Here is a 57671-nt window from a genome sequence, read left to right on the forward strand (position 1 = left end):
TGCGTCTGCCCGCAGGGCACCGAGGTGCGCAACGGCGCCTGCCGTCCGGTGCGGCCGAAGCCCGAGCAGTGCGCTATCCGTGGTCAGGTCCACGATGCCAATGGCGATTGCGTCTGCCCGCGTGGTACCGAGGTGATCGACGGCGCGTGCCGGCGCAAGCAGCCGCAACTGGAGCAATGCGACATACGCGGCCAGGTCCACAACAAGCGCGGCGAGTGTGTCTGTCCGCGTGGGACCGAGGTGATCGATGGCGCATGCCGCAGGCCCAGCCAGGAGACGGAATGCGCGCCCGGCACGCAGATGATCAATGGCCAGTGCCAGCCGATCTTCAGGCGGCGCTGCCCGGAAGGCACGATCGGAAGGTATCCAAACTGCCGGCCGATCCGCGGGCAGCCGTCGCTGGAGATCAACCCGGGCCTGCTGCTGCAGCAAGTGCTGCCACGGCGTCAGCCGCAGGTTGAGCAGCAGGATCCGGTTCCAAACAGGATCCTGAAGCTCCAGCAGCAGTAACCATCTGCCCGACGCCAGACCAAAAACCCGCCGGAGCGATCCGGCGGGTTTTTCTTCATGGCTCCGGGCAATCGGGGATCGCAGACGCGGCAAAGCAATCCAAGCCTGTGGAGCCGCCACGCCTGCACCCTCGACAAGTCACCCGCCGGGCATTAGGCAGTCGATTCGGAGCGACCAGATGAAAGGCCGCCCGGAAAGGCCGCACGATGAGCAAAAAGACCCTGATCGCACCGTCGGTGCTGGCTTCGGATTTTTCGAAGCTCGGTGACGAGGTCGAAGCCGTCGCGGCGGCAGGAGCCGACTGGATCCACCTCGATGTCATGGATGGTCATTTCGTCCCCAACATCACCTTCGGCCCGCCCGTCATCAAGGCGATCCGCAACCGCACCAAGGCCTTCTTCGACTGCCATCTGATGATTGCGCCGGCCGATCCCTATCTCGCCGCCTTCGCCGAAGCCGGCTGTGACGGCATGACGGTGCATGCCGAGGCCGGGCCGCATCTCGACCGCTCGCTGCAGACCATCCGGAATCTCGGCAAGAAGGCCGGTGTGTCGCTCAATCCGGCGACGCCGGAAACGATGATCGAATATGTTCTTGATCGGCTGGACCTGATCCTGATCATGACCGTCAATCCGGGCTTCGGCGGCCAGGCCTTCATCCCGGGGATCGTCGACAAGGTGAGAAGGGTTAAGGCGCTGATCGGCGACCGCCCGATCCGCATCGAGATCGACGGCGGCGTTTCGCCCGAAACGGCGCCCCTGGTCACGGCAGCCGGCGCCGATGTGCTGGTGGCGGGTGCGGCCATCTTCAAGGGCGGCAGCGTCGAAGCCTACCGCGCCAACATCGAGGCGATCAGGACAGCGGCCGACAAGGCAGCCGGCTAGACGTCGCGATCCTTCCCGTTTTGGTTCAGTAGGCCGGCCAGAGCAATTCGAGGAAAAGTGTGAGCGGTTTTCCCTAGGGGATTGCGTCAAAACAATGAGTTACAGCGGCTCGCCGTTTCCATGAATCGGTGAACCGCTCTAAGAGCCGATGTATGGACACGGCTCCTGCAGGGCGCTCACGCCCGAATCAGATTCGCCGAGAAGGCCTGATTCGGAGCGAACCGTCCGCTGCCTTTGCGCGCGACAGAAAAGATGCTCGCACAAGCACACACCAAACAGATAATCCTGCGTGCATACAAAACATGTTAAGTTTCTGCTGGTTGCAGAGATGCTCGAATTTCCACGATCGGATGCAGATCGGGGTATATTCCTTTGTGCTTAAGTACAATAGCGCTATCTTCTGCTTGAGCCCCTTGACGCAACCACTGTAAGATACGCGTACGGAAGGATTTATCGGACTCGAATTGCCCAGCGAAAAAATGGGGACAAGGAGTCGATTTTGACATACGGAGCTGCCAATCTGAACGACGACGGCAGAGAATCCAAGAGCACACTTGCCAGTACGGTCTATCACCAATTGCGGGATGATCTTCTCGGTGGCGCTCTTGAAACCGAAAGCAAACTGCGGGTCGAGTGGGTTGTTTCCAAATATGGCGCCGGCGCTTCCCCGGTTCGTGAAGCCCTAAATCGCCTTGCTTCCGAAGGACTTCTTGGTCGCCACGACCAGCGTGGCTTTTTCATCATGCCGGTCAGTGCGACGGAGCTCGAGGAGCTGACGCGCACCCGTTGCTGGCTCGAGGAGCGGGCGCTTCGCGAATCCATTGCCCACCGCACCGCCGAATGGGAAGAACAGCTGGTGCTGGCGCTGCATCGCCTGGGCCGCGCCTCACGTCTTTCGCCGCAGAATGCCACGTCGCTCGATCCGGACTGGGAGAAATTGCACCGCACCTTCCACCGGGTGCTGATCTCGGCTTGCCGGTCGCACTGGCTGGTGGGTTTCTGCGATCAGCTTTCCGACCACGCCTACCGCTACCGGCAAATGGCCCATGACGGCGAAAGCATCCAGCGCGACGATTTCGCCGAACACCGGCTGATCGCCGAATGCGCGCTCGATGGCAATGCCGACGGCGCCGTCCAGGCTTTGATCGATCACTACCAGCTGACCGCTTCCATATGCATGGAACGTTTCAAGCAAGGCGAAGTCGCAAAGGTCGCCGCCGCGGCCGAACGCGCCCGGCGGTAACGATCTCCTTTGGCGCCTTGTCGCGACCGTTCGGCGGACGTGAGGTGCCGGATCGCCGTTTGCGGTCTTGACGGCATGGCCGCGAAACGCGAACTCTTCGCCGCCGACTCATGTTGCCCCAAAGGCATTGCCGGCGTCGCCATTGCCGTCACTGCGGGAAGACTTCATGAGCAATCATCTGTTCGATGCGTTCCGGTCCCGGATGCCGGCGCCCGGGCATCTGTTGATGAAAACCGATGACGGGCGTTCGCTGAGCTATGGCGACATGCTGGCGCGGTCGGCACAGTTCGCTCATGCGCTGCTGCAGTTGGATGTCGAGCCCGGCGACCGGGTCGCCGTGCAGGTCGAAAAGAGCCCGGAGGCGCTGCTGCTCTATCTCGCCTGTGTGCGCGCCGGCGCCGTCTTCCTGCCGCTCAACACCGCCTACACGCTGACCGAACTCGGCTATTTCTTCGAGGATGCGGCGCCGCGCGTCATCGTCTGCGATCCGGCAAGGGCGGCCGATATCGGGCGCATGGTCGAGCCATCCGGCGCCGCCGTCGTCACGCTCGACCGCAATGGCCGAGGATCGCTGGCGGACCAGGCTTCGCGTCTGCCTTCAGATTTTCATGACGTGGCGCGCGGACCGGATGATCTCGCGGCAATCCTCTACACGTCGGGAACGACAGGCCGCTCGAAAGGCGCCATGCTCAGCCACGAGAACCTGGCCTCGAATGCGCGGGTGCTGGTCGAGCAATGGCGCTTCACATCAGACGACGTGCTGATCCACGCCTTGCCGATCTTCCACACCCATGGCCTGTTCGTCGCCACCAATGTCGTCCTGATGGCGGGCGCCTCGATGCTGTTCGAGCAGAAGTTCGACCCGGCCCGCATCGTCGCGCTGCTGCCGCGCGCCACCGCGCTGATGGGCGTGCCGACCTTTTATGTGCGCCTGCTGCAGCAGGATGGACTGGACCGACAAACGACGAAGACCATCCGCCTGTTCGTGTCCGGCTCGGCGCCGCTACTGGCCGACACCCACAAGGCCTGGCGCGAGCGCACCGGCCACGCCATCCTCGAACGCTACGGTATGACCGAGACCAACATGAACACCTCGAACCCCTATGAGGGCGAACGGCGCGCCGGCACGGTCGGCTTCCCCTTGCCTGGCGTGGCGCTGCGCATCGTCGACCCCGACAGCGGCAAGCCGCTGGCCCAAGGCGAGGTCGGCATGATCGAGGTCAGGGGTCCCAACGTTTTTGGCGGCTACTGGCGCATGCCGGAAAAGACCAGGGCGGAATTCCGCGCCGACGGTTTCTTCATCACCGGCGATCTCGGCATGGTCGACACCGATGGCTATGTCCATATTGTCGGCCGCGGCAAGGACCTGATCATTTCGGGCGGCTACAACATCTATCCGAAGGAGCTCGAAAGCGAGATCGACGCACTTGATGGAGTGAGCGAAAGCGCCGTCATCGGCGTCGCCCATCCGGATTTCGGCGAAGGCGTCACCGCGGTCGTCGTGCGGGCGCCGGGGGCAGCGATCACCGGAGCCGAAATCCTCGGCGCCATCACCGGACGCCTGGCCAGGTACAAGCACCCGAAGCAGGTGATCTTCGTCGACGAATTGCCGCGCAACACGATGGGCAAGGTCCAGAAGAATCTGCTGCGCGACGCCTACAAGGATCTTTACGCGTCCTAGCTGCCGTTCGGCGTCTTGCGCGGCTTGTTGATCCTCGTGCCGGAGCCCCACAATGCGCGCTGAAATAGCCCGCGTTTGCGGTTGCGCGGCACGAGATCGATATCCCCGACCAGTTTCGCGCCGCCCTTGCGCCGCTCCAGCGTGATCTTGCGGGTATGGAAGGCTTCCAATTCGGCGCGATGCGCCACGCTGACGATGGTAACCTCGGGCAGTTCGCGGATCACCGTTTGCATCATCTGGTCCTGGCTCTTCTCGTCCAGCGCCGAGGTCGCCTCGTCCAGTACGACGATGTCGGGGCGATGCAGCAAAAGGCGCGCGAAGGCGACACGCTGCTTTTCGCCGCCCGACAGCGTCTGGTCCCAGGGCGCTTCCTCCTTGATCCGGCCGGCGAGGTAACCGAGGCCGACCTTGTCTAGCGCGGCCTTGATCTGGTCGAGCTTCCACTTGTTGGCGGCCGCGGGGTAGGCGACCACCCGGCGCAGCGTGCCGGACGGGATATAAGGCCGCTGCGGCAGCATGAACAACCGCTTGTGGGGATGGAAATTGACGCTGCCGCTTCCCCATGGCCACAGGCCGGCGAGCGCCCGCACCAGCGTCGACTTACCCGAACCGGATTCGCCCGACACCAGCACCCGTTCGCCCGGTTCGACCGCCACCTCCGTTTCCTTCACCACGGACGTGCCGTCGTCGAGCGTCACGCAGAGATCATCGAGGGAGAGCATCGTTTCGCCCTTGGTCTCGCCGTGCTGGATGCGCCCGAGCTCATCGCTCTGCTCGGCGCGCTCCAGCCCGTCGAGCGACATCATCAGCGAGGCGATGCGGCGCGCGGAGGCGTTCCAGTCGGCGAGGCGCGGATAATTGTCGACCAGCCAGCCGAAAGCGCCCTGCACGATGGCGAAGGCGGAGGCCGCCTGCATGACCTGGCCGAGCGACATCGAGCCTTCAAGGAACTTTGGAGCACAGAGCAACACCGGCACGACGGGTGCGAAAAGGCTCGAGCCCTGCGAGACCAGGGCCGTGCGCATATGCTGGCCGGTCAGTTGCGCCCATCGCTTCAGCACGCCGCCAAAGGTCCTGTCGATGCCGCTGCGTTCCTCCTCCTCGCCGCCGAGCAATGCGATGCTCTCGCCGTTTTCGCGCACGCGCGTCAGCACGTAGCGGAATTCGGCTTCCGTCTGGTTCTTCTCTTCGGACAGCCGAACGAAATCGCGGCCGATGACGAACATCGAGGTGGAGGTGATCGCGGCATAGATCACCGCGGTGACGACGAGGAAGCCCGGCACGGTGAAGGTCGAGCCTCCCAGATTGAAGCTCAAGGCCCCGCCGATGGTCCACAGCACCACGATGAAGGTCGACGCAGACAGGGTGGCGACAATCACGCCGGCGACGAAGTCGACGGGCGCCTCGGTGGCGACCCGCAGATCTTCCGAGAGGCGGGCCTCGGGGTTTTGGTGGTCGCCCTGCACGAGGTTCAGCTGGTAGTAGCGGCCGTTGGCGAGCCAGCGCGCTATCACCGAGGTGGTCAGCCAGGAGCGCCAGCGGCGCTGCATGGTCATGCGCAGATAGACCTGCGTGACGACAAGGCTGATGCTGCCAGCCACGAGCGGCACGAACACCGCGCTCAGGAAATAGACGGTGTGAGCGTCGCGCTTCTCGATGGCATCGAAAATGGCACGGTTCCAGACATTGATCCCGTACTGGAAGCCGACATTGACGACGATCAGGATCAGCAGTCCGATCGTCAGCGGCCAGCCGAGCTTGTCGCCCTGCCGCCCCCAATAACCGCGTCCGCTGATCCAGAATCGCTTGAGCAGGTACTTCTTGCGCGCCTGTTCTGCTTCCTCAGGCGTCAGCTCCGGGTCGGGTTCGACGGCTTCCGGCGGCGGAGCCTCGGCGGCGATGTCGGACGCGGCCGCTTCGACGATAGGTGCCTTCTTGCCGCCTGGTTTCTTTTCGCTCGCCTCCTCCTCGCGCGGGCTCTCGTCACGCGGCTTTTGCCGTCGCGGCTTGGGGGCGCCGCGCGGTTTGATGCCGTCGGCCGGTCTGGATCTGGGTTTCGCCTCGGACATACGCCCCGACAACGAGCTCGAAATCAAAAGGTTTCATGCCACCCGCTCGAGACGGCAAATTCCCGGCTGCGACCGTTATCGCGGGTACAGCAATTCGACGACATGGTCGGCGATGGCCAGGCTTGCCGTCAGGCCCGGGCTCTCGATGCCGAACAGGTTGACGATCCGCCCCGCGCGATGATCGGCCGGACCCTGGATGATGAAGTCGGCCGCCGGCTGGCCGGGACCCGACAGTTTCGGCCTGACGCCGGCATAGGCGGGCTGCAGGGCGCCGTCGGCAAGACCGGGCCAATAGCACCGGATCGCTTCGTAGAAGACGGCGCTCCGGCCGGGGTCGACCATGTAATCCACATGGTCGATCCATTCGACATCGGGCCCGAAGCGCGCACGGCCGCCAAGGTCGAGTGTGAGATGGACGCCGAGGCCGCCTTCGACCGGAACCGGATAGATCAGCCGCGAAAAAGGCGACCGGCCGGGAAGGGAGAAGTAGTTTCCGCGCGCCAGCCATTGCCGGGGAATGAGATCCCCTGGGAAACCGTCGATCCGGCCGGCCAGAGCCTGTGCCTCGAGGCCCGCGGCATTGATGAAGGCGCCAGCCTCCAGGGCGAAGGTCTCGCCATTGGCATCGCGCGTTTCGATCCGGATCTCGCCGGCCTCGACAGTCGCGCCGGCAACGGTTGTCAGGAAAGCAAAGGACGCACCCGCGGCTTCGGCCTCGCCGCGCAGCGACAGCATCAGCGCATGGCTGTCGACAATGCCCGTGGATGGCGACAGCAGCGCGCCGGCGCATGTCAGCGCCGGCTCCAGGCTCTTGGCTTCGTCACGCGTCAGGAATTGGAGATCATCGACCCCGCAACGTCGCCCATTGGCCTCGATGTTCCGCAACCCCTCCGTCTGGCCGGGCTCGCTGGCAACGATCAGCTTGCCGGTACGCTTATGGGCGATGTCGTGCTCGGCGCAATAGGCGTAGAGACGCTGGCGTCCTTCGACGCAGAGCCGGGCTTTCAGGCTTCCCGGCGCATAATAAAGCCCGGCATGGATGACTTCGGAATTGCGCGAACTGGTGACGGTGCCGATCGCATCCGCCTGCTCGACCACCACCACTTCGCGCCCCGACACGGCAAGCGTCCAGGCGATGGCAAGCCCGACGACGCCCGCTCCGGCGACGACGCAATCGATTGTCTGCATGGGCTCGCCTTCAGCGTGAAGCGCCGGCCTCGAACACCTTGTCGCCGCCGATCCAGACGCTTCCTATGCCAAGATCGTCCGACAGCGCAACGATGTCGGCCGCCGTGCCGTTGGCCAGGCGGCCAAGCCGGTGCGACTGGCCGATCGCCTGCGCCGGATAGAGCGAGGCCATGCGCAAGGCCTCGGACAGATCGACACCGACGACATCGTGCATGAACCGGACAGCCGAGATCATGTCGAGATCGGCGCCGGCCAGCGTGCCGTCGGCAAGCCGCAGACTCCCGTCCTTGCGGTAGATGGTGCGGCCGTTGAGCGTGAACGACGTCATGTTGGTGCCGATCGTCGCCATCGCGTCGGTGACCAGCACGATCTTGCCCGGCCTCTGCTTGGCGTCGAGCGCGATCCTGATGGTTGCCGGGTGGACATGGATGCCGTCGGCGATCAGCCCGGCGGACAATGTGCCGATGTCCATGGCCGCGCCGACGAGGCCCGGCTCGCGGTTGCCGATCTGGCTCATGGCGTTGAACAGATGCGTGACCACGCCGGCGCCGGCCTCGGCGAAGGCCTTTGCTGTGGCGTAGCCCGTGTCGGAATGGCCGAGGCTGACGATGATGCCGGCCTTGGCCAAGGCCGCGACGCGGCCCGGATCGACGGATTCCGGCGCGATCGTGGTGAGCAGCACCGGCAGCTTGCGCCGCGCCGCGATCAGCATTGCCTGGTCGGCATCCGTCATCGGCCGGATCAGTGCCGGATCATGCGCGCCCTTGCGCGCGATCGACAGATGCGGGCCTTCGAGATGCAGGCCGAGGAAGCCCGGCACCTTCTGCAGCGCGGCCGCCTCGCCGGCAGCGATGGCGGCGGCGGTGATTTCGGGCGTGTCGGTGATCAGCGTCGGCAGCAGCGCCGTCGTGCCGAAGGGCGCATGCGCCCGGCATATGGTTTCGATCGAGGCGACATCGGGGTGGTCGTTGAGCATGACGCCGCCGCCGCCATTGACCTGGATGTCGAGGAAGCCCGGCGCCAGAATACCACCACCGGTTCCCACGATCCGAATATCCGAGGGGATCGCGCCAGAGGGTAAGATAGCCTCGACCAGACCATCGCGCACGACAAGGGCATGGCTTTCATGCCAGTCGGCACCGTCGAAAATGCGGGCGCCAGTCAGGGCAAAACGGTCGCTCATACGGTCTCCGTCACCTTGCGAAGATTGCGCGGCGTGTCCGGGTCGAGGCCGCGGTGGCGGGCGAAGGCCTCGACGAACACGTAGAACGAAACGATCAGCGTCAGCGGGTCGGTCAGCGGGTGACCGGTGGCGACATGCGGCAGGCGCGTGGCGCGGTCGGAAAGCGCCGAGGTGACGAACACCGGTGCTCCCTTGGCCGCCAGCCCGTCAGCCGCCTCAGTGATGGACGGTTCGGACGCATCGCGCGCGGCCAATGCCAGCACCGGAAAGTCAGGGCCGATCAACGCCAGAGGACCGTGCATGACTTCGGCCGCGCTATAGGCCTCGGCATGCATGCCGCAGGTTTCCTTGAACTTCAGCGCCGCCTCGTTGGCCATCGCCGCCGACGGGCCGCGGCCAAGGATGAACAGCGATTTCTGCTTCTCGATGGTTTCGGAGAGCACGCTCATCCAGTCGCAGGCGATCGCCTTGCCGAAATGCTCGGGCAAGCGGGCGAGCGCCGCCAGAAGCGCGTCGTCGCCGGTGGAATGCGCCATCAGCGCAAGGCCGGCGACGGCGGAATTGACGAAGGTCTTGGTCGCCGCGACGCTGCGCTCGGGTCCGGCAAGGATGTCGATCGCATAGTCCGAGGCGCGCGCCAGCGGCGAGTCGGCGGTGTTGGTGACGGCGATGGTCAGCGCGCCGCCGGCGCGTGCGGTTTCGGCCATGGCGACGATGTCGGGGCTTTTGCCCGACTGCGAGATCGCCAGACACGCCGAGCCTTCGAGCCTCAGCTTGCGGCCATAGATCGAAGCGATGGACGGGCCGACCGAGGCGACGGCAAGGCCCGCGGTCAGCTCGACGGCATATTTCATGAAGGTCGCCGCATGGTCGGACGAGCCGCGCGCCACGGTGACAACGAAATGCGGGTCACGCTCCTTGATTCCGCGCCCGGCTTCGGCGAGCACGGCGCCGGAACCGTCGAGCAGGCGGGCGACGGCCTCAGGGATCTCCTCGATCTCGCGTTGCATATGGGTGGTGTTGGAGATCATGGTCGGCCCTCTTCGCTCGGCCCTGTCAGCCGCAGTTCGGCGACGAAATCATAGGCGTCGCCCCGGTAGATGGAGCGGGTGAATTCGATCACCTTGCCGCTCGCCAGATAGGAGATGCGTTCGATATGCAGGCCAGCGATACCCGGCGGCACTTCGAGCAGGCGCGCGTCGCCGTCGCCGAGATTGGCGGCCGAAATACGTTGCACGGCCCGCACCGGCCGGTTGCCAGTCAATTCCAGCGCGGCATAGAGCGATGAGCCTATCCCCGCCGGATCGGGCAGCACGCTGGCCGACAGCGAGGCGCGTTCGATCGCCAGCGGCGTGTCGTTGGCGATGCGCAGGCGCGCCACGCGCGCCACCAGCTCGCTCGACGACAGGCCAAGCACCATCATCTCGTCGGGCGAGGGCGCGTAGAGGCCGCGGTCCAGCCATGCCGAACGCACCGCCATGCCGCGCCGCGCCATGTCTTCGGTAAACGACGTCAGCCGGGACAGCGATTGCTCGACGCGCTCCATCCGTGGCGCCACGAAAGTGCCGGAGCCGTGGCGCTGCACCAGGATGCCGCCCTTGACCAGGTCCTGCACCGCCTTGCGCACGGTGACGCGCGAAATGTCGGCCTTGGTGGCGATGTCGCGCTCGGAAGGCAGCGCATCACCCGGGCCGATCAGGCCGCGATTGACGGCGTCCTCGATGCTTTTGCGCAGCTGCAGATAGAGCGGCGCGCCGCTTTGCGCGGATTGCTTCAGCGTGGCGAATATCTGGTCGGCGGCGTCGTTCATCGCGCCGCCTCCACTGGCTTAGCGAAAAGCCGGGCCGCCATCTGCACCGCGCCGCCCAGCGCGTCGTCGAGCGGCTGCTTGAGCAAAGCCCGGTAACGCGCCGACAGGCGCGGCGCATAAAGCGGCGCCAGCCCGCCAAGCAGGCAAAGCGGCGCGTCGTCCGAAAGGCCGAGCGCACCGAGCGAGGCCTCGACATCGCCGACCGCCTTGTCGACGATCCAGTTGGCGACGGCATCACCCTTTTGCGCATGCTCGAAGACTTTGGGCGCGAAGCCGCCGAAATCGCCGGGCTTGGCATTGGTGGTGAATTCGACCACGTCCTCCGGATTGTTGCGGAAGATGGCCATCATGGCGTCGGTCAGCGGCGAAGCCGCGCGGACGCCGTCATAAGCAAGCAGGGTTTGTTCGAGCAGATCGCGGCCGATGCGGGCGCCGCTGCCCTGGTCGCCGACCTGGAAACCCCAGCCGCCGATGGCGCGCGACGTGCCATCCTTGCGCGCCATATAGGCAGTGCCGGTGCCGAGGATGGCCATGGCGCCGTCGCCGGATCCGACGGCCCCTTCGAGCGCGATCTCGGCGTCGGTCTCGACGCGGCTTGTGCTGAACGGCAGGATGGCCTCGAGCTGCTGCCGGTAGGTGCCGACATTGGCGCCGGCGAGGCCCAGAATGGCCGGCGTTTGCGGGATCAACTCGGGATCCTGCCCGGCGGCGATGAAAGCCTGCCGCGCGGCGTCGACAATGTTCGAGCGCGCGCCCGTGAGGTCGGTGCGGATGTTGGCGGCGCCGCTTTTGGCACGGCCAATGACCGCACCTTCAACTGTTGCCAGGGCGGCCCTGCAGCTGGTGCCGCCGCCATCGATGCCGAGCACGAATTTCACGCGATTTCTCCTCCGGGCGGATAATACCAATAAAATACCAATAGCCAAGAGTTAATTTCCGTTTCAAAAAGATTAAGCCGTATTTTATTGAAAATCCTCGACATTTCGCCGGCTCAGCGAATTCCTGTCCGCGTTTTCGTTAATGCATGTGGACAAGTGGTATTTTTTTGGTATTGTTCTGGCATTGGAGGAACGCGGATGGCCGAAACGCGCACCGAAGCGCTTCACAGGAATGCCGAGGGGCTGGATATCCAGGCTCCGGAAGCCATCCTCGTTTCGCTGGCCGATGCGCAGATCGAAGCCGCCAAGGCCGTCCGCAACGCCATCCCCGCCATCGCTCGGGCAGCCGAGATTATCGCCAGCCGGTTGAGCGGCGGCGGCAAGCTTGCCTACGCCGCGGCCGGCAGTTCCGGCCTGATGGCGCTGGCCGACGCCCTGGAACTTCCCGGCACTTTCGGCATCCGGCGCGATCGCATCGCCATCCTGATCGCCGGCGGCGACGAAGCCTTCAGGACCCTGGCCGGCGGCCCGGAGGATGATACGGAGGAAGCCTCGGCGGCGGTCGCCAAGGCCGGCATCGGCGCCGGCGATTGCCTGATCGCCCTTTCCGCCAGCGGCACCACGCCCTATGCGGTGCGCGCCATCGAGGACGCCCGGCGTCGTGGCGCCGCGACGATCGGCATTGCCAACAACAAGGACTCGGCCCTGCTTCGCCAGGCCGAAACCGCCATCCTGCTCGAGACGCCGCCGGAAGTGATCGCCGGCTCGACGCGCATGGGCGCCGGCACCGCCCAGAAGATCGCGCTCAACATGCTGTCGACGCTGACCGCCGTCCATCTCGGCCATGTCCATGACGGCTACATGGTCAATCTCATGGCCGACAACATCAAGCTGCGCGACCGCGCCGCGCGCATCGTCGCCGCCATCAGCGGGCGCGACAGGGACGAAGCCGCCCGGCTCCTCGAAAAGAGCGGCGGCGCGGTCAAGACCGCCATTCTGCTTGCCGCCGGCGCCGACAGCGCCGATGCGGCGCAGAAGATACTGGAAGAGGCCGGCCAGAAGCTGCGGCCAGCCCTTTCCGCTCTCGAGCATGATCCCGGAAAAGATCATGCTCGAACAAAGAAGTAGGGCCGGTTTCATCCCGATTTCCATCGGGGTGAAACGGGCTTGCGAGGGGAGCAAGGGGTCACAAGCCTCTGTTCTCATCAAAACCGAACCTGAAAAAGGTCAACAGGGAGACTGAGCATGACAACGAAATTACTGACGGCACTGCTTCTGGGCACCAGCATTCTCGGCTCGGCCGGGTTGGCTCATGCCGAGGACGTAACGCTCAACATCGAAAGCTGGCGCGGCGACGACCTTGCCATCTGGAAGGACAAGCTGATCCCGGCCTTCGAAGCCAAGAATCCCGGTATCAAGGTGGTGTTCGCGCCATCGGCGCCGACCGAATATGACGCCGCACTTGGCGCCAAGCTCGCCGCCGGCTCGGCAGGCGACCTGATCACCTGCCGCCCCTTCGACAAGTCGCTTGAACTCTACAAGAAGGGCAACCTCGCCGATCTCTCGGCGCTGCCCGGCATGGAGAACTTCTCGCCGGTCGCCAAGTCCGCCTGGCAGACCGATGACGGCAAGGCGAGCTTCTGCGTGCCGATGGCGTCTGTCATCCACGGCTTCATCTACAACAAGGACGCCTTCGACAAGCTCGGCATCAAGGTGCCAACGACCCGCGACGAGTTCTTCGCCGCGCTCGACAAGATCAAGGCCGACGGCACCTACATCCCGATGGCGATGGGCACCAAGGATCTCTGGGAGGCCGCGACCATGGGCTACCAGAACATCGGCCCCAACTACTGGAAGGGCGAGGATGGCCGCGCCGCGCTGATCAAGGGCACGCAGAAGCTGACCGACAAGCAATGGGTTGCCCCCTTTGAGGAACTGGCCAAGTGGAAGCCGTACCTTGGCGACGGCTTCGAGGCGCAGACCTATCCGGACAGCCAGAACCTGTTCACGCTCGGCCGCGCCGCCATCTACCCGGCCGGCTCGTGGGAAATCGGCCTGTTCAACACCCAGGCCCAGTTCAAGATGGGCGCCTTCCCGCCGCCGGTCGAGAAGGCCGGCGACACCTGCTACATCTCCGACCATACCGACATCGGCATGGGCCTGAATGCAGCTTCCAAGCATGCCGACGCGGCCAAGACCTTCCTGTCCTGGGTCGCCTCGCCGGACTTCGCCACCATCTACGCCAACGCGCTGCCGGGCTTCTTCAGCCTGAACTCCGCGCCGGTGAAGATGGCCGATCCGCTGGCGCAGGAATTCGTCTCCTGGCGCGGCAAGTGCAAGTCGACGATCCGCTCGACCTACCAGATCCTGTCGCGCGGCACGCCGAACCTCGAAAACGAGACCTGGGTTGAATCGGCCAACGTCATCAACGGCACCGACACGCCGGAAGCCGCGGCCAAGAAGCTGCAAACCGGTCTCGACAGCTGGTATAAGCCGGCGAAGTAAGAGCTCAGGCAACGGAGCCGGCCGGGCGCATGCCTGGCCGGTTCCGGATACTCTGGCTTCAGAATAAGCCCGTTCAGATAGCGATTGTCGGCACCGCCTCGCGGCCCTTGCTCGTCTTGGGGAAGGCTGGCTGATCAGTCGCAGGCCTTTGTTCTTGCCGCACCGGGCAAGGATGTCTGGGCCGTGCATCGAGGCATCATCTAGCAACAACATCGTCTGGAACCGAGAGACGGCGGGAACCGAACTCATGGCCGCAGATATCAGACCGAAAAGACCGTTCCGTTGGCACATTGGCGTCTTCCTGGCGCCGGCCGTGCTCGTCTATACGGCGATCATGATCCTGCCGCTGGCCGGCACGCTGCAGCTGTCGCTGTTCCGCAACCTCGAGCAGCACCAGGTCTTTGTCGGTCTGGACAATTTCCGCACCTTGTTCGGTGACCCGAACTGGTCTGTGAATTTCTGGAATGCGCTGCGCAACAATGTCTGGTTCTTCATCATCCACATGCTGGTGCAGAACCCGATCGGCGTCATGCTGGCCGCCCTCCTGTCCAGCCCGAGGCTTAGATTCGCGGCCTTCTACCGCACGGCGATCTTCGTGCCGACCATCCTGTCCTTCGTCATCGTCGGCTTCGCCTGGAAGCTGATCCTGTCGCCGCTCTGGGGCGTAGCGCCGCATATGCTGGACCTGATCGGCCTGAAAAGCCTGTTCACGCCATGGCTCGGCAAGGAAGAATACGCGCTGACCGCGCTCAGCCTGGTCTCGGTGTGGCAGTTCGTCGGCATTCCGATGATGCTGATCTACGCCGCTTTGCTGTCGATCCCCGACGAGGTGATCGAAGCGGCCGAATGCGACGGCATCACCGGCATGTCGCAATTCTGGAAGATCAAGCTGCCGCTGATCCTGCCGTCGATCGGCATTATCTCGATCCTCACCTTCGTCGGCAATTTCAACGCCTTCGACCTGATCTACACCGCACAAGGCGCGCTCGCCGGGCCGAACTATTCGACCGACATTCTCGGCACCTTCCTCTACCGCGCCTTCTTCGGTTTCCAGCTGCAGGTCGGCGATCCCAATATGGGCGCGGCGATCGCCACGATGATGTTCCTGATCATCCTCGGCGGCGTCTGCGTCTACCTCTTCCTCGTCCAGACGCGCCTGCGTCGCTACCAGTTCTGAGGGGCAAGAGATGAGCACCGCCACCCGTTCGCTGCCCCGCACCATCGGCGCCCACGCGATCCTGTTGACCTATACGGCGATCGCGCTGTTTCCAGTGATCCTGGTGATCATGAATTCGTTCAAGTCACGCGCCGGCATTTTCGGCGCGCCGCTGACGCCGCCGACGCCGAAGACATTCGACCTGATCGGCTACACCACGGTGATCGGCCAGGGCGACTTCATCCACTATTTCCAGAACAGCCTCGTCGTCACCGTTGCCTCGCTGTTCTTCGTGCTTTTGTTCGGCGCCATGGCTGCCTTCGCGCTGTCGGAATACCGCTTCCGCGGCAATTCGCTGATGGGGCTCTACCTGGCGCTCGGCATCATGATCCCGATCCGGCTGGGCACCGTCGCCATCCTGCAATTGATGGTGGCGAGCGGGCTGGTCAACACGCTGACGGCGCTGATCCTGGTCTACACCGCGCAAGGTCTGCCGCTCGCCATCTTCATCCTGTCGGAATTCATGAAGCAGGTGTCCGATGACCTGAAGAACGCCGGCCGCATCGATGGGCTGTCCGAATACACCATCTTCTTCCGGCTGGTGCTGCCGCTGGTGCGGCCATCGATGGCGACTGTCGCCGTCTTCACCATGATCCCGATCTGGAACGATCTGTGGTTTCCGCTGATCCTGGCGCCGTCGGAAGAGACCAAGACGGTGACGCTCGGCGCACAGCTGTTCCTCGGTCAGTTCGTCACCAACTGGAACGCCATCCTGGCCGCACTCTCGCTGGCGATCATGCCGGTGCTGATCCTCTACGTCATCTTCTCGCGCCAGCTGATCCGCGGCATTACGTCGGGAGCCGTCAAGTGAGTGGCGGTCGAGAGATTGTCGTACAGGCGCTTGTCGAGACAGCGAGCCGCTATAGATTTCGAGGCGTTCGCGCCACGAATTTCTACCTGGAGTGGCCGGAGACGATCTGCCTGCTGAACCTTCAGAAGTCTTCCTGGGGGCCGCAGTTCTATATCAACGCCGCCGTCTGGTTTACGCGGCTTGGTCCGGAGCGCCGGCCGAAAGAACACAACTGTCACATTCGTTGGCGCGTCGATTCCCAAATGGAAGACAGCCAGTCGAAGGCGTTCACCCAGGCACTCAATCTTGAGCATCCCCTACCCGACGATCATAGGCTGTCGCTCATTAAGGATGGCGTTGACACTTACGGCTTTGGGCTTTTGGCGCGTTGCGAAAGCGAACGGACTAGCCTGCGAATTGCAGATGAATGCGAGCCTTCTGTGCTCGTAGCTCTCGCAGCCCGCAGCCAAGAAAAGGCAGATTGAAATGGCTCAACCCCTTCGCGTAATCGTCGCCGGGCTCGGCAATATGGGCCGCAGCCACGCGCTGGCCTATCACACCAATCGTGGCTTCGAGATCGCAGCACTCGTCAACCGCTCCGACGTGCCGTTGCCGGACGGGCTGTCGGGCTACGGCATCAGGCGTTCCTTTGACGAGGCGCTGCGCGAGGAAAAGCCCGATGTCGCCTGCATCGCCACCTATTCCGACAGCCATGCCGACTATGCGGTCAGGGCGTTCGAGGCCGGCTGCCACGTCTTCGTCGAAAAGCCGCTGGCAACCACGGTGGCCGATGCCAAACGCGTTGTCGCGGCCGCCAAGGCCAACGGCAGGAAACTGGTGATCGGCTACATCTTGCGCCACCACCCGTCCTGGGTTCGGCTGATCGCCGAGGCGCGCAAGCTCGGCGGCCCCTATGTCTTCCGCATGAACCTCAATCAGCAATCCTCAGGCCATACCTGGGAGACGCACAAGCAGCTGATGCAGACGACGTCGCCTATCGTCGACTGCGGCGTGCACTATCTCGACGTCATGCTGCAGATCACCGACGCGAAGCCGGTCGAGGTGCGCGGCATGGGCGTGCGGCTGACGCAGGAGGTGGCGCCGACGATGTACAATTACGGCCACCTGCAGGTGCTGTTCGATGACGGTTCGGTCGGCTGGTATGAAGCCGGCTGGGGGCCGATGATTTCCGAAACCGCCTTCTTCGTGAAGGACGTCATGTCGCCGAATGGTTGCGTGTCGATCGTCATGAAGGAAGGCGTCAAGTCCGATGACATCGACACCCACACCAAGACCTCGACCATCCGCCTGCACAGTGCGGCGACCGGCCCGGACGGCAAATTCGCCAGGCAAGACGAGATGCTGTCCATGGCCGGCGAACCCGGCCACCAGGACCTCTGCGACCTCGAACAGGCCTTCGTGCTGAAGGCGATCCGCGAGGATCTGGACCTGACCCGCCACATGGACGACGCGGTGAAGTCGCTCGCCGTCTGCCTTGCCGCCGACGAGAGCGTGCGCAGCGGCGCAGCCGTCAAACTCTAAAGCTAGGAACAACATTGTGGGCTCGCTGAAGATCGAGAATGTGAAGAAGGCCTTCGGGCCGGTCGAGGTGCTGAAGGGCATCAACCTCGAAGTGACCGATGGCGAGTTCGTCGTCTTCGTCGGCCCGTCTGGCTGCGGCAAGTCGACCTTGCTCAGGGTCATCGCCGGGCTGGAGGATTCGACCTCGGGCCGCGTGGTCATCGATGGTCAGGATGTCTCCGTCACGCCACCGGCCAAGCGCGGCATCGCCATGGTCTTCCAGACCTATGCGCTCTATCCGCATCTGACGGTGAAGAACAATATGGGCCTCGGCCTGAAGCAGGCCGGCACGCCGGCGGCCGAGATCGATCGCCGCATCGGCATCGCTTCGTCCATGCTGTCGCTGGAGCCCTATCTCGAAAGGCGACCGGCCGAACTCTCCGGCGGCCAGCGCCAGCGCGTCGCCATCGGCCGCGCCGTGGTGCGCGAGCCGAAACTGTTTCTCTTTGACGAGCCCTTGTCGAACCTCGATGCGGCACTGCGCGTCAACACCCGGCTTGAGATCGCGCAGCTGCACCGCCGGCTGAAGGCAACGATGATCTACGTCACCCATGACCAGGTCGAGGCGATGACGCTGGCCGACAAGATCGTCGTGCTCAACGCCGGCCGCATCGAGCAGATCGGCGGTCCGATGGAGCTCTACAATGCGCCGGCAAACGAATTCGTCGCCGGCTTCATCGGTTCGCCGAAGATGAATTTCATCGACGGTGCGCGTCTCGGCGAGACGGCCAAGACCATCGGCGTGCGGCCGGAACATCTGACCGTCGACACCAAGTCAGGCGCCTGGAAGGGCACGGTGGTGCATGCCGAGCATCTCGGCGCCGACACCAATCTCTATCTCGATTGCGAGAAGGCCGGGCTGATAACGGTGCGCATCTTCGGCGTGTACGACGCGGAGCCGGGCGCGACGCTCTACGCGACGCCGGATCCGGCGAAGACGTATAGGTTTGGTGCGGATGGGAAAGTGCTGAAGTAGATACGACGGCGCGTGTTCTTTCCTCTCCCTCCGATCGACGGGGGAGAGGAACGAACGGAGAAGCCGTGCCTACACGTCAGCCTTGAACGTCTGCTTCTGCTGGCCCAGGCCTTCGATGCCCAGTTCCACCACGTCGCCGGCCCTGAGGAACACCGGCGGCTTCATGCCCAGGCCCACGCCGGGCGGGGTACCCGTCGAAATAATGTCGCCCGGATGCAGCGACATGAACTGGCTGAGATACGACACCAGATATTTGACGCCGTAGACCATGGTCTTGGTCGAACCGTTCTGCATGGTCTTGCCATTGACGGTCAGCCACATCTTCAGGTTCTGCGGGTCGGCAACCTCGTCCTTGGTCACCAGCCACGGGCCGGTCGGGCCGAACGTGTCGCAGCTCTTGCCCTTGGTCCACTGGCCCTGGCGCTCGGCCTGGAAGGCACGCTCGGACACGTCATGCGCGACGGCATAGCCGGCGACATAATCCAGCGCGTCGGCTTCGCTGACATACTTTGCCGTCTTGCCGATGACCACGGCGAGCTCGACTTCCCAGTCGGTCTTTTCAGAGCCGCGCGGGATCAGCACGTCGTCGTCCGGACCGACAATGGCCGAGCTCGCCTTCATGAAGATGATCGGCTCCGGCGGCACGGTAGCGCCGGTTTCGGCGGCGTGGTCGGAGTAGTTGAGGCCGATGCAGATGAATTTTCCGGTGCCGGCGACGCAGGCGCCGAGGCGGGGCTTGCCGGAAACCACCGGCAGCGACTTCGGATCGAGCTTTGACAGCATCTCCAGCGAGGCCGGATGAAGCGTGGTACCGGCAATGTCGGCGACATGGGCGGAGAGATCGCGGATCGTTCCATCCGCATCGAGCAGGCCGGGACGTTCGCTCCCCACCTCGCCATAGCGCAGCAGTTTCATCTAAATCCTTCTCCTGGTTGCGGCCTCGCGGCCTTTTGCAAACTCTCCGCCGAGGCGATGGCTCCCGAGGAGCCGGGCGGACCGTACCCATCGACCTCATCCCGGGCAAGCGCGGACAGCTGTCGGGCGGGCCGGCGCGCTGGATTTTCAGACTTCCCGAGCCTCGGCAAAAATGGGGCGGAACCCGATCCTCCTGCTGGCGCCTGATCTCTGCGGTCAGATCGACCAGCCGCCGTCGATATTATAGGCCTGCCCGGACGTGTAGGTCGCGCCGGCCAGATAGACGGCGAGATCGGCGATTTCCTCCGGCGTGCCGAGCCGGCCCATCGGCTGGCGGGCGATGAAGGCGGCGCGGGCGGCTTCGTAGTCGCCTTGCGCATGCATGCGGTCCTGCAGCGACGGGCTCTCGACCGTGCCTGGGCATATGGCGTTGCAGCGTATGCCTTTTCCGACATAGTCGGCGGCAATCGCCTTGGTCAGGCCGATGACGGCGGCCTTGGTGACGCCATAGGCAAAGCGGTTCGGCACGCCTTTGCCGGCGCCGGCAACCGAGGACATGTTGACGATCGATCCGTCGCCGCGCTCCAGCATGCCGGGCAGCACGGCCCTGATGGTGCGGATCATGGCGCGGACATTGAGGTTGAAGGCGAAATCGAGATCGGCATCCTTCATCTCCAGGATCGAGCCGGCATGGACGAAGCCGGCACAGTTGAACAGCACGTCGACGCGGCCGATCTCGGCGAAGGCGGTGTTGACCGCATCATCGTTCAGCACATCGAGCTTGCGGGTCTTGATCCCGGGCGTCTTGGCGAGTTCGGCGAGAAGCGTCTCGTTGATGTCGGTGGCGTGGACGGTGGCTCCAGTCTTGGCGAAGGCCAGGGCGCTTGCCTTGCCGATGCCTTGCGCCGCTGCCGTGATGACAACGACCTTGCCTGCCAGATCCGCCATGCTGTTTTCCTCGCCTGCTTGGGTCAACTGCCCTTATCGGCGGCTGGCGACGGCGTCATGTGCCAGCCAGGCGCTATCGTGCAGCCTGTCCCAGTTCACTGATAAAGATGTTTTTTCTCGTTAAAGAACATATGTCCGGGCGTCAAGCCCGAACACGATCACCATTGCAACACGCCGGAATGTCAGTCGCCGTAAGGCACCCAGACATTCTTCACCTCGATGGCGCGGCGCAGGAAAGCATCGCCGGCCGCCTCGTCGGATGCCCAGTCGAGGCTGCGGCCATTGCCGCTCCAGACGCGCTTGAGGTTGCCGATGGACTCGGCTTCCGCCTTGGCGCAGGTCTCGGCATCGGCGAACACCCAGAGCCCGTCGACATCGTCATGCTTGGCCAGCACGCCGGCGAGTTCGGCGCTGCGGCCGGTGACGATGTTGATGGCGCCGGCCGGAACGTCGGAATATTCGATCACCTGATAGAGATCCGTGGCGAGCAGCGGATAGCGTTCCGAAGGCACCGCGACCACGGCGTTGCCCATGGCGAGCGCCGGCGCGACCAGCGAGATCAGCCCGAGCAGCGGTGCGGCGTCCGGCGCGACGATGCCGACGACGCCGACCGGCTCATGCAGCGCCAGCGTCACCGCGCGGGCCGGCGGCTGGTGCACACGCCCCTCGAACTTGTCGGCAAGACCGGCATAGAGAAACAGCCGTTCGATCGATTGATTCACTTCTTCCCCCGCCGCTTTCGGCGTTGCCCCGGTCAGTTCGGTGAGACGGGCGACGAATTCGGCGGCGCGGCCGGAAAGGTTCTCGGCCAGGTAATACAGCACCTGGGAGCGGTTATAGGCGGTCGCCTCGGGCCAACCCTTGCAGCCGCGCGCGGCCGCGACGGCGTCACGGATGTCCTTGCGGTTACCAAAGCCGACTTCACCGGCCAGCTTGCCCTTGGCGGTGGCGACAGCCAGCGAATAATTGCCGTCCGGCCGCACCTGCTTGCCGCCGATGAACAGTTTTGCCGTGCGGTCGATGGCCGCGCCATCAGCCTGCTCGACGGGCTGCGCCGAGGCCGTCGCCGGCTTGATGACCGGTCCGAGCGGCAGTTTTGCCGCGAGATATTCGAACATGCCTTCGCGCCCGCCCTCACGGCCGAAGCCGCTTTCGCGGTAGCCGCCAAAACCACAGGCGGCGTCGAACATGTTGGTGCCGTTGACCCAGACGACGCCGGCCTTCAACTGCGGCGCGACATGGAGCGCGAGGTTGACGTTCTCGCTCCACACGCTCGCCGCGAGGCCATAGCGCGTGTTGTTGGCAAGCTCGATCGCTTCCTCGGTGTTGCGGAAGGTCATGGTCGCCAGCACCGGGCCGAACACCTCTTCCTGCGCCAGGATATTTGCCGGCGAAACGCCGGTGGCGAGCGTCGGCAGATGGTAATAGCCGGAAGACGGCAGCGCGGCATCCGGCTGCCAGCAGACGGCTCCCTGCTTCGCGCCTTCGGCGACCAGGCCCTTGACGCGGTCGAGCTGCGTCAGGTCGACCAGCGGGCCGATATCGGTGTTCTTGTCGAGCGGGCTGCCGACGCGCAGACGGCTCATCCGCGTCTTGACCTTGGCGATCAGGGCTTCGGCGATGCCTTCCTGCACCAGGAGCCGCGAACCGGCGCAGCAGACCTGGCCCTGGTTGAACCAGATGCCGTCGACCAGACCTTCCACGGCGCTGTCGAGATCGGCGTCCTCGAAGACGATGAAGGCCGATTTGCCGCCGAGCTCCAGCGACAGTTTTTTGCCCAATCCGGCAGTGGCTTTCCGGATGATCTTGCCGACTTCGGACGAGCCGGTGAAGGCGATCTTCTGGATGCCGGGATGGCCGACGATGGCCGCGCCAGCTTCCGGTCCGCCCTGCACAATGTTGACGACGCCCTTCGGCACGCCGGCACGTTCGCAGATTTCGGCGAACAGGATGGCGGTGAGCGGCGTGAATTCGGCAGGCTTCAGCACCACCGTACAGCCGGCGGCCAGTGCCGGCGCGATCTTCCAGGCCAGCATCAGCAGCGGGAAATTCCACGGGATGATCTGGCCGACGACGCCGACCCCCTTGTGGCCGGGAAAATCCTTGTCCAGCGCCTGCGCCCAGCCGGCGTGATGGATGAAATGGCGGATCGCCAGGGGCACGTCGATGTCACGGCTTTCGCGGATAGGCTTGCCGTTGTCGATCGATTCCAGCACCGCGAACAGACGCTGATGCCGCTGCATGGCGCGGCCGATGGCGTAGAGCACTTTTGCCCTGGTGTAGCCTGAACTGGCGCTCCATTTCGGCAGCGCCTTGGTGGCGGCCGCAACCGCCGCGTCGATATCGGCGGCACTGGCGTCGGAGACCTTGGCCAGCAGCTTGCCGGAAGACGGCTCGCTGGTGTCGAAGGTCTTGCCGCCGGTCGCGGCCTTCCAGCCGCCGTCGATGAACAGCGCCTTGCCGAAATCGCGCGCGGCAAGCCACGCATCGGCCTCGTTGCGGGCTTCCGGCGCCGGGCCGTACTCCATGGCGTGATAGCGGTCGAGAATATTCATGGGGGTGCCTCCTTCACCTTTCCCCTCGCGGGAAGGGTCGATCGGCCGGGCCGATCGGGGTGGGTGCTCAAGCCATTGCGTGGCGGTGATTGGCCGAATAGTGACCGGTCAGATGATGCTCGAGCTGCCGTTCGATGTCGGTCAAAAGGCTCGAGGCGCCGAAGCGGAACAGCTCCGGCTCCAGCCATGGCCGGCCGAGCTCTTCCTTCATCAGCACCAGCCAGTCGAGCGAGGCTTTCGCCGTGGATATGCCGCCGGCCGGCTTGAAGCCGATGAGATACCCGGTTTCCTCGAAATAGGCCCTGATGGCGCGCACCATGGCGAGGCCAACAGGCAACGTCGCATTGACGCTTTCTTTGCCAGTCGAGGTCTTGATGAAATCGGCGCCCGCCATCATTGCCACCATCGAGGCCAGCATGACGTTGCGCAAAGTGGCGAGGTCGCCGGTGCCGAGAATGACCTTCAGATGCGCGTCACCGCAGGCGGCGCGCATCGAGACGATCTCGTTGTAGAGCTCCCGCCATTTGGCGCCGAATACCAGCCCGCGCGGAATGACGACATCGATCTCGTCGGCGCCGTCGCGCACCGAGGCCTCGATTTCCTGCAGCCGGGTCGATAGGGGTGCCAGGCCATGCGGAAAGGCGGTGGAGACGGCGGCGACATGGATACCGGTGCCGCGCACGGCATCGACCGCCGCGGCGACGAAGGGATGATAGACGCAGACGGCAGCAGGCCGGATGGTTTCGCCCGCAATGCCGAGGCCTTCGACGATGTCACGGCGGAACGGGTTGATCGCCTTGGCGCAGAGCCGGCGCACGCGCTCCTCGGTGTCGTTGGAATTCAGCGTCGTCAAATCCATGCAGGCGACGGCGCGCAGCAGCCATGCCGCCTGGTTGTCGGCCTTGATCGAGCGCCGCTTGGTCAGGCTGGCGACGCGCCGTTCCAGCGCCGAGCGGTTGACGCTGCGCACCGACTCCATGAAGCCGAGGTCAAGTTTCATGCCGGGATTGCGCGCGATGCGATGGTCCAGCGCTGCGGGGGTGTTGGCGGCGGCACGCGCCGGCAGGGGCGTCACCTTGGTGCCAAGATCGGCTTCGCGGATTGTGCTGCTCATCTCCTGCCCTTTCATTCAGCGACTTTGCGCTTATGTCTTGGTGCGCGTCGTTTTCCCGGCACGCACAAAGATAGCCCGTGAAGTCACGCTTCACGAGTCCTCAAGCGAGGGATAGCTGAAAAAGGCCGCAAAAGCAGCTAGTTTTTGACCGCATGGTCAAAATGCAGGGTTTGAGGTTCGGCGTCCGGCTCAGCCGACGAAGGCGCGCTCGACGACGAAAGTCGCGGGATGGCTGAGCGAGCCTTCCTGGAAGCCGAGGCTTTCTGCGAGTTCCTTGACGTCCTTGAGCATATGCATCGACCCGCAGATCATGATGCGGTCCGTTTCAGGATTGAGCTTCTCGATGCCGAGATCGGCGTAGAATTTGCCCGAGCCGATCAGCGCGGTGATGCGGCCCATGCGGGCCGATCCTTCGCGGGTCGTCGAATTGTAGAGCGTGACGCGCCCAGTGGTCAGTTCGCCGATCAGCGGGTCACTTTCAAGCGCCGCCACCAATTCCTGCCCGTAGGTCAGCTCGGCGTTGTCGCGGCAGGTATGGGTCAGGATCAGCTGGTCGAATTTCTCATAGGTGTCGGGGTCGCGCAGCAGGCTGGCGAAGGGCGCGATGCCGGTGCCGGTCGAGATCATGAACAGCCGCTTGGCCGGGGTCAGCGCGTCGACCACCAGCGTGCCGGTCGACTTCTGGCGCATGATGACGGTGTCGCCGACCTGGATCTTCTGCAGTTCCGAGGTCAGCGGGCCGTCCGGCACCTTGATCGAGAAGAATTCCAGCTCCTCGTCCCAGGCCGGGCTCGCCACCGAATAAGCGCGGAACACCGGCTTCTCGGCATTGGGCAGGCCGATCATGACGAATTCGCCGGAGCGGAAGCGCAGCGACTGCGGACGGGTGACGCGGAACGAGAACAGCCGGTCGGTGTAGTGCTTCACCGAAACGACGGTTTCGGCATAGACATTGGCCGGAATAGGAAACTGCAGCGGGCGGGCGCCGGCGGTGTTGAAGGCGGATGTGGTGTTCATCAAATCCAACTTTCTGGCCCAACCTGGGACGCGGGCGCCAAACCTTTTCCTGCGCGCCCGGACCGTTCAGGTCCCGGCGTGCTGCTCGCACACTCCAAAGCGGTAAGCTCTTGTGTCCGGAATTTATTAGTATACAAACGATATTTGCGTCAAGATACCGCCGCGAAACACCTTTCCAAACTGTGCCATATACGTAGTCCCAGCATTTCGGGTTTCGACAATGAAAGAGAATTTTTCGGTGCAGCCGCCGGATTCCCTGGGCAGCGTCGTGGCCGGCATCGATGTCGGCGGGACCTTCACCGACCTGCTTTTGATCGACGGCAAGCACGGCGGCAAGGTGCATATCGCCAAGACCCCGACGACGGTCGACAACCAGGCCTTCGGGGTGGTTTCGGCACTTGGCGCCACCGGATTTGCCATCGACGGCATCGACCTCATCGTGCATGGCACGACCACCACCACCAATGCCGTGCTCGAACGCCGGTTGGCCAGGACCGGCATGATCACCACGCGCGGCTTTCGCGACGTGATCGAGCTTGGCAGGCGCACGCGGCCGCAACCCTATGGCATGACCGGCACTTTCGTTCCCGTCATCCCGCGCAATCTCAGGCTCGAAGTGTCGGAGCGCGTCGAGGCTTCCGGTTCTGTGCGCGCACCGCTCGACGAGGCCGGGATGCGCGAGGCGGTGAAGGCGCTGATCGCGGCGGGCTGCGAATCCCTCGTCATCCATTTCCTGCATTCCTATGCCAATCCGGCGCATGAGCGGCGCGCCGCCGAGATCGCCGCGGAACTCTGGCCGAACGGCCACATCACCACGGGCCATGCGCTGCTGTCGGAAGCGCGCGAATTCGAGCGTGGGGTGACGGCTTCCGTCAACGCTTCGGTGCAGCCGATTCTCGAACGCTATGTCGAGCGGCTGCGCAAGGAATTGGCCGCCAAAGGTTATGCCCGCGACTTCCTGATCATGAACGGCAATGGCGGCATGATCTCGGCCCGCTTCGTCACACGTGAATCGGCCAAGACCGTGATGTCCGGCCCGGCCTCGGGCGTCATCGCCGCCGCCTATACGGGCAAGCGCGCCGGCTTCGAAAACCTGGTCACCTACGACATGGGCGGCACCTCGACCGACGTGGCGCTGATCCGCAACGCCGAGCCGGCGGTCTCCAACGAGATCGAGATCGAATACGCCATGCCCATCCATGTGCCGATGGTGGCGGTGCATACTGTCGGCGCCGGCGGTGGGTCGATCGCCCGCGTCGATGCGGCCGGCCTCATCCAGATCGGTCCCGAAAGCGCCGGCGCCAATCCCGGCCCGATCTGCTATGGCCGCGGCGGCCTCGAGCCGACCATCACCGACGCCAATCTGGTGCTCGGCCGGCTGGCGCCGAAGAAACTGCTGGCGGTCGAAAACCCGGTCACATCAGAGCGCGTGACCGGCATTTTCGAAGACAGGATCGGCAAGGCGACCGGACTGTCGGGAGTCGAAGCGGCGGGCGCTGTGCTGCGGCTCGGCAACATGAAGATGGCCGGCGCCATCCGCATGGTCTCGGTGTCGCGCGGCCACGACCCGCGCGATTTCGCGCTGTTCGCCTTCGGCGGAGCCGGCCCGCTGCATGCGACCGCGCTGGCGCGCGAGCTCGGCCTGCCCCGTGTGTTGGTGCCGGCCCGCCCCGGCATCACCAACGCGCTCGGCTGCGTCGTCGCCGATCTGCGCCATGACTTCGTCAACACCATCAACCAGCCGGTTGCCGTGCTTGACGAAATCCAGCTTCACCAAGTATTGGAACGGCACCGAAACGAAGGCGAGGCGCTGATCGGCAAGGAAGCGGTGAAGCCGGAGACGATCCGCGTCACCCACTCCGCCGACATGCAGTTCGTCGGCCAGACCCACATCATCAACGTGCCGCTGCCGTCCTCGTCGGTGACCCGGCAGGACCTGCAGGCGCTGTTCGAGAAAGCCTATTTCGCCCGCTTCAAGGTCGAGCTGCCGGAAATCCGCGCCAACCTGGTCAACCTCAACACTTCCGTCACCGGCGTGCGCCCGGCGATCGACCTGTCGCGCCTTATCGACCCGGCCGGACGCGCGAAAACGCTGGACGAGGCGCGGCGCGAGATCCGGCCGGTCTGGTATGCCGGCCGGTGGCACGACACGCCGGTGTATGCGCGCGAAAAGCTGCCGCTCGATGCCGTCATCGAAGGGCCGGCGATCCTCGAACAGATGGATGCGACCACCGTGCTCGAACCGGGCGACCGCGCAAGGTCGGACGCCGACGGCAACATCATCATCGACATTGGCGAGGCCTGAGATGCCTGACATTGATATGGCAAAGCTCGACGCCATCACGCTTTCGGTCCTCCAGGCGGCCTTGCAGCAGGTCTGCGACGAGATGGACCTGACATTCTCCCGCGCTGCCTTCTCGCCGGTCATTGCGGAAGCCAACGACCGTTCCGACGGCATCTATTCGGCCGTCGACGGCTCGCTGATCGCACAGGGAAGCCAGGGCCTGCCGGTGTTCGTCGGCGTCATGCAATATTCGACGAAAACAGTGATCGAGATGATCGCCGACGGCCGTTGCCTCGCCCCTGAGCCCGGCGACATCTACATCGTCAACGACCCCTATCTCGGCGGCACGCATCTGATGGATGTGCGCTTCGCCATGCCGGTCTACCGGGACGGCAAGATCTTCTGCTGGCTGTCCAACACGGGCCACTGGCCCGACATTGGCGGCTCGGTGCCCGGAGGCTTCTCGGCTTCCGCCAGCGCCGTCGAGCAGGAAGGCCTGCGGCTGCCGCCGGTAAAACTGTTCAAGAAAGGCGTGCTCGACCCGGAGATCTACGCCATCATCTGCTCCAACATCCGTGTCGCCGACCAGCGCATCGGCGACATCAGGGCGCAGGCCGCCGCGCTGCTGATCGGCCAGGATCGGCTCAATGGAATCCTGGATCGTTACGGTGACGAAACTGTTGTCGAAGCGATCGCCGAACTGCGCCGCCGCGCCGCCGAGCAGATGCGCGCCAACATCGCGGCCATTCCCGACGGCACTTATCGTTCCAAGGCCTTTGTCGATTCCGACGGCGTGGTCAACGAGCCGCTGACCATCGCGCTTGCGGTGAAGAAACAAGGCGACACGCTCACCTTCGATTTCGCCGGCTCGTCCAGGCCTTGCGCCGGGCCGATGAACAGCGTGCTGGCGACGACCTTGTCCTCGGTGTATCTCGCCATGCGGCACATTTTTCCGGACGTGCCGATCAGCGCCGGCGCCTTCGAACCGTTGATCGTCAAGCGGCCGGAAGGCACCTTCCTTGATGCCAAATATCCGCGCCCCGTGTCGGGCTGCGCGGCGGAGGTCTCGCAGCGCATCGCCGAGGCGGTGTTCGCGGCGATGGTGCAGGCATTGCCTGACAAGGTGACGGCGGCGCCCGCCGGCTCCAGCGGCAATTTCGCGCTCGGCGGCAACGACCCGGCGCGCGGCCGCGACTACGTCATGTACCAGATCTCCGGTGGCGGTTATGGCGGTAATTCGGGCCATGACGGCCTGACCAATGGCTGCTCGACCATCGGCATTTCCAAATCGCCGCCGGTCGAGATCATGGAGCAGGCCTTTCCGGTGCTCTATCGCCACTATGCGCTGCGCGAAGGCTCGGGCGGCGCCGGCAAGCATCGCGGCGGTTTCGGCCTCGCCTATGAGGTCGAGATCCTGCGCGGCGATGCGCGGGCCTCCTTCGTCATGGATCACGGCCGTTTCGGCCCGCAAGGCGCGCTCGGCGGCAAGGATGGCGAGCCCAACTGCGTGACCGTCTTCCGTGGCGGGGTCGAACATGTGCCGCCGCATCTGTCCAAGGAACAGGACATCCCGCTCAAGGCCGGCGACCGCGTGCGCGTCGGTACGCCGGGCGGTGGCGGCTATGGCGATCCGCGCGAGCGCGACGCCGATCTCGTGCTTCGCGATGTGGCGCTTGGGTACTACACACAAGAGGAAGCCAGCCAAAAATTCGGCGTGGTCCTGTCAGCGGACGGTCTCACCGTTGACGGCAAGGCGACCGACGGGCAGAGCGCCGGCTAAATACCCCCACTCGCCATGGCGTAGATCGCTCACCGCGCCGTGATCGCCGCAGCGCATGTCGCTTCCGTCTCCGCCGCGCGCATGAAAGCTCGTAGACTTCTCCGGTCAACGGAGATCTGGAACATGCGTCTTTTCGGTCGTTTCGTGCTTGCCGTTTCCGTCGCCTTTGCCAGCGGCGCTGCCAGCGCCCAGGACAAGCTCAGGATCGGGACCGAAGGCGCCTATCCGCCTTTCAACTACGCCAATGCCGACGGCACGCTGGGTGGCTTCGACATCGATCTCGGCAAGGCGCTGTGCGCCGAGATGAAGGCCGAATGCGAGTTCACCGTTCAGGATTTCGACGGCTCCATCCCGGCGCTGCAGGCCGGCAAGTTCGATGCCATCATCAACATCACCATCACGCAGGAGCGGGCGCAGAAGGTCGAGTTCACCCACAAATATTACCAGACACCGCCGGCCATCGCGGTGCCGAAGGATTCGACCATCGCGGGCACCTCGCCCGACGATTTGAAAGGCAAGGTGCTCGGCGTGCAGACTGCCACCATCCACCAGAAGTTCGCCGAGCAGAAATATTCGGGCTCGACCATCAAGGCCTATCCGACCGGCGATGACGCCCGCACCGACATGGCCAATGGCCGCCTGGATGCCATGATGGACGGCTCGATCATCCTGTCCGAATGGCTGAAGAAATCAGACGGCGCCTGCTGCAAGCTGCTCGGCACGCTGACGGCCGATCCGGCCATTCACGGACCCGGCGTCGGCATCGCCTTGCAGAAGGGCAACAAGGAACTCGCCGACAAGTTCAATGCGGCGATCGATGCCTTGCGCGCCAACGGCAAATACAAGGAAATCAACGATAAATACTTCTCGTTCGACGTCTACGGCAGCTGAGACCGTTTGGAAATTCCACTCTGGCGGCCATCTGAAGGTGTTTTCTGCGCTTCCCCGTTCTACTGCGTGCAGTAGAACTGAGCTCACGGACCTGAACGTCGCTGCGCTCCGGTTCTCGAAACCACCATCATATGACTCGCCAGAGCGAATCTCGAAACGGTCTCTGGACCGCAGATACATGATGGAGACCTTCTTGGCTGAGCGGCGTTCCCCCTTCTACAGCAGCATCGTCGGATTGGGCGCGACCATGGGTCGGGTCGGCGGCGATTTCATCTCAGCCAAATATTATTCCGGCATCGCCGACGAACACCTGAACACGCGCGCAAATGTCGGCGTGCAGGACCTCAGCACCATGGGCAAGATGGACATCAAGGGGCCGGAGGCCGAGGCGCTGGTCAACCATGTCATCGTCAACGACGCGGCGGCGATGAAACCGGGCCAGGTCCGCTATTCCACGGTCTGCCGCGAGGATGGCGGCATCATGGACGACCTCACCGTGTTCCGGCTGGGGCCGGAGCATTTCATGCTGGTCACCGGCTCGGTCAACCGGCTGAAGATGCTGCCCTGGCTGCAGCATCATGCTGAGGGCCGCAAGGCCTATGTCACCGACATCACCGCCGCCATTGCCTTCCCGACCATCCAGGGCCCGCGCTCGCGCGAATTGTTGAAGGCGATGATCGGTGATGCCGACCTCGACGGTCTGAAGCGCTGGGCGTTCACATCGGGCCATATCAACGGCACGCGCGTCCTGATCTCGCGGACCGGCGTCACCGGCGAACTCGGCTTCGAACTCTTCGTGCCCGCCGACGAAGCCGCCTCCGTCTGGGATGCGCTGATGCGGGCCGGCAAGGACTTCGGCCTGAAACCCTATGGCGTGCTGGCGATGTTCACGCTCGGCTTGGAAAAGGCCTATCCTGCGCATGGCATCGACATGGACGAGACCCGCACGCCGTTCCATGTCGGCCTCGATCGTTGGATCAAGTTCGACAAGGGCGATTTCATCGGCCGCGAAGCGCTGCTCAAAATCCGCGACAAGGGCCTCGACGAGCGTTGGACGGGACTGATCCTCGACGGCGACAAAGCTGCGGCGACGGACGCCAGGGTTTTGGCCGATGGCGAGGATGCCGGCATCCTCACCTACAGCGACCACGGCTATTCCCTCGGCAAGGTGCTGGCCACTGCGCATCTGCGGCTGCCCTTCACGGCCATCGGCACCGAACTCAGCATCGACATCGACGGCAAACCGACCCGCGCGGTCGTGGCGCCGATGCCGTTCTTCGATCCTGAGGGGGTGAGGCTGCGAGGCTAGCGCGGCTTGCCTCGGCGGGCCGCATGCTTCGGTAGTTAGCCGGAACGCCCTTTGCTCCGTCATCCTCGGGTTTCCGCGACGCCGCTTCGCGGCTGCTTCGCGTGTGGATGACGAAGTCGAGGAGCCTCGCCTCATTCCTCGCGAGCCTACCAGCTCACCCTCGCCGGTCCAGCCGCGCCACCAGCCGGTCGCCGGCCCACTGGATCCCACACACCAGAATGATCAGCACGATGACCACCGCCACCATCACCGACGTCTCGAAGCGCTGGTAGCCATAGCGGATGGCGAGGTCGCCGAGGCCACCGGCGCCGATGGCGCCGGCCATCGCCGAGGCGCCGATCAGCGTCACCAGGGTCACCGTGAAGCCGGCGACGATGCCAGGCAGCGCTTCCGGCACCAGCACCTCGCGGATGATCGTCCAGCGGTTGCCACCCATGGCGCGCGCCGCCTCGATCAGGCCGTGGTCGACCTCGCGCAGCGAGACTTCGGCAATGCGCGCATAGTAGGGCGTGGCGGCGATCGACAGCGGCACAATGGCCGCCCAGGTGCCGATCGAGGTGCCGACGATCAGCCGCGTCAGCGGGATCAGCGCCACCAGAAGGATGATGAAGGGCACCGACCGGAAGCCGTTGATGACGGCGCCGAGCACGCGGTTGACCCACGGGCTTTCGGCGATACCGCCGCGTTCGGTGGCGATCAGGGCGAGACCAAGCGGCAGGCCGAAGACCAGCGAGATCAGGCCGGAGGCAGCCGTCATCAGCACCGTTTCCCAGATCGATCGCAGCAGAAGCTCAAACAGGATTGGCGACATGGCCAAGCACCTCCACCCGCGCCTGACGGGCCTTCAGGAATGTGGTGATTTCGGCGAGATGGCTTGCATCGCTGCCGGGAACAGAGAGAAACAGCGTGCCGACCGGCTGCTGCTGGATGTGATCGATGCCGCCATGGACGAGGCGGAAGGCGCCCGGAACAGAAGTAGCAAGATCGGACAGCAGCGGGCCGCTTGCCGCTTCGCCGGCCACGTCCACGCGCAGGATCGTCTCCGCGCCGGAAGCCGGCAGCAGCCGTGCCGCCAGTTCGGCCGGCAGTTGCGGCCGGATGGCGCCGAGCAGGCTTTTGGTGATGTCCGATTGCGGGTCGGCGAACACCGACCAGACCGGTCCTTGCTCGACGATACGCCCGGCATCGATCACCGCCACACGGTCGGCGATCGAGCGGATCACCTCCATCTCGTGCGTGATCAAAAGGATGGTCAGGCCAAGCTGCCGGTTGATGTCTTTCAGCAGCGCCAGGATCGAGCGCGTCGTCTCTGGATCGAGCGCCGATGTCGCTTCGTCCGACAACAGCAGCGCCGGTCGCGCGGCAAGCGCCCGGGCGATGCCGACGCGCTGCTTCTGGCCGCCGGACAGCGATGCCGGATAGGCCCGGGCTTTCTCCGACAGGCCGACGAGCTCAAGCAGTTCCGCCGCCCGCGCCAGCCGCTCGGCTTTGGGCCTGCCCTCGATCTTCAGCGGCAGCGCGACATTGTCCTGGACCGTCTTGGCCGACAGCAGGTTGAAGTGCTGGAAGATCATGCCTATGCGCCGCCGCAGCGGCTGCAGGTCGCGCTCGCCGAGCCGGCTGATCTCCCGGCCCTCGATGAACACCGCGCCGGAATCGGGCCGCTCCAGCCCGTTCAGGCAGCGGATCAGCGTCGATTTGCCGGCGCCGCTGCGGCCGATAATGCCGAGGATCTCGCCCTTGCGCACCGTCAGCGAGATGCCGTCGATCGCCGGCGTGGCGCCAAAGCGGCGCTTCAGGTCGACAAGGCGCACCACGTCTTGCGATCCGGCCTTGTCGGCAGCCTCGGCGGTTACGGTGAAATGCTGGTTCATGCGCGGATCCCGAAATACGATTGCGGTCCGCGCATTGCGCGGACCGCCTTTCCCGTCAGAGCAGACACATTCGTGCCCGTATATTCTCAATAGGCGCTGAGGCCGGTGCCCTTGTAGACCTTGTCGAACTCGGCCTTCACCGCCTCGTTTTGGTAGGACGCCACCAGCGTCTTCACCCAGGCTTCGTTCTCGCTGCCGACCTTCACAGCGATGAAGTTGCGGTAGGGATTGTCAGCGATGGGCTCCTGCGCGATGCGGTTTTCCGGCGTCAGGCCGCTTTTCAGTGCCCAGTCGGTGTTGACCACGGCGGCGTCGAGATCCTCGACCGAGCGGCCGACAATACCGGCGTCGAGTTCCTTGATCTCGACCTTCTTGGGGTTTTCGGCGATGTCGGCCGTGGTGGCCAGAATGCCGGTGCCGTCCTTCAGCTTGATCACGCCTTCGTTCTGCAGCACGCGCAGCGCCCGGCCTTCATTGGACGGGTCGTTCGGCACGCCGATGACCGCGCCTTCGGGCAAGTCGGCGACCGCCTTGTACTTCTTGGAGTAGAGGCCGATCGGCCATACGCCGGTGTAGCCGACGCGCACGATGTGATAGCCTTGAGTCTTGATCTGGTTGTCGAGATAGGGCTGGTGCTGGAAGGCGTTGGCATCGATCTCGCCGCGCTCCAGCGCCTCGTTGGGCTGGGTGTAGTCGTTGAACACCACGGTCTCGATGGTCAGGCCTTTTTCGGCGGCCTGGGCAACCACGACGCGCCAGACATCCTCGTCCTCGCCGCTGATGATGCCGACCTTGATCGCCTTCTTGTCCTCGGCGAAGGATGCCTGCGGCGCCATCAGGCTGCCGACCGCGACGGCCGATGCGAACAGCAGAGCCAGGCCGCTGCGCCGGTTGATGGTTGACCAAAGGGAAGATGGCAAAGTGTTGTGGACGTCGGACATGATTGATCTCTGCGGTTGTGAAGTCATGGCAGCAAGGCGGATTGCCCAGGCTTGGTCACATCGTCAGAAATTCTATCGATTTTATCAAAGAACGTGTTTCGCCATTCTCGGCAAAGCCGGGAATATTCTCTCAAAAATTTGAAGGGCGGGAGCACAAGACGTCACGGGATCGACCGCGGCGGTGTCGCGCTGCGATCCGAGGGCATCGGGAGGGTTAGATTCTCAGAGAGCCCAGCGGGTCCTCAAAGCGCGATCCAGGCCGTCTTGAGCTCCAGATATTTCTCCAGCGCGTGCAGCGACTTGTCGCGGCCGAAACCGGACTGCTTGACGCCGCCGAGCGGTACCGTGATGTCGGCGCCGCCATAGGTGTTGACGTGGACGACGCCGGCATGGATGGCGCGCACCATGCGGTGCGCGGTGGACAGGTTGGCGGTCCAGACCGCCGAGGCGAGGCCGTAGACGGTCGAATTGGCAAGCCGAACGGCCTCCTCCTCGGTGTCGAAGCGCATGACGCCGAGCACCGGCCCGAACACCTCCTCGCGGGCAAGCTGCATGTCCTGCGTCACATTCTCGAAGATCGTCGGCGCCATGTAGCTGCCGCCGGTCTCGGCCAGGATCTTTTCGCCGCCGGTGACCAGCCTTGCGCCTTCTTGCCCAGCCTTGGCGACGAAGCCGAGATTCTTGTTCAACTGCTCCGCGCTCGACACCGCGCCGATATCGCTTGAGAGATCGAGCGGGTCGCCGACCTTCAGCCGCGTGGTCGCCGAGAGCAACTCGTCCATGAAACGATCATAGACGGACGATTGCACAAGCAGGCGCGAGCCGGCGACGCAAACCTGGCCGGAATTGCGAAAAATGCCGTTGGCCGAGACCACCGCCGCCTGCTTCAAATCCGGGGCGTCGGCAAAGACGATGTTGGGCGACTTGCCGCCCAGTTCGAGGAAGACGCGCTTCAGATTGGAGCGGGCGGAGTAGTCGAGCAGCCTGCGGCCGACCGGCCCCGACCCGGTGAAGGTGATGGCGTCGACATCCATATGCAGCCCAAGCGCCTCGCCGGTGACCGCGCCCCGGCCGGTAACGACGTTGAGCACACCGGCCGGCAGGCCGGCCTCGGCCGCCAGTTCCGCCAGCCGCAGCAGCGTCAACGAGGCGATCTCCGGCGGCTTGACCACCACGCAATTGCCGGCGGCAAGGGCGGGCGCGATCTTCCAGGCGCCGATCATCAGCGGGAAATTCCACGGCACGATGACGCCGACGACGCCGAGCGGCTCCTTGTGGATGAGGCCCAGCACGTTCTCGGCCGTCGGCGCGATCTCGCCATAGACCTTGTCGATCGCCTCGGCGTAGTAGCGGATGGTGCCGGCCGCCGACAGCGGCTCGGCCTTGTAGGCCATGCCGATCTCGGTGCCATTGTCGCGCACGCCGAGCACCGCCAGTTCGTCGACATGCTTCTCGATCAGCTCGGCGAGCCTGCTCAGCACCTTCTTGCGGAAGGCGGGCGCGGCGCGCGACCATGAACCCTTGCCGAACGCCTTGCGCGCCGATGTCACCGCGCGGTCGACATCGGCGGCATTGCCGTCGGCGATGCTGGCGAAAACGCGGCCGTCGATCGGCGAAATGACGGGCAGCGTCGCGCCGGTTACTCCCGGTGATTGCGCACCATCGATGAACAGGCCGCGCGCGCCGATCTCCGTGTGGCGCAGTGTGTCGATGGCATTTTGACTGATCATGATGTTCTCATTTCAGGTGGGCTGGGCGGCTTGGACCGCCGCCCAGCTATTTCGCTCAATCCTTCAGCGGCAGGCCGAGGCTCTCGAAGGCGACCGGGTCGCGGCCCCGCAAGGCGCCGGCCAGCAACAGGCCCACTACGGCGGCGATCAGCACCAGCCCCGGCAGGAACACGCCGAGGAAGCCGCCGGCGCCCGACAGGCTGCCGAAATTGATGACGATCAGATAGATGATGACGACGAAGGCGATGAAGGTCAGCCCGGGCAGGATGGTGGTCTTCACCGCGTTCTCCTGTGCCGACGGGTTGGCGCGGAAGTACATCACCACGGCAAGCGAAGCGACGGCCATCATGACGATGACGCCGAGTGTCGCGACATTGGTCAGCCAGGAAAACAGCGCCAGCACCGGATCGAGGCCGAGCACGGCGAACAGGCCGACGACGACAGCCGCCAGCACGCTCTGGATCACCGAGGCGACATGCGGGCTCTGATGCGCCGAATGCGTCACGCCGATCGACTGCGGCAACAGCTTCTCGCGGCCCGAGACATAGATGTAGCGGGCAACCGCATTGTGGAAGGCCAGCACACCGGCAAACAGGCTCGACACGAACAGGATGCTCATGGCGTGCGTCAGCAGTGTTCCGGCATAGCGGTCGGACAGGCCGAACAGGAAGGTCGTCGGGTCCTGCAGGCCCTGCAGCGCCGGCAGCAATTTGTCGACGCCGGCGCCGACCGCCATCAGCCAGGCGGTGACCATGTAGAAGACGCCGATCAAAAGCACCGAGAAATAGGTGGCGCGAGGAATGGTGACTTTGGGGTCGCGGGCTTCCTCGGCGTAGATCGTCGTCGCCTCGAAGCCGATGAAGGCGGCGAAGCAGAACAGGATGGCGATGGCCGGCGCGCCCGATGTGATCTGGGTCCAGCTGAAAGGCGCGGCCGACAGGCCGCTGTCGCCGCCGGTCTTGAGGATCGTCAGATCGAGGATCAGCACCACGGCGTATTCGCACAGAACCAGCACCGTCAGGATCTTGGCCGACAGGTCGACCTGGCGGTAGCCGAGCACGGCGACGATGGCGATGGCGATAAAGCTCCACACCCACCAGGGCAGGTTGATGCCCCAACCGGCGAACAGGCCGGAGCTGGCGGCGCCGAGCAGCCCCATGACGCCGATCTGCATGGCATTGTAGGACAGGATGGCAATCAGCGCGGTGGCGCCGCCGGCGAGACCGCCGAGGCCGCGCGCGGCATAGGCGTAGAAGGCGCCGGCGTTGCCGACATGGCGCGACATGGCGACATAGCCGACCGCGAACAGAAGCAGCAGCACCGTCACGATCAGGTAGGTGCCGGCAAAGCCGGCGCCATTGCCCATCAGCATGCCGAGCGGGGTGCCGCCGGCGACCGCCGTAAGGGGTGCGGCCGCCGAGATCACCATGAAGGTGATGGCGCCGACGCCAAGACTGTTCTTGCGCAGCCTGTTGGCCGGCGCCTGTTCCGAAACTGCTGTCATTGGTCCCTCCTGTTTGCAAACCGGTTTGGCTTGCCGGCCGAATGGCCTGTCCCATATGCTCTGGATGCTGGTTCATTATTTGAACCATTATTTTGAATATAGACTTGCAAACCAGGCGGCTTGCTGTCAAGTTAATTCACACGTTAATTGATTGCCCCTGCTGGGAGGCAAATGCCGGGAGGATGCATTGGGTACGGTCGGCAAGGCGATTTCACTTCTGGAGCTGTTCACCGTGGCCGAACCCGAACTCGGGCTGACCGATCTGGCGCGCCGGTCGGGCTTCGACAAGGCGACGACGCGGCGGCTGCTGGTCGCCCTGACCAATCGCGGCTTCGTCGAGCAGGATGCCGGCACGCGGCACTATCGGCTCGGCGCCGGCCTGTCGCGGCTGGCGCGCATCCGCGAGGCCCGCTTCCCCTTCCTGCAGACCGCGGTGCCGCTGGTGCGGGATCTGGCAAGCGCCACGGCCGAGACCGTGCATCTGTCGGAATTCGGCATCGACAGGCTGGTCACCGTCCATGTCGAGCATCCGGCCTGGGCGAACCGCGTCAACATCGATATCGGCCAGCTTCTGCCCCTGCATTCAACCGCGTCGGGCATCGCCTATCTGGCCTTTGCCAGGGATGAGGCCGTCAAGGCATGCCTGGCGGGTCCTCTCGAGGCCTTCACGGCGCACACGCTGACCGAGCCCGTCGCCATCTCCCGTTCCATGGCCGAGGCACGCGAGCGTGGCTATTCGATCTGCGATCAGGGCCTGGAAGAAGGTGTCATATCCGTCGCGGCGGCAATCCTGGCGGCGGATGGCTTCGCGCTCGGCACCATCGCGGTGGCCGCGCCCAAGGCCAGGACGACAACGGCCGACATCACGCAACGCGGACTTGCTGTCATGGCGGCCGCACGGGAGATTTCGATGCGCCTCAATGGCGACAATCTGCAAACCTTGAGGAGGCAGGCTTGATGCCCGTTGAGATCGCGCCCCGCATCCTGGTCATCGGCACCGGCGACACCAAGGCCGATGAGCTCTTGTTCATGAAAGCCTGCATCGAGGCGTCGGGCGGGAGCGCCGTGATGATGGATGTCAGCGTTCTCGGCAATCCACCCTACAGCCCCGATCACGACAAGCATGCCGTGGCCCGGGCCGTCGACGTGACCATCGAGGAGATCGTCGCGAGCGGTGACGAGAACACCGCCATGACATTGATGGCGGGCGGGGCGGTGCAACTCACCCGCCAGCTGCACCGCAACGGCGAGATCGACGCCTTCATCGCCATAGGCGGCTCGATGGGCACCGATCTGGCGCTCGACGTGGCGCTTTCCCTGCCGCTCGGCGTGCCGAAATTCGTCGTCTCCACCATCGCCTATTCGCACCTGATCCCGCCGGAACGGGTCGCTCCGGACCTGATGATGATCCTTTGGGCCGGTGGGCTCTACGGCCTCAACTCGATCTGCAGGCTGGTCCTGTCGCAGGCCTGCGGCGCGGTGGTCGGCGCGGCCCGGATTGTGCTGGAGAGCCGCGCCTCGGCGCCGGCGACCGGGCCGACCATTGGCATGACCTCGCTCGGCAGCTCCTGCCTGCGCTACATGAAGACGCTGAAGCCGGCGCTGGAGCGGCGCGGCTATGATGTCGCCGTCTTCCACACCACCGGCATGGGCGGCCGCGCCTTCGAATCGATCGCCGGCCAGGATCATTTCTGCGCGGTGTTCGACTTCAGCCTGCAGGAGATCACCAACCATCTGGCCGGCTCCGTCGTCAGCTCCGGTAGCGACCGGCTGGAAAATGCCGGCGCCCGCGGCATTCCGCAGATTGCCGCACCCGGCGCGGTCGACATGGTCGACCTGCCGACCTGGCAGGATTTGCCGGCTAAATTTTTCGAGCGCCCGTTTCACGCCCATAACAGGCTGATCGCCTCGATCACCGTCGATGCCGATGACCGCCGCGAGGTCGCGAGGACCATTGCCGCCAAGCTCGGCGCCTCGAAAGGGCGCTCCGCCTTCATCCTGCCCACGGGCGGCATCCAGGAATGGGACGTGCGGGGCGAGCCGCTCTATGAGCCGGAAGCGCTGGCCGCCTTCGTCGACGAAATGCGCAAGGCGATACCTGCTGGAGTGGAGCTCCACGAGATCGACGCCCATATCAACAGCGACAGCTTCGTCGCCAAGGCGCTCGAAATCTTCGACCGCTGGGTTGAGGAAGGCATCGTCCCGCGTGGCATGCCGGCCAACGGGGTGGCTGCGTGACCGCGGTTCGTGCCCAGGCGCTTGTCCTCGATTTCGGCGGCGTCGTCACCCGCACGCTGTTCGAAACCCATGCCCTGACCGAACAGGCGCTTGGCCTGACGCCCGGAACACTGCAATGGCGCGGGCCGTTCGATCCGAACAGCGATCCACTGTGGCGCTCCATGCAGGCCGACGAGATTAGCGAGCGCGACTATTGGCGCACCCGCACCAGCGAGGTCGGCCGCCTCGTCGGCGAGGATTGGCATGCGATGGAAACCTTCGTTCAGCGCGCGCGTGGCGCCGAGCCGGAAAAGGTGGTGCGGCCCGAAGCCGACCATGCCATTCGCGCCGTCCACGCCGCAGGCTTTCGCCTGGCGATCCTGTCCAACGAGCTCGACCTGTTCTACGGCGCCGACTTCCGCCAACGGTTGCCGCTGCTCGGCCTGTTCGACGTGATCGTCGACGCCACCTATACCGGCGTCCTGAAGCCCGACCCGCGCGCCTATGGCTTCGTCACCGAGGCGCTCGGCCTGCCGGTTAGCGCCTGCGTCTTTGTCGACGACCAGCAGCGCAATGTCGATGGCGGCCGCGCCGCCGGCATGCGCACGGTGCATTTCGACGTTGCCCGGCCGGCGCAGTCATACGCCGAAGCCCTTGCCCATTTCGACCTCGTCCCCTGAGACATCTGCGGAGCCTTGTGATGCGCGACATCAATTTCCTCACCGAGACCAATGCCAAGCCAATCTGGCATCCGATGGCGCATCCGGCCGAGATGCGGGCCAATCCGCCCAAGGTGATCATGAAAGGCGAGGGCGTCACCGTCACCGACATCGACGGCAGGAGCGTGCTCGATGCAGTCGGCGGCCTGTGGAACGTCAATCTCGGCTACAGCTGCGACCCGATCAAGAAGGCGATCGCCGACCAGCTCGGTGCGCTGCCTTACTATTCCGGCTTTCGCGGCACCTCGACCGGACCGTCGATCGAGCTCGCCTACGAGCTTTCCGAATGGTTCGCGCCGGAAGGCATGGTACGGACCTTCTTCACCTCGGGCGGCTCGGATTCGGTCGAGACCGCGCTGCGGCTGGCGCGGCAATACTGGAAAATCCGTGGCCAGGGCGACCGCACCAAGTTCCTCGCCTTGAAGAAGGGCTATCACGGCACGCATTTCGGCGGCGCCTCGGTCAACGGCAACGCCAATTTCCGCCGCAACTACGAGCCGCTGCTGCCCGGCGTCTTCCACATCCCGGCACCCTGGACCTTCCGCAACCCGTTCGACGAGACCGACCCGGCGCGGCTGGCCAAACTCTGCGCCAGGGCGCTGGAGGACGAGATCGCCTTCCAGGGCGGCGACACCATCGCCGCCTTCATCATGGAGCCGGTTCTGGGTGCCGGCGGCGTCATCGTTCCGCATGAAAGCTTCATGCCGCTGGTGCGCGAAATCTGCGACCGCCACGAAATCCTGCTGATCGCCGACGAGGTGGTGACAGGTTTCGGCCGCACCGGCGCCTGGTCGGGCTCGCGGCTGACCGGCGTGAAGCCGGATTTCATGACCATCGCCAAGGCGATCACCTCCGGCTATTTCCCACTCGGCGCCACGCTGGTCGGCGCCAAGGTTGCCGATGTCTTCGAGGCCGACAAGACCAGTTTCGGGTCGATCGGCCATGGCTACACCTATTCCGGCCACCCGGTCGGCTGCGCGGCGGGGCTGGCGGCGCTCGCCGAGACCAAACGACTGCGCCTGAACGAGAACGCGGCCGCGCGCGGCGCCGAGCTTGGGGCGGTTCTGGAGGGGCTGAAGACCAAGCACGCGATCGTCGGCGATGTCAGGTACAAGGGCCTGATGGCGGCGATGGAGCTGGTTTCCGACCGCGCGACCAAGAAGCCGACCGACAAGAAGACCATGGCCGTGGTTTCAGAGGCGGCCTACGAGGCCGGCGTCATGCTGCGCGTCTCCGGCAACAACATCATCCTGTCGCCGCCGCTCATCATCAGCGCCGCCGATGTCGCCAAGATCGGTGAAGCGCTGGATGCCGGACTGTCGAAGGTCTGACGGGATACAAGGGAGTTTCGAGAGACAGATGGCACACCCGCGGAAGAGTTCGGCGCCTGGAAAGCAGGCCGAGGAGACGCTGATTAGCCGGCGTGGCCGGCTGCTCGGCGCGAAATCGCAATTGTTCTATGATGAGCCGGTCCACCTGGTGCGCGGCGAAGGCGTCTGGCTCTATGACGCCGACGGCCGCCAATATCTCGACGCCTACAACAATGTCGCCCATGTCGGCCATTGCCATCCGCATGTGGTCGAGGCGCTGTGCCGGCAGGCAAGCCTGCTCAACACCCACACGCGCTACCTTCACACCGCCATCCTCGACTATGTCGAGCGGCTGACCGCGACATTCGATGCCAGCCTCTCCACCGCCATCCTGACCTGCACCGGCAGCGAGGCCAACGACATCGCGCTGCGCATGGCGCAAGCGACGTCAGGCCAGATGGGCATCATCGCCACCGACGCCACCTATCACGGCAACACCACGGCGGTCTCGCAACTCTCAACGCGCATGCCGCCGGTCGGCGGCCGTGCGCCCTATGTCCGGCTGGTGCCGGCGCCCGACAGTTTTCGCCATCCCGACGCGATGGCCAACGGCAAGGCCTTCGGCGGTGCGGTGCGCGAAGCGATCGCTTCGCTGGCAAAGGACGGCATCGGCCTGTCCGGCATGATCCTCTGCCCGCTGCTTGCCAATGAAGGCTTTCCGACATTGCCCAGCGGCTTCTTCGACGATGCCATGGCGGCGGTGCGTGAGGCCGGCGGGCTGGTCATCGCCGATGAGGTGCAGCCCGGCTTCGGCCGCACCGGCAGCCATTTCTGGGGTCATCAACGCGCCGGCTTCATCCCCGACATCGTCACCATGGGCAAGCCGATGGGCAATGGCCATCCGGTCGCCGCTGTCGTCACCACCACAGAGATCCTGGCGACGTTTCGCAACGCCTTCCGTTATTTCAACACCTTTGGCGGCAATCCGGTTTCCTGCGCCGTGGCCAATGCCGTTCTCGATGTCCTGGAACAGGAAAACCTCGTCGCAAACGCACGCGACGTCGGCGCCTATGCGCTCGGCCTGCTGCGGCCGCTGGCCGATCGGCATGACTGCATCGGCGAGGTCAGGGGCGCCGGCCTGTTCTTCGGCGCCGAACTGGTCCATGACCGCGAGACGCGCGAGCCCGCGCCTGACATCGCCGGGCGCGTCATCAACGCCATGCGCGACCGTGGCGTGCTGATGGGCAAGACCGGAATCCACGGCAATGTGCTCAAGATCCGCCCGCCAATGCCGTTCTCCCGCGCCCATGCCGAGCTTTTGATAGGCACGCTCGACGAAGTGCTTGGCGACGTCGCTGGAGTGTCGGCGTGAGCGTGGTTTCCGTGCGTTCCGAGCCTGAGACGGTGGCGGATGTCACCGAGCTTGCGCGCCGTGCGCTCGCCCGTTGGGGTGCCCGCGACGGCGAGCCGGAACTGCTGAAATACCGCGAGAACGCGGTCTTCCGCGTCTCTCTGCCGGACGGCCAGCCGGCCGCCATGCGCATCCATCGGCTCGGCTATCACACCGACGCCGCGCTGCGCTCGGAATTGCTATGGATGAGCTTTCTGCAATCCGCCGGCATCGCCACGCCGTCTCCGGTGCCAACACCGGCCGGCGATTTGTTCGTGCTTGTCAGGAAGGCCGCCTCAGAGCCGTCCCGCCAGGCCGATTGCCTGAGCTGGCTCGAAGGCCGCGCCGTCGGCGCGCGGGGCGTGCCCCTGGCCTACACGCCGGAACAGGCGAGGCAGGTCTTCGCCGCGATCGGCCGAACCATCGCACGGATGCACAATATCAGCGCCAGCTGGGCGCCGCCCGCCGGCTTTGCCCGCCATGCCTGGGATTTCGACGGCTTCTTCGGGCCGAACCCGATCTGGGGCCGCTTCGAGACCTCGCCCTTTCTCGATGGTCCGCGCCGCGAGCTTGTTTTGCAGGCACGCGACAAGGCGGTGAAGGCGCTTTCGCAGCATGAACGCAGCCCTCGCAACTTCGGCATCATCCATGCCGATCTGGTGCGCGAGAATGTGCTGATCCATGATGGCGCGGTTCGCATCATCGACTTCGACGATTGCGGCTTTGGCTGGCACATGTACGACCTTGCCGTTGCTCTGTACCAGAACCGCGAGGAGGCGATCTATCCGCTGATTGAAGCCGCCTTGCTCGATGGCTATCGGCAGGAGCGGGCGTTGACGCCGCACGACATCGCCGCCCTGCCGCTGTTTTCAGCGTTGCGGGCCTTCGCCTTCCTTGGCTGGGTGCAGAGCCGGGTCGAAGGCGAAATCACCAGGGAGGTCGGTCTGCGCATGTCGACTATCGCGGCCGATGTGGTGATCGCCTATTTGCGTGGCGAGTAGGGACGGATAGCGCCGTCAGCCCTTGGCGAAATGAATGCTGACCGTGCCGGAACTGCCGAAATCGGCGACGATCGTGTCGCCGGGCCGTGCCTCGACCGGACGCACGAACGAACCCGACAGCACCACCTCGCCGGCCGCGATCGACAGGCCGTAGCGGGCGAGCCGGTCGGCCAGCCAGGCTACGCCCATCGCCGGGTGGTTGAGCACGCCGGCGCCGAGCCCGGTCTCCTCGACCTCGGCATTGCGCGAGACGATGGCGCCGATCCAGCGCATGTCGGCTTCATCGGGCCGCTGCGGTCGCCCGCCGATGACGATGCCGGCATTGGCGGCATTGTCGGAGATCGTGTCGAAGAAGCTGCGCGCCTTCTTCGTCTCGGCATTGACGCGTTCGATGCGGGTGTCGAGGATTTCCAGCGCCGGCGTGATGTAGTCGGTGGCATTGAGCACGTCGAAGAGGGTCACGCCCGGGCCCTTGAGCGGTGCTTTCATCACGAAGGCGATCTCGGCCTCGACGCGCGGCTGGATGAAGCGGCCGGCCGGAACCGTCGCGCTGTCGTTGAAGAACATGTCGTCGAACAGCACGCCGGAATCCGGCGTGTCGATGGCCAGCGCGTATTGCATCGCCTTGGAGGTCAGGCCGATTTTCCAGCCCTTCGGCTTCAGCCCGGCATCGATCTTGCGCGTCACCAGCGCCGTCTGGACGCGATAGGCGTCCTCCATGGTCGCGTCTGGAAAATCGAGGCTGAGCAGCCGGATCTGGCGGCGCGAGCGCTCGGCTTCGAACAGCCGGTTGGCGGCGTCTTCCACTTGCTCCGGGGTCATGAAGCTGCCTCTTCGACAACGCTGTTCCTGAGCACGCCGATGCCGTCGGCCTCGACCTCGATCACGTCGCCCGGCTTCAGCCAGACCGGCGGGTCGAAGCGGGCGCCGGCGCCGGTCGGCGTGCCGGTGACGATGATATCGCCCGGCACCAGCGTGGTGAAGGTCGAGATGTAGTTGATGATCTTGCGGAAGGAAAAGATCATGCGGCTGGTGCGGTCCTGCTGGCGCAGCTCGCCATTGACCCGGGTCGAGAGCGTAATGTCGGCGATCTGCGCCTCGTCCGTGAATGGCACCAGCCACGGGCCGATCGAGCCGGTGCGGTCGAAATTCTTGCCTTGCGTGACATTGAACTTGGCGTGCCGCACCCAGTCGCGGATGGTGCCTTCATTGCACAAAGAGAGTGCGGCGATGTGGCCGAGCGCCTCGGTCTCGGAGATGCGCCGGCCGCCCTTGCCAATGACGATGACGATCTCGCCCTCATAGTCGAGCTGCGGCGATTCCGGCGGCCGCACCAGCGGCGCGCCATGGCCGACGAAGGAGCGGGGAAAGCGGATGAACAGCGATGGATTCGAAGGCGCCGCCTGCCCGTCCTTGTACTCCTCGTTCCGGTCCGGATAGTTGACGCCGACGCAGATGATCTTTTCCGGCGACGGGATCGGAATTTGATAGACGACATCCTCGGCCGCGAAATCAGCGTCGAAGGCATCTGCTTCCTCGGCGAGTTTGCCGAGCGCGTTGGCTTCGATCACTTCGCGCAGCGTCGGCCATTCCTCGTGGCGCGCCGAAAGGTCGACGGCGCCTTTGCCGGTGATCGCGCCATAGCGCGTCTTGCCGTTGACGGTGAAGGTGGCGAGCCGTGCGGGACTCATGGTGCGGCTCCGCCGATGGTGATGCTGAATATCGGCGAGGTCGGAGCCCTACGGCGCCCCCCTCTGTCCTGCCGGACATCTCCCCCTCTTGGGGGGAGATTGGACATTGTCTCTGCTCTCGCCAATTTCCAACGTCGCAGGAAACGCGCCGGCCGCAAGGCCAGCCAATCTCCCCCCTTGAGGGGGAGATGTCCAGCAGGACAGCGGGGGGCGACAAGGAACGCTGACATCAACTCAAAACCCACTATGGTGCCACGATCGGCGAAGCCGTCAGGTCCGGCTGCCGCGCCGTGGCACCGGCGAAGCTGCTGCCTTCCTCGAACCAGCTTTTCGGCGCCGGCGCGCCCCACAGCGTCTGGCGCTGCGGGTCCTTGAGGTCCCATTTGATCGGCTCGAGGTCCGGATCGACCGTCTGGTAGTCCGAGCAGTAGATCTCGATGCGGTGGTTGTCGGGGTCTCTGACATAGAGGAAGAAGGCGTTGGAAATGCCGTGCCGGCCGGGGCCGCGCTCGATGTTCGGCAGATAGCCCGTCGTCGCCATCAGATCGAGCAGGTCGATGATGTTGAGCGGCGTCGGCACCCAGAAGGCGACGTGATGCAGGCGCGGCCCGACGCCGTTGGTGAAGGCGATGTCGTGAACGCCGCCCTTGCGGTGCGTCCAGGCCGCCCACAGTTTTCCGCTCGAGGCATCCTCGGTGTATTCGGTCACGCGAAAACCGAGCTCGTTGTAGAAGGCGACGGACTCGTCGACATTGGGCGAGAAGCAGTTGAAGTGGTCGATGCGCAGCGGCTTCACGCCCCTGTAGAGCGCGTATTTCTGGTGGATCGGCGGCAGCCTCGCCATCTCGGCATAGAATTCCAGCGGAATGCCGTGCGGATCGCGCGTGCGGAAGGTGCGCGCCTGGTAGGGCCGCTCGACCCAGTCCACCGGCAGGCCCTTACCCTTGAAGAAGTGCGCAGCCTTGTCGAGATCCTCGTCCGAAAACACCTTGAAGCCGAGGTCGCGCGCTTCCGGCGTCGTCGCCTTGCGCAGCACGATGCAGTGATGGCCGCGTTCCTCCATGGCTCTGAGGTAGATGGCGCCCGATGTCTCGTCGGTGACCTGCAGGCCAAGCGTGTCGACATAGAAGGCGCGCGATCTGGCGAGGTCGGTCACCGCCAGCTCGACATGGCTGAGGCGCACGATGTTGAAGGCCGGATAGAGGTTGGGCTTGGGCAAGGGCATTCTGATCTCCTCCGGTCAGCCGCCGAGTTTCTGGATCGCGTGCGCTGTCGTGGCGAAGGCGATGTTCTTCGTCTCCATGTAGAAGTCGAAGGAATGGTCGCCGCCGTCGCGGCCGATTCCGGAATTCTTGACGCCGCCGAAAGGCGTCGGCAGATGCCGCACATTCTCCGAATTGACCCAGATCATGCCGGCATCGAGCGCGTCGGTGAAGCGGAAGGCGCGGGTCACGTCCGAGGTCCAGAGATAGCCGGTCAGGCCGTATTGCGTGTCGTTGGCCAGCGCCAATGCCTCCGACTCGTCCTTGAAGGCAATTGCCGTCAGCACTGGCCCGAAAATCTCTTCCTGGGCTATGCGCATCCGGTTGGTGGCGCCGGTGAACAGCGTCGGGCTGACATAGCAGCCGCCGCCCGGACCGGCGAACTTGCCGCCGCCGGCGGCGACCACCGCGCCCTCCGATTTGCCGATCTCGATATAGGACAGCACCTTCTCTTCATGCACCGGATGGATCAGCGGCCCGACCACGGTCTGGGGGTCGAGCGGATGGCCTATTCTGATGCGCTTGGCCTTCTCCGCCACCAGATCGGTGAACTGGTCGTAGACCAAGGTCTCGACCAGCAAGCGCGAGGACGAGGTGCAACGTTCGCCGTTGAGCGAGTAGATCATGAACACCGCCGCATCCGCGGCGCGTTCAAGGTCGGCGTCGGCGAAAACGATCACCGGGTTCTTGCCGCCAAGCTCGAAATGCACCCGCTTCAGCGTGTCGGCGCCCTGCTTCATGATCATCGACCCGGTGCGGCTTTCGCCGACAAAGCCGATCGCCTTGATGTCGGGGTGCTCGGTCAGCGCCTTGCCGGCATGTTCGCCAAGCCCGTTGACGAGGTTCCACACTCCCTTCGGCAGGCCGGCTTCCTCGGCGATCTCGACCAGCAGGCGCGCCGTCAGTGGCGAGAATTCAGCCGGCTTATGAACCACGGTGCAGCCTGCCGCCAGCGCCGGCGCGATCTTCCAGGTCGACAGCATGAACGGCGTGTTCCACGGCGTGATGATGCCGACCGGGCCGATCGGTACCCGCGTGGTCATATTGATCTGGCCAGACGTGCGCAGCGTCTCGCCGTCGCGCGCTTCCGGCGCGCGGTCGGCGAAGAAACGGAAATTCTCCGCACCGCGCAATGCCGCCTTGGCCATGAATTTCAGTGCCTGGCCGGTGTCCATGCACTCGACGAAGGCGATCTCCTCGGCGCGCGCCTCGATCGCGTCGGCAATTTTGTGCAGCAGCTTCTTGCGCGCCTCCCCAGGCATGGCCGCCCAGGCCGGGAACGCCGCCTTCGCCGCCTTGGCTGCGCGATCGATGTCGGCGGCGCCGCCACGCGCGACGCTGGCCAGCGGCTTCAGGTCGACAGGCGACAATGTCTCGAAGGTCGAACCGTCAGCGGCCGGCACCGCCTCGCCGCCGATCTGGTTCAGTACGCCGTCGCTCTTGAAACGCGCCAGATAGGCCTCGGCCTTTTTCAGATTGCCTTCGAGGTCGGACATGTCAGTCTTCCGTCACTTGCCGCGCAGCCGCGGGTGGATTGCATTCTTCTTCCAGCTCAGCGCCGGGTCGATTTCCCGGATCTCCAGGGACAGGGCGAAATGCGGGGTCTCGAACAGCGGCGCCAGATATTCGCCCACCGCCTTGAAGACGGCCTCACCGGTGCGTTTCTTGTCCTCGGCGCTACGGCCGGTACCGACGCGAAACGACATGTCGAGAAAGGCGTTTTCCGGCAGATTGTCGGCAATGGCATAGGCCTCGGCGCGAAAGGCCCGCACCCGCACCGCGCCGGTCTCGAACAGCCCGGTGTCGAGCACGGTGCGCAGCACCAGCGCGCACAATTCGTCCATGTCGACCTTGGCATCGAGATTGGCTGAATACTCGATGGAGAAGTGAGGCACCGCGTCTGGTTCCCTGGAACATTGCCTTATTGTAGTTAACGCGTTAATTACATGCGGTGTCGCCGAAGTCAAGTCTTGCATCCGGCCTGAGGCGACGATACGGGATGACGGGCTCGGACGGCCAGCGCTGCCGGGCAAAGCCGATTGCAAGCCTGTGCTGGAGAGAATTTCACTTGCTGCCCGAGAACACCCGCCGCTCCTTGCCAATGGCGCTCCTTCATGCCCGCGAAGCGGTCATGGCGCGGTTTCGTCCGATGCTCGCTGCGCATGACGTGACCGAGCAGCAATGGCGCGTGTTGCGCGTGCTGAGCGAGGCCGGCCCGGTCGAGGCGACCGAGCTCGCCGATCGCGCCTCGGTGCTGCCGCCCAGCCTGACCCGCATCATCAAGGCGCTCGAGGGCCGAAGATTCATCACCCGCAACAAGGCCGAAGGCGATGGCCGCCGTGTCGTGCTGACCATAGCCCCGGCCGGCTCCGCCCTGATCGACGCCCTGTCCCCCGAACGCCGCGTCATCTACGACGACATCGAGCGGCGTTTCGGCCATGAGCGGCTGGAGCAGCTGCTCGACCTGCTGGAGACGCTGATCGACGGCGAGAGCTGAGCGCTCTCCGTCCCGCGCCGTTCGCCCCGACTCATCCGCCAAAGCTGCCGAGCCGTGTCGGCTGCGTGTAGTTGCGGTCGACATAGAGCAAGGCCGAACCGCCGCTGCCGCGGCGCACGTCGATGACGCGGCCGATCATGACATTATGCGTGCCGACGATATGCACGTCCTCGATCTCGCAATCGAAATTGACGATCGCGTCCGAGAGTGCCGGCGTGCCCGAGGTCAGCGTCTGCCAGCGCGCCGCCGAGTAGCGGGCTTCCATGTCCCTGGTCGCGCCGGCGAACTTTCCCGCCAGATGCATGTGGTCATGCGTCAGCACGTTGACGCAGAACCGCCGGTTGGCGAGGAACATGGCAGCCTGCGTCGAACGCCCGTTCATGCAGACCAGCAGCGTCGGCGGCTCGTCTGAAACGCTGCACATGGCGGTGGCGGTGAAACCGCCGCGGCCGGCCGGACCATCGGTCGTGACGATGTTGACCGGCGCGCAGACCCTTGCCATGGCGTCGCGGAAATCGGTTTTCGAGATCTGCGTGGCCATCGAAGATCACCCGACCGTAGAAGCCAGCGGCGGCAGCCAGGTGTCATCAGTCCAGCCGTTCTCGTCATAGTCGGCCATGCAGGTATCGACCAGTTCCTCCATCGCCTTCAGCCGGCCGCCGCGTTCGGCGCCCTTCAGCACCTGCAGCCGCACCTCTTCCGGCGCGCCGGCATAGTTCAGTTCATAGAGCGCGTGGCGGCCGCCGAACTCGGTGCCGGTCGCGTCCCACAAAAGCTTCATGATCTTGATGCGCTCGACATGGCCCATGTCGTTGGAGCCGCGCACATACTGCGCCAGGTACTTGTCGATCTGAGGATTGTTGAAGTCGCGCACCGATGACGGCAGGTAGATCAGCCCCGACGCGATCACCCGGCGCACCGTGTCGATAACGCGCGGATAGGCTTCCGACATGAAGGTGCGGTAGGCGAGGGCGGCGTCGAGATTGGGCAGCACCGCGCCGTTCGCCCACGCGATCGGATTGTAGGCCATGGCGTTGGAAAAACTCCAGAACATGTGCCTGAGCGCGATCACCTCGCCAAGTGCGGCCTGGTTGCCGCGAAAGGCATCGCCGCCGGTGGCGCGCAGCGCCTTGGCGAGCAGTCCGGCGAGGAAGTCGAGCTTGACGGCGAAGCGCGTGCAGCCCTGGAAACAATAGCCATGCATGAAGCCCGACGCCGGATGGAACGACAGGATCTTCTGCGCATCACGCAGCACCAGCACGTCCTCCCAGGGGATGAAGACATTGTCGAGCACCAGGATGGCGTCGTTCTCGTCGAAACGCGACGACAGCGGATAGTCGAACGGCGCCGCCACCGTGTTGGCCGTCTGCTCGTAGGAGACGCGGCAGAACATCTTTATCCCCGGCGCGTTCATCGGCACGATGAACATCACCGACAGCGACGGATCCTCGGTGACCGTCGCCGAGCCCTGCGCCAGGAAATTGTAGTGGGTCAGCGCCGACGACGTCGCCACCACCTTGGCGCCGGAGACATAGATGCCGGCATCGGTCTCCCTGGTGATGTGGACGAAGACATCCTTCACCTGTTCGGCCGGCTTGTGGCGGTCGATCGGCGGGTTGACGATAGCGTGGTTCATGAACAGCACGGCTTCCTGCGCTCTGCTGTGCCAGGAAAGCGCATTGTCCTTGAACGGCCCGTACCAGTCGGCATTGGCGCCGAGTGTGTTCATCAGCGCCGCCTTGTAGTCGGGCGTGCGCCCCATCCAGCCATAGGACATGCGCGACCACTCGGCGATCGCCGTCTGCTGTGCAGCGAGTTCGCCCGAAGATTTGGCGACGCGGAAATATTTATGCGTGTAGCCGCCCGATCCGGTGTCGGTTGGGGAGGTCAGCGTGTCGCGCCGCTTGCCGTCATGCAGCGCATCGTAGAGCCGCGCCAGCGAGCGGGCCGAATTGCGCATCGCCGGGTGCGTGGTGACGTCGGTGACGCGTTCGCCGTTGATGTAGACCTCGCGGCCGTCGCGCAGGCTCTCCAGATATTCCGCGCCGGTGAACGGGCGCGCTTTGTCGGCACGAAAATCTTCTGACCGCATGATGTTCCTCCACTGGTGAAGCCGATCCTAGCGCCCGGCCTGAGGATCGGTTATGGACGGAACGGCAAAACCGATTGGACTTTTTCCGGCACCATGAGCCAGAGCTCGATCCCCGATTTCTTCGTCTATGGCGAGCCGGTGCGGCCGCTCGATGTCGGCTTCCTGCATGTCGAGACTGTGCTTGCACGCAGCAATATCCACCTCGGCCAGGTCGCCGCGCACAAGCACCCGCAGATGGGCCAGATGACCTACTGGACCAGCGGCTCCGGCACCTACCGTATCGAGGACCAATCCTGGGACTTTTCGGCGCCTGCCGTCAGCTTCGTGCCGAGCAATGTCGTGCATGGCTTCTCGATCGGCCCCGGCACCGACGCCATCGTCGTCTCCGTCGCCGACGATGCGCTCGCCGCCCTTGCCGGTCACAGCCTGTTGCCGCTGGACAGGCCGGTCTTTGCCAATGGCCTGCCGCACCACGCCGCATGGCAGAGGCTGGCTGCGGTGCTGGAGATGATCGGCGCCGAATATGTCGAGGCGCGGGCCGGCAACGACAAGATCCTGCCGTCGCTGATCGCCGTCGCGCTCTCCCACATCGCACGTCTCGCGCCGGCGACTGTCGGCACAGCACCATCTTCCGATGCGTCGTTGGCACTTGGCCTGCGCCGGCTTGTCGATGCGCATTTCCGCGACAACTGGCCGGTCGACCGCTACGTCGAGATGCTGGCCACCACACCGCATCTCCTCGACAAGGCTGCCCATGCGGTTCTAGGCACCGGCGTCAAACGCGTCGTCAGCGAGCGGCGGCTGCTGGAAGCCAAGCGGCTGCTGCTGTTCACCGTGCGCACGGTCGAGGACATCGCCTACGAGATCGGCTTCGACGACCCCGCCTATTTCTCGCGTTTCTTCCGCGGGCGTACCGGCGAGGCGCCGGCGGCGTGGCGCAGGAAGCAATTGCAGGAGCATTGATCCTTACGCTGACTGATTGAGGCCAGCATTCTTCCCCGAGCAGCCATGGCCACCTTTTCGTGAAGGTGTGCGGGTTGATCCGGCGACCTGCGTGCCTACGTAGAGAGGGCGGCCGGGCGCCACCCAATCTCAACAATCGGTATGACATTTTCCTGTATTCGAAAGCTTGCCCTTTCTGGCCTCATCGTCGTCGTCCAGTCTTCCTGCGTCGTTCCCGACGACACGTCGCGCATCGCCAAGGTTGATCCCACGGCGGCGGCGGCTCGCAAGGAGATGGTCGGCCTCAGCGAGGCCGACGTTCGAATGTGCGCGGGGTTTCCAACCGCCACCGCGGACGCTGGCGGATCAGGCCAGATCTGGACCTATAAGCGCGTCGTTCAGCGCGGCAATCTCAGCATCGTCGTCCCGACCCTGTCGGTGGGGCCGGTCCCGGCGCTCGGTGGCTCTCTCAATGTCGCTCCCGGCGGCTACTGCGACACGCAAGTCCGCATGGTCGGCGGCCGCGTCGCCGAAGTTGCCTACGCCGGCGACAACAATCTGCCGAACAGGCGCGACGCGCTTTGTGTCAGCACGGTGGATGCCTGCGTGGCCTATGCCCGCCAACACAGGCCGGCGGCCAAATAGCGGCAGCGGATTTCGCGGGAAACGGCGATGGCCGGCCTTTGGTGTTCGACGCGGATGCCGTTGAGGGCTTGACTGACCCGCCGGACCGAATACGCTAAGGCCAAATACCGGCTCTGATCGCCGGGCGGCAAGAATGCCTCGTATTCCTCGCCCTTGCGGCGCTGGCTGCGGGGCATTTTCATTTCTGGGGTCCTGTTTGAGACGGCGCATCGAGCCCGCTTGGATGCCATGCGGGCGATCGCCGACACCAATGCCGACCGCGGCTCGAGCATCGAGCTGGTGCCGGTCGAGCGCGATCCGCAAAGCAATGCCGACCGCTACGCGACGCTGTGCGAGGACGTCTTCAAGACCAGCAGCGCGCGCCATGTCGTCGGCTGCGTCACCTCTTGGAGCCGCAAGGAGACGATCCCCGTGCTGGAGAAGGCAGGCGGCATGCTCTGGTACGCCTGCCCCTGTGAGGGCTTCGAGGCCAACGAGCATGTCGTCTACATGCACGCTCGTTCCAACCAGCATCTGGTGCCGCTGATGGGGCATGTCACGCCGCGCTTCGGCGCCAACGGCTTTCTGCTCGGCTCGAACTATATCTGGGAGATGAACCGCGTCGCGCGCGACCTGATCGCGGACGCCGGCGGCAAGGTGCTGGGCCAACGCTATGCGCATCGGCGAGACCGACGTGTCGCGCCTGATCGGGGAAATTCGGCCGACGCGGCCGAACTTAATCCTGGACAACCTGATCGGCACCTCCTCCTACGCCTTCCTCGCCGCCTATCGCGATTTGGGCGATGAGGATACCGCCTTCCGTCCGGAATCTTGCCCTGTCATTTCGTGCAACCTCACCGAGGGCGAACTGCCGCCGATCGGCGAGACGGGGAGAGGGCATCTGTCTGTCGGCCCATATTTCGCTTGATTGAAGCCGGGCCGGTCCCCGATCCAGCGCGGCGCAGGAGCCGCGTCGCCCGCCTCGACCAGGAAATCCCGAGCGCCACCCGCAGGATCGGCGAGGCGCCGCTGAAACCGGCGCTCCAGGATGTCGGCAACGGCCGCCACGTCGCTGCGGACAGATAGCGGCCGGTAATTTTAGGTCGGCACGATGATCGAGACCGCGGGCGGCTGGCCTGCAACCTTCCGCATGGTCGATAGCAGGCGCGGAAAGACCCGTTCGGTGGTAAAATGCCACCGCGCCTTGGCGCCCGCCTGCCTGCCGAGTTGCATCCGCAACGGCTGGTTCCGGATCAGTTTCAGCGTCGCATCGGCCATGGCAGCAGGATCGGCCCGTTCGACGATGATGCCGGCATCGTCCTCGACGAAATCCGGCGCCCCGCCGCTGCCGGCGAAGCAGATCACCGGCAAGTCGGCGAATGCCGCCTCCAGCATGACGCGGCCGAACGGCTCTTCGCGGGATGTCAGAAGAAACAGATCGGCAGCCCGAAGATAGCCGCTCACATCGTCGACATCGCCCAGAAATGTAACCTTTTCGTCCAACCCGTCCGCTCGCATCCTGTCGAGGTGCTGCGACCAGGTGCCGAGAGCCTCATCCCGTTCCCGCTCTGGAAACGAGCCGAGCCAGTAGAAATGATAGTCCTCGACCCCACGGGCCCGAAGAATTCGGGCCACCTCGATAAACAGGTCCGCACCCTTGCGGAATGGCATTGCGAGGCCCGATCCCAGGACGATCGTCTTGTCCATGGGCCAGCCGGCCAGCCGGCGATATTCAAGACGCTGGATTTCCGTCTGACCGGGATCGGCGCCGGGCTGCGGAACCGCGCTTGGAATGACGTCGATGGCGTTCGTTTCGACCTTGTGCTCGGCCACCAGATAGTCCCGGACACTTGGCGAACACGCAACGAATCTCTGCGTGTGGGAAACCACATCCTCCATGTCGTCCTTGGCGTATCGGGCGACGCTCGTTGCCAATTCCCTGGCATGCGTCAGGATAGGAATGTCCAGTTCACCAAGCAGCGCATGCACACGGCCGGTGGCCAGGCTGTTGCAATAGATGAGGTCCGGTCTGCCACCATACCAATCGGCGATGCGGGCGAGCTTCGTGGCGCTCGTCTCGGTTGGCGAAACCAGATCGTCCAGAAGGGCGGTGTCGACGATGCGTCGAAACTGTTCGAGCCGTTCACCGCCTGCCAGGCACAGCACCTTGATCTCCAGCTCCGTGTGCGATTGCAGCCATTGGACGATGTCGATCAGCGAAGCCTGCGCCCCACCGAGAGCCGCATCGTGCGAAACGAACAAAACGCGCCAGGACGCATCCCTGGGGAATTTGCCGGCCGCTGACGGAGCCGACAGGACGTTCCGCGTCTCCTGCAAATAGGCGTAGCCATAGCGGTCGTCAGGCTCGAGATAGGCTCCCTCCGCCCACTCGTTCCAGGCATTGACGAAGATCAGGCGGCTGTCGAAATCGGCGAAACGATCGCACGTGTCGGCGACCGCGTTGGCGAGCCATTCTGCGTAGCGGGACGGCGATGCGTTCGTCAGAATATGGGCTGCCTCCATCCTCCGTGCGGTGTTGTCCCAGGAAGGGCAAAGTCCGCGAAACAGCGTATAGGGAACCTGCGGGTAGGCGCGGCTGCGATTGAGGAGCTCCGTCCAGTCGAAGATCTTTCCCCGGAAGCCGCTTTTGAGCGTTGGAATTCTGCCGCTGATCTCGCGAAACTTCCCAAGATTCGGTGGAAATTCGACGGCGGCGTCGAATCCGAATTCGGCGGGATCGTCCTTGTCGAACGACTGCGGATAGGCAAGAAAGATCTCGCCGATGCCGGCTTCCCGGCAATAGGCTCTCCAGCGTTGTGCTGTTTCGGCGGCTGACGGAAACAATCCGGGCCGGTAAATCATCAGGAGTGGCTTGCCGCCGATGCGGATGTATCGCCGGTCGCGAAAATAGCGGGATACATATTCGATGAAGGCCAGGTCGTCCTCGGGTGAATGCGATTGCGCAATCAGCACCTCCTGTTCGCGCCCGTCCCAACGGCGGCTCCAGGGTTCATTTGCCCAATTGATGCAGAAGCCCAGTTCGTGCGCATCATTTTCGATAAATTGTTTGAGCGGCATCTCGAGGACGCGCTTGCCGTTGAACCAGTAGAAGTGAAAACAGAACCCCGAGACACCGTACTGAAGGGCAATCTCGATCTGTTCCTTCTGGATGTCCTTCACCCTCAGGTCGTAGAAGCCGAGGTCCGCGGGCAGCTTCGGCTGATAATGACCATCGAACTGCGGCGTGGCGCGTGTCACATTCGTCCATTCCGTGAAACCCTTTCCCCAAAAGGCGTCATTTTCAGGAATCGGGTGAAACTGTGGTAGGTAGAAGGCTATGAGGCGCGCCTTTAATGCGGCGGGTCGCCTCTCGCCGGATCGCGGCACGTAGGTGTCGGGTCTCTGGATGGCGCCGGCATTTGAGCCCGGAGCACGCCGGGGGCTGCGCCCCTCGCTCTTGCCGAAACGAATGTAGTGATCCAACGGATTCATCGACGCGGCAGCCACGTCGGGATTTTTCATCAGATAGTATTCATTGTCGAAGGTCGGACTCGGGTTTCGGGACTCCGAGACGCCGTACCTGATGTAATGCAGGATCGGATCTTTCCCGCTCCTGGCTACATCCGGATTTTGAACCAGATACCACGACACGTCGAACAGGCCGCTGGCCCGAATTCGTTGCCAGAGGCGAAATCTCTTCCATCGGCTTCTGCTGGTGAGCGATCTTACAAAGATCAAAAATTCGAATCTATCCAATCGGGTCTGCCTCGCGGGAATCCGTCGTCATGTCACCATCCGAGGCAACGCCGATCTTTGTGCAGATCATTCCAAGGACACGCTCGAGGGCATGCTGCAATGTGCCGTCTTGTTGGCCTGCCTCTTCGGGAAAGGCTGCCAAAGGCAGATCGAGCCGTCGCAGAGGTTCCAGCGCGCCGCGCCGGACCCAGAACATCGTCCCGGCAAAGAAATCGAGACGGGAGCTGGAGGAAATCCCCATCGTCTCCAGCAGACTTAGGACCATCGCCCTGTTCTCGGCCCACGCAGCCTTCTCGGCCTTCCATTCATTGGGCAGCCGAAAACGCCTGGATCCAATCATCTGGGTGTCGGGAGAACGCTCGAACTCGGCGATGATGCGGTCGACCATGCCGCGCGATCCGATCAGGTCGAATGCACTCGCCTGGCGCCAGATCTCACCGAGAACCATGCGCGGCCCGCTCTGCCCCGACTTCTTGCCATGCAGCTTGCAGATGAGATCGAAGGGATCGAACTTTCCTTCGCGAAGCAGTTGAATGAAGGGGCCGACGTCGCGGCCACGATTTTCGTAAACCGTGATCTCGGCGCCCGGAAATCTTGCCTGAACGCGTTGCGCGAGCGCCGCGTCAGGCCGGGTCAGCGTGAGAAAAAGCTGGAATTGACGACCGGTCGCCTCAAGCAGCGCCTCGAACTCCGGCCAGAGATCGGAGTAATGCAGGTGCAGCGCGACGGCCAGCTTCGGCTCGACGGTGTGCCGGCGTTCGGGGGCCTCGGCCAACGGGCCATTATAGTGCCGC

48 protein-coding genes and 2 pseudogenes (1 of these 50 running past the window's edge) are annotated in these 57671 nt (G+C 64.4%); 25 read left to right on the plus strand and 25 right to left on the minus strand.

The window, feature by feature from the left end:
- From ACWGS8_RS18170 to ACWGS8_RS18185, 4 genes and pseudogenes are all read left to right on the plus strand, one after another.
- Positions 1-510: pseudogene (locus ACWGS8_RS18170) on the plus strand (hypothetical protein); the annotation flags it as partial.
- 206 nt (positions 511-716) lie between these two features.
- Positions 717-1394 (plus strand): ribulose-phosphate 3-epimerase, encoded by a 678-nt coding sequence (gene rpe, locus ACWGS8_RS18175; protein WP_096452246.1) that lies wholly within the window; start codon positions 717-719, stop codon positions 1392-1394.
- A gap of 499 nt (positions 1395-1893) precedes the next feature.
- Positions 1894-2637 (plus strand): GntR family transcriptional regulator, encoded by a 744-nt coding sequence (locus ACWGS8_RS18180; protein ID WP_454582218.1) that lies wholly within the window; start codon positions 1894-1896, stop codon positions 2635-2637.
- A 166-nt stretch (positions 2638-2803) separates the two neighbouring features.
- Positions 2804-4318: a malonate--CoA ligase gene (locus ACWGS8_RS18185; protein WP_454582219.1), complete on the plus strand. Its 1515-nt coding sequence runs from the start codon at positions 2804-2806 to the stop codon at positions 4316-4318.
- On the opposite strand, the gene ACWGS8_RS18190 is transcribed toward ACWGS8_RS18185, so the two are convergent.
- From ACWGS8_RS18190 to ACWGS8_RS18215, 6 genes are all read right to left on the minus strand, one after another.
- On the minus strand, positions 4315-6387 hold the full coding sequence (locus tag ACWGS8_RS18190) for an ABC transporter ATP-binding protein/permease (RefSeq protein WP_454582220.1): 2073 nt from the start codon (positions 6385-6387) through the stop codon (positions 4315-4317). The genes ACWGS8_RS18185 and ACWGS8_RS18190 overlap by 4 nt on opposite strands.
- A 75-nt stretch (positions 6388-6462) precedes the next feature.
- Positions 6463-7575 carry an NAD(P)/FAD-dependent oxidoreductase gene (locus ACWGS8_RS18195; RefSeq protein WP_454582221.1) on the minus strand — a complete coding sequence of 371 codons (1113 nt, stop codon included), beginning with the start codon at positions 7573-7575 and terminating at the stop codon, positions 6463-6465.
- A 10-nt stretch (positions 7576-7585) separates the two neighbouring features.
- The gene (gene nagA / locus ACWGS8_RS18200) at positions 7586-8758 is read right to left on the minus strand and encodes an N-acetylglucosamine-6-phosphate deacetylase (protein ID WP_454582222.1); all 1173 of its coding nucleotides are present in this window, start codon (positions 8756-8758) and stop codon (positions 7586-7588) included.
- On the minus strand, positions 8755-9789 hold the full coding sequence (locus ACWGS8_RS18205) for an SIS domain-containing protein (protein ID WP_454582223.1): 1035 nt from the start codon (positions 9787-9789) through the stop codon (positions 8755-8757). Before ACWGS8_RS18205 ends, nagA begins: the two co-directional genes overlap by 4 nt.
- The gene (locus ACWGS8_RS18210; protein WP_454582224.1) at positions 9786-10568 is read right to left on the minus strand and encodes a GntR family transcriptional regulator; all 783 of its coding nucleotides are present in this window, start codon (positions 10566-10568) and stop codon (positions 9786-9788) included. Before ACWGS8_RS18210 ends, ACWGS8_RS18205 begins: the two co-directional genes overlap by 4 nt.
- Complete coding sequence (locus ACWGS8_RS18215) at positions 10565-11446, minus strand: BadF/BadG/BcrA/BcrD ATPase family protein (RefSeq protein WP_454582225.1); 882 nt, start codon at positions 11444-11446, stop codon at positions 10565-10567. Before ACWGS8_RS18215 ends, ACWGS8_RS18210 begins: the two co-directional genes overlap by 4 nt.
- 198 nt (positions 11447-11644) lie before the next feature.
- On the opposite strand from ACWGS8_RS18215, the gene ACWGS8_RS18220 reads away from it, so the two are divergent.
- The 7 genes from ACWGS8_RS18220 (at position 11645) to ACWGS8_RS18250 (ending at position 18514) form a co-directional block, all read left to right on the plus strand.
- The gene (locus ACWGS8_RS18220; protein ID WP_454582226.1) at positions 11645-12574 is read left to right on the plus strand and encodes an N-acetylmuramic acid 6-phosphate etherase; all 930 of its coding nucleotides are present in this window, start codon (positions 11645-11647) and stop codon (positions 12572-12574) included.
- 117 nt (positions 12575-12691) lie between these two features.
- The gene (locus tag ACWGS8_RS18225; protein WP_454582227.1) at positions 12692-13951 is read left to right on the plus strand and encodes an ABC transporter substrate-binding protein; all 1260 of its coding nucleotides are present in this window, start codon (positions 12692-12694) and stop codon (positions 13949-13951) included.
- 247 nt (positions 13952-14198) lie between these two features.
- On the plus strand, positions 14199-15128 hold the full coding sequence (locus ACWGS8_RS18230) for a carbohydrate ABC transporter permease (RefSeq protein WP_454582228.1): 930 nt from the start codon (positions 14199-14201) through the stop codon (positions 15126-15128).
- A gap of 10 nt (positions 15129-15138) precedes the next feature.
- Positions 15139-15978, plus strand: a complete 840-nt coding sequence (locus tag ACWGS8_RS18235) for a carbohydrate ABC transporter permease (protein ID WP_095083652.1) — start codon at positions 15139-15141, stop codon at positions 15976-15978.
- Positions 15975-16442: a DUF4304 domain-containing protein gene (locus ACWGS8_RS18240; protein ID WP_454582229.1), complete on the plus strand. Its 468-nt coding sequence runs from the start codon at positions 15975-15977 to the stop codon at positions 16440-16442. The genes ACWGS8_RS18235 and ACWGS8_RS18240 overlap by 4 nt, the downstream gene beginning before the upstream one ends.
- A gap of 1 nt (position 16443) precedes the next feature.
- Positions 16444-17499: a Gfo/Idh/MocA family protein gene (locus tag ACWGS8_RS18245; RefSeq protein ID WP_454582230.1), complete on the plus strand. Its 1056-nt coding sequence runs from the start codon at positions 16444-16446 to the stop codon at positions 17497-17499.
- A 16-nt stretch (positions 17500-17515) separates the two neighbouring features.
- Positions 17516-18514: an ABC transporter ATP-binding protein gene (locus tag ACWGS8_RS18250; protein ID WP_454582231.1), complete on the plus strand. Its 999-nt coding sequence runs from the start codon at positions 17516-17518 to the stop codon at positions 18512-18514.
- A gap of 69 nt (positions 18515-18583) precedes the next feature.
- Here the strand turns inward: ACWGS8_RS18250 and ACWGS8_RS18255 are convergent, their stop codons facing one another.
- From ACWGS8_RS18255 to ACWGS8_RS18275, 5 genes are all read right to left on the minus strand, one after another.
- Positions 18584-19429 carry a fumarylacetoacetate hydrolase family protein gene (locus ACWGS8_RS18255; protein ID WP_454582232.1) on the minus strand — a complete coding sequence of 282 codons (846 nt, stop codon included), beginning with the start codon at positions 19427-19429 and terminating at the stop codon, positions 18584-18586.
- A 216-nt stretch (positions 19430-19645) separates the two neighbouring features.
- On the minus strand, positions 19646-20377 hold the full coding sequence (locus ACWGS8_RS18260; protein ID WP_454582233.1) for an SDR family oxidoreductase: 732 nt from the start codon (positions 20375-20377) through the stop codon (positions 19646-19648).
- Positions 20378-20559: 182 nt separating this feature from the next.
- Positions 20560-22932, minus strand: a complete 2373-nt coding sequence (locus tag ACWGS8_RS18265) for an aldehyde dehydrogenase family protein (RefSeq protein ID WP_454582234.1) — start codon at positions 22930-22932, stop codon at positions 20560-20562.
- 67 nt (positions 22933-22999) lie between these two features.
- Positions 23000-24046, minus strand: a complete 1047-nt coding sequence (deoC, locus tag ACWGS8_RS18270) for a deoxyribose-phosphate aldolase (protein WP_454582235.1) — start codon at positions 24044-24046, stop codon at positions 23000-23002.
- A gap of 189 nt (positions 24047-24235) precedes the next feature.
- A complete protein-coding gene (locus tag ACWGS8_RS18275) occupies positions 24236-25063 on the minus strand; it encodes a ferredoxin--NADP reductase (protein ID WP_454582236.1) in 828 nt (275 codons plus the stop codon).
- A 220-nt stretch (positions 25064-25283) separates the two neighbouring features.
- Between ACWGS8_RS18275 and ACWGS8_RS18280 the strand changes: the two genes are divergently transcribed.
- From ACWGS8_RS18280 to ACWGS8_RS18295, 4 genes are all read left to right on the plus strand, one after another.
- The gene (locus ACWGS8_RS18280; RefSeq protein ID WP_454582237.1) at positions 25284-27368 is read left to right on the plus strand and encodes a hydantoinase/oxoprolinase family protein; all 2085 of its coding nucleotides are present in this window, start codon (positions 25284-25286) and stop codon (positions 27366-27368) included.
- 16 nt (positions 27369-27384) lie between these two features.
- A complete protein-coding gene (locus ACWGS8_RS18285) occupies positions 27385-29127 on the plus strand; it encodes a hydantoinase B/oxoprolinase family protein (RefSeq protein WP_454582644.1) in 1743 nt (580 codons plus the stop codon).
- Between the two features lie 123 nt (positions 29128-29250).
- Positions 29251-30018, plus strand: a complete 768-nt coding sequence (locus ACWGS8_RS18290; RefSeq protein ID WP_454582238.1) for an ABC transporter substrate-binding protein — start codon at positions 29251-29253, stop codon at positions 30016-30018.
- 178 nt (positions 30019-30196) lie between these two features.
- Entirely contained in the window at positions 30197-31327 is a 1131-nt protein-coding gene (locus ACWGS8_RS18295; RefSeq protein ID WP_454582239.1) for an aminomethyltransferase family protein, read from the plus strand.
- A 154-nt stretch (positions 31328-31481) separates the two neighbouring features.
- Here ACWGS8_RS18295 and ACWGS8_RS18300 read toward each other — a convergent pair whose 3' ends face one another.
- From ACWGS8_RS18300 to ACWGS8_RS18320, 5 genes are all read right to left on the minus strand, one after another.
- On the minus strand, positions 31482-32138 hold the full coding sequence (locus ACWGS8_RS18300; protein ID WP_454582240.1) for a methionine ABC transporter permease: 657 nt from the start codon (positions 32136-32138) through the stop codon (positions 31482-31484).
- Positions 32119-33201: a methionine ABC transporter ATP-binding protein gene (locus ACWGS8_RS18305; RefSeq protein ID WP_454582241.1), complete on the minus strand. Its 1083-nt coding sequence runs from the start codon at positions 33199-33201 to the stop codon at positions 32119-32121. Before ACWGS8_RS18305 ends, ACWGS8_RS18300 begins: the two co-directional genes overlap by 20 nt.
- A gap of 86 nt (positions 33202-33287) precedes the next feature.
- Positions 33288-34142, minus strand: coding sequence for a MetQ/NlpA family lipoprotein (locus ACWGS8_RS18310; RefSeq protein WP_454582242.1), 855 nt, complete (start codon positions 34140-34142; stop codon positions 33288-33290).
- A 242-nt stretch (positions 34143-34384) separates the two neighbouring features.
- Entirely contained in the window at positions 34385-35872 is a 1488-nt protein-coding gene (locus ACWGS8_RS18315) for an aldehyde dehydrogenase (RefSeq protein WP_454582243.1), read from the minus strand.
- A gap of 55 nt (positions 35873-35927) precedes the next feature.
- Positions 35928-37376, minus strand: coding sequence for an APC family permease (locus ACWGS8_RS18320; protein WP_454582244.1), 1449 nt, complete (start codon positions 37374-37376; stop codon positions 35928-35930).
- A gap of 187 nt (positions 37377-37563) precedes the next feature.
- Between ACWGS8_RS18320 and ACWGS8_RS18325 the strand changes: the two genes are divergently transcribed.
- The 6 genes from ACWGS8_RS18325 to ACWGS8_RS18350 are packed head-to-tail and all read left to right on the plus strand — an operon-like array spanning position 37564 to position 44013.
- On the plus strand, positions 37564-38334 hold the full coding sequence (locus ACWGS8_RS18325) for an IclR family transcriptional regulator (protein WP_454582245.1): 771 nt from the start codon (positions 37564-37566) through the stop codon (positions 38332-38334).
- Positions 38334-39614: a Tm-1-like ATP-binding domain-containing protein gene (locus ACWGS8_RS18330; RefSeq protein ID WP_454582246.1), complete on the plus strand. Its 1281-nt coding sequence runs from the start codon at positions 38334-38336 to the stop codon at positions 39612-39614. Before ACWGS8_RS18325 ends, ACWGS8_RS18330 begins: the two co-directional genes overlap by 1 nt.
- Positions 39611-40273, plus strand: a complete 663-nt coding sequence (locus ACWGS8_RS18335; protein WP_454582247.1) for an HAD family hydrolase — start codon at positions 39611-39613, stop codon at positions 40271-40273. Before ACWGS8_RS18330 ends, ACWGS8_RS18335 begins: the two co-directional genes overlap by 4 nt.
- 20 nt (positions 40274-40293) lie before the next feature.
- A complete protein-coding gene (locus ACWGS8_RS18340; protein WP_454582248.1) occupies positions 40294-41643 on the plus strand; it encodes an aminotransferase class III-fold pyridoxal phosphate-dependent enzyme in 1350 nt (449 codons plus the stop codon).
- A gap of 28 nt (positions 41644-41671) precedes the next feature.
- A complete protein-coding gene (locus ACWGS8_RS18345) occupies positions 41672-42994 on the plus strand; it encodes an aminotransferase class III-fold pyridoxal phosphate-dependent enzyme (RefSeq protein WP_454582249.1) in 1323 nt (440 codons plus the stop codon).
- Positions 42991-44013 (plus strand): phosphotransferase enzyme family protein, encoded by a 1023-nt coding sequence (locus ACWGS8_RS18350; RefSeq protein ID WP_454582250.1) that lies wholly within the window; start codon positions 42991-42993, stop codon positions 44011-44013. The genes ACWGS8_RS18345 and ACWGS8_RS18350 overlap by 4 nt, the downstream gene beginning before the upstream one ends.
- Before the next feature lie 15 nt (positions 44014-44028).
- On the opposite strand, the gene hpaH is transcribed toward ACWGS8_RS18350, so the two are convergent.
- The 5 genes from hpaH to ACWGS8_RS18375 form a co-directional block, all read right to left on the minus strand.
- Positions 44029-44835 (minus strand): 2-oxo-hept-4-ene-1,7-dioate hydratase, encoded by an 807-nt coding sequence (hpaH, locus tag ACWGS8_RS18355; protein ID WP_454582251.1) that lies wholly within the window; start codon positions 44833-44835, stop codon positions 44029-44031.
- Positions 44832-45704, minus strand: a complete 873-nt coding sequence (locus tag ACWGS8_RS18360) for a fumarylacetoacetate hydrolase family protein (protein WP_454582252.1) — start codon at positions 45702-45704, stop codon at positions 44832-44834. Before ACWGS8_RS18360 ends, hpaH begins: the two co-directional genes overlap by 4 nt.
- Positions 45705-45948: 244 nt before the next feature.
- Positions 45949-46929: a 3,4-dihydroxyphenylacetate 2,3-dioxygenase gene (gene hpaD / locus ACWGS8_RS18365; RefSeq protein WP_454582253.1), complete on the minus strand. Its 981-nt coding sequence runs from the start codon at positions 46927-46929 to the stop codon at positions 45949-45951.
- 15 nt (positions 46930-46944) lie between these two features.
- Positions 46945-48462 (minus strand): 5-carboxymethyl-2-hydroxymuconate semialdehyde dehydrogenase, encoded by a 1518-nt coding sequence (hpaE, locus tag ACWGS8_RS18370; protein ID WP_454582254.1) that lies wholly within the window; start codon positions 48460-48462, stop codon positions 46945-46947.
- Positions 48463-48474: 12 nt separating this feature from the next.
- Positions 48475-48861, minus strand: coding sequence for a 5-carboxymethyl-2-hydroxymuconate isomerase (locus tag ACWGS8_RS18375; protein ID WP_454582255.1), 387 nt, complete (start codon positions 48859-48861; stop codon positions 48475-48477).
- A gap of 104 nt (positions 48862-48965) precedes the next feature.
- Between ACWGS8_RS18375 and hpaR the strand changes: the two genes are divergently transcribed.
- A complete protein-coding gene (gene hpaR, locus ACWGS8_RS18380) occupies positions 48966-49463 on the plus strand; it encodes a homoprotocatechuate degradation operon regulator HpaR (RefSeq protein ID WP_454582256.1) in 498 nt (165 codons plus the stop codon).
- A gap of 31 nt (positions 49464-49494) precedes the next feature.
- On the opposite strand, the gene ACWGS8_RS18385 is transcribed toward hpaR, so the two are convergent.
- Complete coding sequence (locus ACWGS8_RS18385) at positions 49495-50004, minus strand: flavin reductase (RefSeq protein WP_454582257.1); 510 nt, start codon at positions 50002-50004, stop codon at positions 49495-49497.
- 6 nt (positions 50005-50010) lie between these two features.
- The gene (locus ACWGS8_RS18390; protein ID WP_454582258.1) at positions 50011-51555 is read right to left on the minus strand and encodes a 4-hydroxyphenylacetate 3-hydroxylase N-terminal domain-containing protein; all 1545 of its coding nucleotides are present in this window, start codon (positions 51553-51555) and stop codon (positions 50011-50013) included.
- A 93-nt stretch (positions 51556-51648) separates the two neighbouring features.
- Here ACWGS8_RS18390 and ACWGS8_RS18395 point away from each other — a divergent pair, with 93 nt between their 5' ends.
- The 3 genes and pseudogenes from ACWGS8_RS18395 (at position 51649) to ACWGS8_RS18405 (ending at position 54049) form a co-directional block, all read left to right on the plus strand.
- Positions 51649-52518, plus strand: a complete 870-nt coding sequence (locus ACWGS8_RS18395; protein WP_454582259.1) for a helix-turn-helix domain-containing protein — start codon at positions 51649-51651, stop codon at positions 52516-52518.
- A 141-nt stretch (positions 52519-52659) separates the two neighbouring features.
- Entirely contained in the window at positions 52660-53142 is a 483-nt protein-coding gene (locus ACWGS8_RS18400) for a hypothetical protein (protein ID WP_454582260.1), read from the plus strand.
- Between the two features lie 228 nt (positions 53143-53370).
- Positions 53371-54049 (plus strand): annotated as a pseudogene (locus ACWGS8_RS18405) (transporter substrate-binding protein).
- A gap of 170 nt (positions 54050-54219) precedes the next feature.
- On the opposite strand, the gene ACWGS8_RS18410 reads toward ACWGS8_RS18405, so the two are convergent.
- Positions 54220-56643, minus strand: a complete 2424-nt coding sequence (locus ACWGS8_RS18410) for a glycoside hydrolase family 99-like domain-containing protein (RefSeq protein WP_454582261.1) — start codon at positions 56641-56643, stop codon at positions 54220-54222.
- A 226-nt stretch (positions 56644-56869) separates the two neighbouring features.
- Positions 56870-57671, minus strand: the 3' portion of a protein-coding gene (locus ACWGS8_RS18415) for a rhamnan synthesis F family protein (protein WP_454582262.1). The gene runs 551 nt beyond the window's last position; only the last 802 of its 1353 coding nucleotides appear in the window; the start codon falls outside the window, past its right edge — the gene reads right to left on this strand; its stop codon occupies positions 56870-56872.

It is taken from the genome of Mesorhizobium sp. 43Arga (genome assembly GCF_053714255.1).

What these genes read in the sequence shown, in the direction of transcription:
- rpe (WP_096452246.1), top strand. Translation starts at nt 717, where the DNA reads ATGAGCAAAAAGACCCTGATCGCACCGTCGGTGCTGGCTTCGGATTTT.
- ACWGS8_RS18185 (WP_454582219.1), top strand. Translation starts at nt 2,804, where the DNA reads ATGAGCAATCATCTGTTCGATGCGTTCCGGTCCCGGATGCCGGCGCCC.
- ACWGS8_RS18190 (WP_454582220.1), bottom strand. Translation starts at nt 6,387, where the DNA reads ATGTCCGAGGCGAAACCCAGATCCAGACCGGCCGACGGCATCAAACCG.
- ACWGS8_RS18195 (WP_454582221.1), bottom strand. Translation starts at nt 7,575, where the DNA reads ATGCAGACAATCGATTGCGTCGTCGCCGGAGCGGGCGTCGTCGGGCTT.
- nagA (WP_454582222.1), bottom strand. Translation starts at nt 8,758, where the DNA reads ATGAGCGACCGTTTTGCCCTGACTGGCGCCCGCATTTTCGACGGTGCC.
- ACWGS8_RS18205 (WP_454582223.1), bottom strand. Translation starts at nt 9,789, where the DNA reads ATGATCTCCAACACCACCCATATGCAACGCGAGATCGAGGAGATCCCT.
- ACWGS8_RS18210 (WP_454582224.1), bottom strand. Translation starts at nt 10,568, where the DNA reads ATGAACGACGCCGCCGACCAGATATTCGCCACGCTGAAGCAATCCGCG.
- ACWGS8_RS18220 (WP_454582226.1), top strand. Translation starts at nt 11,645, where the DNA reads ATGGCCGAAACGCGCACCGAAGCGCTTCACAGGAATGCCGAGGGGCTG.
- ACWGS8_RS18225 (WP_454582227.1), top strand. Translation starts at nt 12,692, where the DNA reads ATGACAACGAAATTACTGACGGCACTGCTTCTGGGCACCAGCATTCTC.
- ACWGS8_RS18230 (WP_454582228.1), top strand. Translation starts at nt 14,199, where the DNA reads ATGGCCGCAGATATCAGACCGAAAAGACCGTTCCGTTGGCACATTGGC.
- ACWGS8_RS18235 (WP_095083652.1), top strand. Translation starts at nt 15,139, where the DNA reads ATGAGCACCGCCACCCGTTCGCTGCCCCGCACCATCGGCGCCCACGCG.
- ACWGS8_RS18245 (WP_454582230.1), top strand. Translation starts at nt 16,444, where the DNA reads ATGGCTCAACCCCTTCGCGTAATCGTCGCCGGGCTCGGCAATATGGGC.
- ACWGS8_RS18255 (WP_454582232.1), bottom strand. Translation starts at nt 19,429, where the DNA reads ATGAAACTGCTGCGCTATGGCGAGGTGGGGAGCGAACGTCCCGGCCTG.
- ACWGS8_RS18260 (WP_454582233.1), bottom strand. Translation starts at nt 20,377, where the DNA reads ATGGCGGATCTGGCAGGCAAGGTCGTTGTCATCACGGCAGCGGCGCAA.
- ACWGS8_RS18265 (WP_454582234.1), bottom strand. Translation starts at nt 22,932, where the DNA reads ATGAATATTCTCGACCGCTATCACGCCATGGAGTACGGCCCGGCGCCG.
- deoC (WP_454582235.1), bottom strand. Translation starts at nt 24,046, where the DNA reads ATGAGCAGCACAATCCGCGAAGCCGATCTTGGCACCAAGGTGACGCCC.
- ACWGS8_RS18275 (WP_454582236.1), bottom strand. Translation starts at nt 25,063, where the DNA reads ATGAACACCACATCCGCCTTCAACACCGCCGGCGCCCGCCCGCTGCAG.
- ACWGS8_RS18280 (WP_454582237.1), top strand. Translation starts at nt 25,284, where the DNA reads ATGAAAGAGAATTTTTCGGTGCAGCCGCCGGATTCCCTGGGCAGCGTC.
- ACWGS8_RS18285 (WP_454582644.1), top strand. Translation starts at nt 27,385, where the DNA reads ATGGCAAAGCTCGACGCCATCACGCTTTCGGTCCTCCAGGCGGCCTTG.
- ACWGS8_RS18290 (WP_454582238.1), top strand. Translation starts at nt 29,251, where the DNA reads ATGCGTCTTTTCGGTCGTTTCGTGCTTGCCGTTTCCGTCGCCTTTGCC.
- ACWGS8_RS18295 (WP_454582239.1), top strand. Translation starts at nt 30,197, where the DNA reads ATGATGGAGACCTTCTTGGCTGAGCGGCGTTCCCCCTTCTACAGCAGC.
- ACWGS8_RS18300 (WP_454582240.1), bottom strand. Translation starts at nt 32,138, where the DNA reads ATGTCGCCAATCCTGTTTGAGCTTCTGCTGCGATCGATCTGGGAAACG.
- ACWGS8_RS18305 (WP_454582241.1), bottom strand. Translation starts at nt 33,201, where the DNA reads ATGAACCAGCATTTCACCGTAACCGCCGAGGCTGCCGACAAGGCCGGA.
- ACWGS8_RS18310 (WP_454582242.1), bottom strand. Translation starts at nt 34,142, where the DNA reads ATGTCCGACGTCCACAACACTTTGCCATCTTCCCTTTGGTCAACCATC.
- ACWGS8_RS18315 (WP_454582243.1), bottom strand. Translation starts at nt 35,872, where the DNA reads ATGATCAGTCAAAATGCCATCGACACACTGCGCCACACGGAGATCGGC.
- ACWGS8_RS18320 (WP_454582244.1), bottom strand. Translation starts at nt 37,376, where the DNA reads ATGACAGCAGTTTCGGAACAGGCGCCGGCCAACAGGCTGCGCAAGAAC.
- ACWGS8_RS18330 (WP_454582246.1), top strand. Translation starts at nt 38,334, where the DNA reads ATGCCCGTTGAGATCGCGCCCCGCATCCTGGTCATCGGCACCGGCGAC.
- ACWGS8_RS18340 (WP_454582248.1), top strand. Translation starts at nt 40,294, where the DNA reads ATGCGCGACATCAATTTCCTCACCGAGACCAATGCCAAGCCAATCTGG.
- ACWGS8_RS18345 (WP_454582249.1), top strand. Translation starts at nt 41,672, where the DNA reads ATGGCACACCCGCGGAAGAGTTCGGCGCCTGGAAAGCAGGCCGAGGAG.
- hpaH (WP_454582251.1), bottom strand. Translation starts at nt 44,835, where the DNA reads ATGACCCCGGAGCAAGTGGAAGACGCCGCCAACCGGCTGTTCGAAGCC.
- ACWGS8_RS18360 (WP_454582252.1), bottom strand. Translation starts at nt 45,704, where the DNA reads ATGAGTCCCGCACGGCTCGCCACCTTCACCGTCAACGGCAAGACGCGC.
- hpaD (WP_454582253.1), bottom strand. Translation starts at nt 46,929, where the DNA reads ATGCCCTTGCCCAAGCCCAACCTCTATCCGGCCTTCAACATCGTGCGC.
- hpaE (WP_454582254.1), bottom strand. Translation starts at nt 48,462, where the DNA reads ATGTCCGACCTCGAAGGCAATCTGAAAAAGGCCGAGGCCTATCTGGCG.
- hpaR (WP_454582256.1), top strand. Translation starts at nt 48,966, where the DNA reads ATGACGGGCTCGGACGGCCAGCGCTGCCGGGCAAAGCCGATTGCAAGC.
- ACWGS8_RS18385 (WP_454582257.1), bottom strand. Translation starts at nt 50,004, where the DNA reads ATGGCCACGCAGATCTCGAAAACCGATTTCCGCGACGCCATGGCAAGG.
- ACWGS8_RS18390 (WP_454582258.1), bottom strand. Translation starts at nt 51,555, where the DNA reads ATGCGGTCAGAAGATTTTCGTGCCGACAAAGCGCGCCCGTTCACCGGC.
- ACWGS8_RS18395 (WP_454582259.1), top strand. Translation starts at nt 51,649, where the DNA reads ATGAGCCAGAGCTCGATCCCCGATTTCTTCGTCTATGGCGAGCCGGTG.
- ACWGS8_RS18400 (WP_454582260.1), top strand. Translation starts at nt 52,660, where the DNA reads ATGACATTTTCCTGTATTCGAAAGCTTGCCCTTTCTGGCCTCATCGTC.
- ACWGS8_RS18410 (WP_454582261.1), bottom strand. Translation starts at nt 56,643, where the DNA reads ATGAAAAATCCCGACGTGGCTGCCGCGTCGATGAATCCGTTGGATCAC.